Source organism: Streptomyces malachitofuscus, assembly GCF_055571035.1.
Genome location: NZ_JBVIGA010000001.1, coordinates 454,244 through 508,840, shown reverse-complemented (window position 1 = coordinate 508,840; position 54,597 = coordinate 454,244). Strand labels below are relative to the sequence as shown.

50 protein-coding genes and 3 pseudogenes (2 of these 53 only partly in view) are annotated in these 54,597 nt (G+C 71.3%); 27 read left to right on the top strand and 26 right to left on the bottom strand.

Annotated elements, in window-relative coordinates; genetic code table 11:
* From ACZ44S_RS02280 to ACZ44S_RS02265, 4 genes are all read right to left on the bottom strand, one after another.
* Window positions 1-734, bottom strand: the beginning of a protein-coding gene (locus ACZ44S_RS02280) for a glycoside hydrolase family 13 protein (protein WP_466923480.1). It extends 961 nt beyond the left edge of the window; only the first 734 of its 1,695 coding nucleotides appear in the window; the start codon lies at window positions 732-734; the stop codon falls past the left edge of the window.
* Between the two features lie 140 nt (window positions 735-874).
* Window positions 875-1,786 carry a sugar ABC transporter permease gene (locus tag ACZ44S_RS02275; RefSeq protein ID WP_466923477.1) on the bottom strand — a complete coding sequence of 304 codons (912 nt, stop codon included), beginning with the start codon at window positions 1,784-1,786 and terminating at the stop codon, window positions 875-877.
* Window positions 1,787-1,799: 13 nt separating this feature from the next.
* Window positions 1,800-2,804: a carbohydrate ABC transporter permease gene (locus ACZ44S_RS02270; protein ID WP_466923473.1), complete on the bottom strand. Its 1,005-nt coding sequence runs from the start codon at window positions 2,802-2,804 to the stop codon at window positions 1,800-1,802.
* A 97-nt stretch (window positions 2,805-2,901) separates the two neighbouring features.
* The gene (locus ACZ44S_RS02265; protein WP_466923470.1) at window positions 2,902-4,173 is read right to left on the bottom strand and encodes an extracellular solute-binding protein; all 1,272 of its coding nucleotides are present in this window, start codon (window positions 4,171-4,173) and stop codon (window positions 2,902-2,904) included.
* Between the two features lie 597 nt (window positions 4,174-4,770).
* Here ACZ44S_RS02265 and ACZ44S_RS02260 point away from each other — a divergent pair.
* Window positions 4,771-5,805, top strand: a complete 1,035-nt coding sequence (locus ACZ44S_RS02260) for a LacI family DNA-binding transcriptional regulator (protein WP_466923467.1) — start codon at window positions 4,771-4,773, stop codon at window positions 5,803-5,805.
* A gap of 131 nt (window positions 5,806-5,936) precedes the next feature.
* Window positions 5,937-6,827 (top strand): phosphatase PAP2 family protein, encoded by an 891-nt coding sequence (locus ACZ44S_RS02255; protein WP_466923464.1) that lies wholly within the window; start codon window positions 5,937-5,939, stop codon window positions 6,825-6,827.
* A gap of 51 nt (window positions 6,828-6,878) precedes the next feature.
* Here the strand turns inward: ACZ44S_RS02255 and ACZ44S_RS02250 are convergent, their stop codons facing one another.
* Window positions 6,879-9,881 (bottom strand): bifunctional [glutamine synthetase] adenylyltransferase/[glutamine synthetase]-adenylyl-L-tyrosine phosphorylase, encoded by a 3,003-nt coding sequence (locus ACZ44S_RS02250; RefSeq protein WP_466923461.1) that lies wholly within the window; start codon window positions 9,879-9,881, stop codon window positions 6,879-6,881.
* Window positions 9,882-10,035: 154 nt separating this feature from the next.
* On the opposite strand from ACZ44S_RS02250, the gene ACZ44S_RS02245 reads away from it, so the two are divergent.
* Together ACZ44S_RS02245 and ACZ44S_RS02240 are read left to right on the top strand one after the other, a co-directional pair.
* On the top strand, window positions 10,036-10,545 hold the full coding sequence (locus ACZ44S_RS02245; RefSeq protein WP_466923458.1) for a pyridoxamine 5'-phosphate oxidase family protein: 510 nt from the start codon (window positions 10,036-10,038) through the stop codon (window positions 10,543-10,545).
* Window positions 10,546-10,576: 31 nt separating this feature from the next.
* Window positions 10,577-11,017, top strand: a complete 441-nt coding sequence (locus ACZ44S_RS02240) for a VOC family protein (RefSeq protein WP_466923455.1) — start codon at window positions 10,577-10,579, stop codon at window positions 11,015-11,017.
* A 253-nt stretch (window positions 11,018-11,270) separates the two neighbouring features.
* On the opposite strand, the gene ACZ44S_RS02235 is transcribed toward ACZ44S_RS02240, so the two are convergent.
* Window positions 11,271-12,833 (bottom strand): pectate lyase family protein, encoded by a 1,563-nt coding sequence (locus ACZ44S_RS02235; protein ID WP_466923452.1) that lies wholly within the window; start codon window positions 12,831-12,833, stop codon window positions 11,271-11,273.
* A 351-nt stretch (window positions 12,834-13,184) separates the two neighbouring features.
* Here ACZ44S_RS02235 and ACZ44S_RS02230 point away from each other — a divergent pair, with 351 nt between their 5' ends.
* The gene (locus ACZ44S_RS02230) at window positions 13,185-13,745 is read left to right on the top strand and encodes a DinB family protein (RefSeq protein ID WP_466923449.1); all 561 of its coding nucleotides are present in this window, start codon (window positions 13,185-13,187) and stop codon (window positions 13,743-13,745) included.
* An 80-nt stretch (window positions 13,746-13,825) separates the two neighbouring features.
* On the opposite strand, the gene ACZ44S_RS02225 is transcribed toward ACZ44S_RS02230, so the two are convergent.
* Window positions 13,826-15,187: a glutamine synthetase family protein gene (locus tag ACZ44S_RS02225; RefSeq protein ID WP_466923446.1), complete on the bottom strand. Its 1,362-nt coding sequence runs from the start codon at window positions 15,185-15,187 to the stop codon at window positions 13,826-13,828.
* 384 nt (window positions 15,188-15,571) lie between these two features.
* Here ACZ44S_RS02225 and ACZ44S_RS02220 point away from each other — a divergent pair, with 384 nt between their 5' ends.
* Genes ACZ44S_RS02220 through ACZ44S_RS02210 form a run of 3 tightly spaced genes read left to right on the top strand, consistent with a single transcriptional unit; the run spans window position 15,572 to window position 18,696 of the window.
* The gene (locus ACZ44S_RS02220) at window positions 15,572-16,237 is read left to right on the top strand and encodes a DUF3105 domain-containing protein (protein WP_466923444.1); all 666 of its coding nucleotides are present in this window, start codon (window positions 15,572-15,574) and stop codon (window positions 16,235-16,237) included.
* Window positions 16,234-16,866, top strand: coding sequence for a DUF305 domain-containing protein (locus ACZ44S_RS02215; RefSeq protein WP_466923441.1), 633 nt, complete (start codon window positions 16,234-16,236; stop codon window positions 16,864-16,866). The genes ACZ44S_RS02220 and ACZ44S_RS02215 overlap by 4 nt, the downstream gene beginning before the upstream one ends.
* Window positions 16,867-16,917: 51 nt before the next feature.
* Window positions 16,918-18,696 (top strand): NAD+ synthase, encoded by a 1,779-nt coding sequence (locus ACZ44S_RS02210; RefSeq protein WP_466923439.1) that lies wholly within the window; start codon window positions 16,918-16,920, stop codon window positions 18,694-18,696.
* A gap of 344 nt (window positions 18,697-19,040) precedes the next feature.
* On the opposite strand, the pseudogene ACZ44S_RS02205 reads toward ACZ44S_RS02210, so the two are convergent.
* The 4 genes and pseudogenes from ACZ44S_RS02205 to ACZ44S_RS02190 form a co-directional block, all read right to left on the bottom strand.
* Window positions 19,041-20,254 (bottom strand): annotated as a pseudogene (locus tag ACZ44S_RS02205) (MFS transporter).
* Between the two features lie 122 nt (window positions 20,255-20,376).
* The gene (locus ACZ44S_RS02200; RefSeq protein WP_466923436.1) at window positions 20,377-21,429 is read right to left on the bottom strand and encodes an endonuclease/exonuclease/phosphatase family protein; all 1,053 of its coding nucleotides are present in this window, start codon (window positions 21,427-21,429) and stop codon (window positions 20,377-20,379) included.
* A 199-nt stretch (window positions 21,430-21,628) separates the two neighbouring features.
* Complete coding sequence (locus ACZ44S_RS02195; protein ID WP_466923434.1) at window positions 21,629-22,249, bottom strand: TetR/AcrR family transcriptional regulator; 621 nt, start codon at window positions 22,247-22,249, stop codon at window positions 21,629-21,631.
* A 75-nt stretch (window positions 22,250-22,324) separates the two neighbouring features.
* A complete protein-coding gene (locus tag ACZ44S_RS02190) occupies window positions 22,325-23,914 on the bottom strand; it encodes an MFS transporter (RefSeq protein ID WP_466923432.1) in 1,590 nt (529 codons plus the stop codon).
* A gap of 235 nt (window positions 23,915-24,149) precedes the next feature.
* Here ACZ44S_RS02190 and panB point away from each other — a divergent pair, with 235 nt between their 5' ends.
* From panB to ACZ44S_RS02175, 3 genes are all read left to right on the top strand, one after another.
* Window positions 24,150-25,028, top strand: coding sequence for a 3-methyl-2-oxobutanoate hydroxymethyltransferase (gene panB / locus ACZ44S_RS02185; RefSeq protein WP_466923429.1), 879 nt, complete (start codon window positions 24,150-24,152; stop codon window positions 25,026-25,028).
* Window positions 25,029-25,266: 238 nt separating this feature from the next.
* Window positions 25,267-26,286, top strand: coding sequence for an ATP-binding cassette domain-containing protein (locus tag ACZ44S_RS02180; protein ID WP_466923427.1), 1,020 nt, complete (start codon window positions 25,267-25,269; stop codon window positions 26,284-26,286).
* The gene (locus ACZ44S_RS02175; RefSeq protein ID WP_190162199.1) at window positions 26,283-27,101 is read left to right on the top strand and encodes an ABC transporter permease; all 819 of its coding nucleotides are present in this window, start codon (window positions 26,283-26,285) and stop codon (window positions 27,099-27,101) included. The genes ACZ44S_RS02180 and ACZ44S_RS02175 overlap by 4 nt, the downstream gene beginning before the upstream one ends.
* Here the strand turns inward: ACZ44S_RS02175 and ACZ44S_RS02170 are convergent, their stop codons facing one another.
* Entirely contained in the window at window positions 27,102-30,386 is a 3,285-nt protein-coding gene (locus ACZ44S_RS02170; RefSeq protein WP_466923423.1) for an AfsR/SARP family transcriptional regulator, read from the bottom strand.
* 198 nt (window positions 30,387-30,584) lie between these two features.
* Between ACZ44S_RS02170 and ACZ44S_RS02165 the strand changes: the two genes are divergently transcribed.
* Window positions 30,585-31,385 (top strand): site-2 protease family protein, encoded by an 801-nt coding sequence (locus tag ACZ44S_RS02165; RefSeq protein WP_466923421.1) that lies wholly within the window; start codon window positions 30,585-30,587, stop codon window positions 31,383-31,385.
* Here ACZ44S_RS02165 and ACZ44S_RS02160 read toward each other — a convergent pair.
* Window positions 31,375-31,617 carry a hypothetical protein gene (locus ACZ44S_RS02160; protein WP_466923418.1) on the bottom strand — a complete coding sequence of 81 codons (243 nt, stop codon included), beginning with the start codon at window positions 31,615-31,617 and terminating at the stop codon, window positions 31,375-31,377. The two genes, ACZ44S_RS02165 and ACZ44S_RS02160, sit on opposite strands and share 11 nt — an antisense overlap.
* Before the next feature lie 4 nt (window positions 31,618-31,621).
* Window positions 31,622-32,335, bottom strand: coding sequence for an NADPH-dependent F420 reductase (gene npdG, locus ACZ44S_RS02155; protein ID WP_466923417.1), 714 nt, complete (start codon window positions 32,333-32,335; stop codon window positions 31,622-31,624).
* Between the two features lie 140 nt (window positions 32,336-32,475).
* Here npdG and ACZ44S_RS02150 point away from each other — a divergent pair, with 140 nt between their 5' ends.
* Window positions 32,476-33,078 carry a hypothetical protein gene (locus tag ACZ44S_RS02150; RefSeq protein WP_466923415.1) on the top strand — a complete coding sequence of 201 codons (603 nt, stop codon included), beginning with the start codon at window positions 32,476-32,478 and terminating at the stop codon, window positions 33,076-33,078.
* 14 nt (window positions 33,079-33,092) lie between these two features.
* Here ACZ44S_RS02150 and ACZ44S_RS02145 read toward each other — a convergent pair whose 3' ends face one another.
* A complete protein-coding gene (locus tag ACZ44S_RS02145) occupies window positions 33,093-33,323 on the bottom strand; it encodes a hypothetical protein (protein ID WP_190162276.1) in 231 nt (76 codons plus the stop codon).
* A gap of 67 nt (window positions 33,324-33,390) precedes the next feature.
* Between ACZ44S_RS02145 and map the strand changes: the two genes are divergently transcribed.
* On the top strand, window positions 33,391-34,248 hold the full coding sequence (gene map / locus ACZ44S_RS02140) for a type I methionyl aminopeptidase (protein ID WP_466923413.1): 858 nt from the start codon (window positions 33,391-33,393) through the stop codon (window positions 34,246-34,248).
* A 130-nt stretch (window positions 34,249-34,378) separates the two neighbouring features.
* Window positions 34,379-35,026 (top strand): biliverdin-producing heme oxygenase, encoded by a 648-nt coding sequence (locus tag ACZ44S_RS02135; protein WP_466923411.1) that lies wholly within the window; start codon window positions 34,379-34,381, stop codon window positions 35,024-35,026.
* 90 nt (window positions 35,027-35,116) lie between these two features.
* Here the strand turns inward: ACZ44S_RS02135 and ACZ44S_RS02130 are convergent, their stop codons facing one another.
* A complete protein-coding gene (locus tag ACZ44S_RS02130) occupies window positions 35,117-35,761 on the bottom strand; it encodes a PhzF family phenazine biosynthesis protein (RefSeq protein ID WP_466923408.1) in 645 nt (214 codons plus the stop codon).
* Between the two features lie 313 nt (window positions 35,762-36,074).
* On the opposite strand from ACZ44S_RS02130, the gene efeO reads away from it, so the two are divergent.
* The 4 genes from efeO to ACZ44S_RS02110 are packed head-to-tail and all read left to right on the top strand — an operon-like array spanning window position 36,075 to window position 40,351.
* Complete coding sequence (gene efeO, locus ACZ44S_RS02125; protein ID WP_466923406.1) at window positions 36,075-37,235, top strand: iron uptake system protein EfeO; 1,161 nt, start codon at window positions 36,075-36,077, stop codon at window positions 37,233-37,235.
* Between the two features lie 17 nt (window positions 37,236-37,252).
* Window positions 37,253-38,527, top strand: coding sequence for an iron uptake transporter deferrochelatase/peroxidase subunit (efeB, locus tag ACZ44S_RS02120; protein WP_466923404.1), 1,275 nt, complete (start codon window positions 37,253-37,255; stop codon window positions 38,525-38,527).
* A 2-nt stretch (window positions 38,528-38,529) separates the two neighbouring features.
* Window positions 38,530-39,402 carry an iron uptake transporter permease EfeU gene (gene efeU / locus ACZ44S_RS02115; protein WP_466923401.1) on the top strand — a complete coding sequence of 291 codons (873 nt, stop codon included), beginning with the start codon at window positions 38,530-38,532 and terminating at the stop codon, window positions 39,400-39,402.
* Window positions 39,362-40,351 (top strand): SCO2278 family lipoprotein, encoded by a 990-nt coding sequence (locus tag ACZ44S_RS02110; RefSeq protein ID WP_466923398.1) that lies wholly within the window; start codon window positions 39,362-39,364, stop codon window positions 40,349-40,351. Before efeU ends, ACZ44S_RS02110 begins: the two co-directional genes overlap by 41 nt.
* A 189-nt stretch (window positions 40,352-40,540) precedes the next feature.
* Here the strand turns inward: ACZ44S_RS02110 and ACZ44S_RS02105 are convergent, their stop codons facing one another.
* On the bottom strand, window positions 40,541-41,278 hold the full coding sequence (locus ACZ44S_RS02105; protein ID WP_466923396.1) for a bifunctional DNA primase/polymerase: 738 nt from the start codon (window positions 41,276-41,278) through the stop codon (window positions 40,541-40,543).
* A gap of 225 nt (window positions 41,279-41,503) precedes the next feature.
* On the opposite strand from ACZ44S_RS02105, the gene ACZ44S_RS02100 reads away from it, so the two are divergent.
* Window positions 41,504-42,379 (top strand): glycerophosphodiester phosphodiesterase, encoded by an 876-nt coding sequence (locus ACZ44S_RS02100; RefSeq protein ID WP_466923394.1) that lies wholly within the window; start codon window positions 41,504-41,506, stop codon window positions 42,377-42,379.
* Window positions 42,380-42,393: 14 nt separating this feature from the next.
* Here ACZ44S_RS02100 and ACZ44S_RS02095 read toward each other — a convergent pair whose 3' ends face one another.
* Window positions 42,394-43,044, bottom strand: a complete 651-nt coding sequence (locus ACZ44S_RS02095; RefSeq protein ID WP_466923390.1) for a TetR/AcrR family transcriptional regulator — start codon at window positions 43,042-43,044, stop codon at window positions 42,394-42,396.
* 98 nt (window positions 43,045-43,142) lie between these two features.
* Here ACZ44S_RS02095 and ACZ44S_RS02090 point away from each other — a divergent pair, with 98 nt between their 5' ends.
* On the top strand, window positions 43,143-43,391 hold the full coding sequence (locus ACZ44S_RS02090) for a DUF6243 family protein (RefSeq protein ID WP_466923389.1): 249 nt from the start codon (window positions 43,143-43,145) through the stop codon (window positions 43,389-43,391).
* On the opposite strand, the gene ACZ44S_RS02085 is transcribed toward ACZ44S_RS02090, so the two are convergent.
* Window positions 43,334-44,329, bottom strand: coding sequence for a small ribosomal subunit Rsm22 family protein (locus ACZ44S_RS02085; protein WP_466923387.1), 996 nt, complete (start codon window positions 44,327-44,329; stop codon window positions 43,334-43,336). The genes ACZ44S_RS02090 and ACZ44S_RS02085 overlap by 58 nt on opposite strands.
* 298 nt (window positions 44,330-44,627) lie before the next feature.
* On the opposite strand from ACZ44S_RS02085, the gene ACZ44S_RS02080 reads away from it, so the two are divergent.
* Window positions 44,628-45,194 (top strand): RICIN domain-containing protein, encoded by a 567-nt coding sequence (locus ACZ44S_RS02080; RefSeq protein WP_466923384.1) that lies wholly within the window; start codon window positions 44,628-44,630, stop codon window positions 45,192-45,194.
* A gap of 89 nt (window positions 45,195-45,283) precedes the next feature.
* On the opposite strand, the gene ACZ44S_RS02075 is transcribed toward ACZ44S_RS02080, so the two are convergent.
* Both ACZ44S_RS02075 and ACZ44S_RS02070 read right to left on the bottom strand, forming a co-directional pair.
* Complete coding sequence (locus ACZ44S_RS02075; RefSeq protein ID WP_466923382.1) at window positions 45,284-46,453, bottom strand: serine hydrolase domain-containing protein; 1,170 nt, start codon at window positions 46,451-46,453, stop codon at window positions 45,284-45,286.
* The gene (locus ACZ44S_RS02070) at window positions 46,414-47,751 is read right to left on the bottom strand and encodes a multidrug effflux MFS transporter (protein ID WP_466923379.1); all 1,338 of its coding nucleotides are present in this window, start codon (window positions 47,749-47,751) and stop codon (window positions 46,414-46,416) included. Before ACZ44S_RS02070 ends, ACZ44S_RS02075 begins: the two co-directional genes overlap by 40 nt.
* A 144-nt stretch (window positions 47,752-47,895) precedes the next feature.
* Here ACZ44S_RS02070 and ACZ44S_RS02065 point away from each other — a divergent pair, with 144 nt between their 5' ends.
* A complete protein-coding gene (locus ACZ44S_RS02065; RefSeq protein ID WP_466923376.1) occupies window positions 47,896-48,936 on the top strand; it encodes a Gfo/Idh/MocA family protein in 1,041 nt (346 codons plus the stop codon).
* Here ACZ44S_RS02065 and ACZ44S_RS02060 read toward each other — a convergent pair.
* Entirely contained in the window at window positions 48,923-50,563 is a 1,641-nt protein-coding gene (locus ACZ44S_RS02060) for an alkaline phosphatase D family protein (RefSeq protein ID WP_466923373.1), read from the bottom strand. The two genes, ACZ44S_RS02065 and ACZ44S_RS02060, sit on opposite strands and share 14 nt — an antisense overlap.
* 134 nt (window positions 50,564-50,697) lie before the next feature.
* Between ACZ44S_RS02060 and ACZ44S_RS02055 the strand changes: the two genes are divergently transcribed.
* Window positions 50,698-51,480 carry an SDR family oxidoreductase gene (locus tag ACZ44S_RS02055; protein WP_466923371.1) on the top strand — a complete coding sequence of 261 codons (783 nt, stop codon included), beginning with the start codon at window positions 50,698-50,700 and terminating at the stop codon, window positions 51,478-51,480.
* Between the two features lie 371 nt (window positions 51,481-51,851).
* Here the strand turns inward: ACZ44S_RS02055 and ACZ44S_RS02050 are convergent, their stop codons facing one another.
* The 3 genes and pseudogenes from ACZ44S_RS02050 to ACZ44S_RS02040 all read right to left on the bottom strand — a co-directional run bounded on the left by ACZ44S_RS02050 (window position 51,852) and on the right by ACZ44S_RS02040 (window position 52,773).
* Complete coding sequence (locus tag ACZ44S_RS02050; protein ID WP_466923368.1) at window positions 51,852-52,133, bottom strand: type II toxin-antitoxin system RelE family toxin; 282 nt, start codon at window positions 52,131-52,133, stop codon at window positions 51,852-51,854.
* A gap of 4 nt (window positions 52,134-52,137) precedes the next feature.
* Window positions 52,138-52,233: pseudogene (locus ACZ44S_RS02045) on the bottom strand (prevent-host-death family protein); the annotation flags it as partial.
* Entirely contained in the window at window positions 52,234-52,773 is a 540-nt protein-coding gene (locus tag ACZ44S_RS02040) for an ATP-binding protein (RefSeq protein ID WP_466923367.1), read from the bottom strand.
* Between the two features lie 147 nt (window positions 52,774-52,920).
* Here ACZ44S_RS02040 and ACZ44S_RS02035 point away from each other — a divergent pair, with 147 nt between their 5' ends.
* Both ACZ44S_RS02035 and ACZ44S_RS02030 read left to right on the top strand, forming a co-directional pair.
* Window positions 52,921-53,841, top strand: coding sequence for a helix-turn-helix domain-containing protein (locus ACZ44S_RS02035; protein ID WP_466923365.1), 921 nt, complete (start codon window positions 52,921-52,923; stop codon window positions 53,839-53,841).
* Window positions 53,838-54,053, top strand: a complete 216-nt coding sequence (locus tag ACZ44S_RS02030; RefSeq protein WP_466923363.1) for a DUF397 domain-containing protein — start codon at window positions 53,838-53,840, stop codon at window positions 54,051-54,053. Before ACZ44S_RS02035 ends, ACZ44S_RS02030 begins: the two co-directional genes overlap by 4 nt.
* A 102-nt stretch (window positions 54,054-54,155) precedes the next feature.
* On the opposite strand, the pseudogene ACZ44S_RS02025 reads toward ACZ44S_RS02030, so the two are convergent.
* Window positions 54,156-54,293: pseudogene (locus tag ACZ44S_RS02025) on the bottom strand (NAD-dependent epimerase/dehydratase family protein); the annotation flags it as partial.
* Window positions 54,294-54,407: 114 nt separating this feature from the next.
* Between ACZ44S_RS02025 and ACZ44S_RS02020 the strand changes: the two are divergent.
* Window positions 54,408-54,597, top strand: partial view of a hypothetical protein gene (locus tag ACZ44S_RS02020; RefSeq protein WP_466923360.1) — the 5' portion only. Its footprint extends 68 nt past the window's final position; only the first 190 of its 258 coding nucleotides appear in the window; it begins with the start codon at window positions 54,408-54,410; its stop codon lies beyond the right edge, outside the window.

Below are 54,597 nucleotides of genomic sequence, written 5' to 3'. Positions count from 1 at the left end.
CCCAGGTCGGGCAGGCCCTCGGCCTTCACCATGCCGTGGGCGACGTCGATGCGGAAGCCGTCCACGCCCATGTCCAGCCAGAACCGCAGGATGGAGCGGAACTCGTCGCCGACCGCCGGGTGCTCCCAGTTGAAGTCGGGCTGCTCGGGCGCGAAGAGGTGCAGGTACCACTCGCCGGGCGTGCCGTCGGGCTCGGTGACCCGGGTCCAGGCGGGGCCGCCGAAGATCGACTCCCAGTCGTTGGGCGGCAGTTCGCCGTTCGCGCCCTTGCCGGGGCGGAAGTGGTAGCGGTCGCGCGAGGGCGAGCCGGGCCCCTCGGCGAGGGCGCGCTTGAACCACTCGTGCTGGTCGGAGGAGTGGTTGGGCACGAGGTCGACGATGATGCGCAGGCCCAGCGCGTGGGCGTCGCGGATCAGCGCGTCCGCGTCAAGCAGGGTGCCGAACATCGGGTCGACGGCGCGGTAGTCGGCGACGTCGTAACCGGCGTCGGCCTGCGGGGAGGCGTAGAAGGGGCTGAGCCACACGGCGTCCACGCCGAGGTCGCGCAGGTACGGCAGGCGGGAGCGGATGCCTTCCAGGTCGCCCATGCCGTCGCCGTTGCTGTCGGCGAAGCTGCGCGGGTACACCTGGTAGATCACCGCGTCCCGCCACCAGTCACGGCGGCGGGCGACGGTGGCGACGGCCGCGTCGGTCGTGGGGGTCGGGGCCGGGGCGGCGGAGGGCTGCTGGCTCATGTCGTCCTTGATACGAGTTCGTCGGGTGGCGAGTGGGTCGGCGGGGAGACGAGGCGGCCGCGGTGACAGCGGGGTCGGATGGGCACCGCGGCCGCCTACCCGCGCGAGTCAGGCGCGCGGGAGTCGTGCCGCGAAGGGGGTCAGCCCTTCGTGCCGCCGGCGGTGAGGCCGGTGACCAGGTTCTTCTGCACGAGGTAGAAGAACGCGGAGACCGGTATCGCGATCAGGACCGCGGTGGCGGCCATGAGGTTGCGCTGTGCGTCGTGCTCGCTGACGAAGCTCTGCAGACCGACCGCGAGGGTGTACTTCTCGTCGTCGAGCATGAACGTCGTGGCGAAGGCGACCTCGCCGAACGCGGTGATGAAGCTGTAGAACGCGGCGACCGCCAGCCCGGGCTTGGCGAGCGGCAGGATCAGCCGCGCGAACGTGCCGAAGGGGGTCAGCCCGTCGACGCGTCCCGCCTCGTCGATCTCGAACGGGATGGTGTCGAAGTAGCCCTTCATCAGCCAGGCGCAGTACGGCACCGCCGTCGAGCAGTAGACGAGGATGAGTCCAAGGTAACTGTCGATGAGCTGCAGATCCGAGAGGATCTGGTACATCGGCACCATCAGGACCGCCACGGGGAACATCTGGGTGACCAGCAGCACCCACATGAACTTCTTGTAGCCCGGGAAGCGCATGCGGGAGACGGCGTAGCCGGTGGTCGCGGCGACCAGGACCCCGATGACCGTGGTGCCGAGCGAGACGATCAGCGAGCTCTTGAGCCAGTCGAAGAAGTTCGTGTTCTGCAGCACGAACGAGTAGTTGTCGAGCGTCATCTTGCCCCAGATGCCGCCGGGACGCAGATAGTCGTCCTTGTCGGGGCCGAGGGACAGGAAGACCAGCCAGGCGACCGGGAAGAGCGCGATCACACTGGCGACGATCAGGATGCCGTGCGAGGTGAGGCGGGCCGCGGGGCTGCTCTCGCCGCGCCGGCGCGCCTTGCGGGGCGGGCGCGGGTCGTCGGCGGGCCGGTCCGCGGGAGCAGCGGTGGTGACGGTCGGGGTGCTCATGGGGACTCCTGCCTCAGATCGCGAGCTGCTGCTCATTGCGGTTCAGCCAGCGGCGGTAGAAGGAGGTGAAGACGATCAGGATGGCCAGCAGCAGCATGCCGTAGGCCGCGGACTCGGCGAACTCGCGCGGCTGCTGTCCGAAGCCGAGCTGGTAGGCCCAGGTGACCAGGATCTGCGCGTCCGGCGCGGTGTTGCCGAAGAGCAGGAAGATGATCGCGAACTGGTTGAAGGTCCAGATGACGCCGAGCAGGATCACGGTGGAGCTGACCGAGCGCAGGCCGGGCAGGGTGACGTGGCGGAACCGCTGCCAGGCGCTCGCGCCGTCCATCTCGGCCGCCTCGTACAGGCTGGCGTCGATGGACTGCAGCCCGCCGAGCAGCGAGATCATCATGAAGGGCACACCGCACCAGGTGTTGACCATGATGGCGGCGACGCGCTGCCAGAAGGTGTCCTCCAGCCACGCCGGGGTGGGCAGGCCGAGCGCGCCCAGGCCGTCGTTGATGATGCCGGCGTCGGCGAGCATGAAGCGCCAGCCGAAGACGGTGACGAAGGTCGGCACGGCCCACGGCAGGATCAGGAGCAGCCGGTAGAGGGTGCGGCCGCGCAGCTTCTGGTTGAGCAGCAGGGCGAGGCCCAGTCCGATGCCGTAGTGCAGGGCGACACAGGCGGCCGTCCACACGATCGTCCAGATGAAGTGCGACCAGAAGCGGTCGTAGGCCGTCTCGCCCCACAGGATGTCGGCGTAGTTGTCGATGCCGATGAACTTCCACGTGGCCTCGATCTCGTTGACACCGATGGTGCGGGCCGAGTTGAGGCTGTCGGCGTCGGTGAGCGTGAGATAGAAGCCGTACGCGAGGGGGTACAGCACGATGACGCCGAGCACCAGCGCCACCGGCGCGATCATGGCGTAGGCGTACCAGTACTTCTGGTATCCGCGCTTGAGGCGGCTGACCGGCCCGGGGCGGGGCGCGCGGTCACCGCGGCGCTTGCCGGTCGCGCGGTCGATGGCGACTGTCATGGTTCGGCACCTTCTGGATGATCAAGGAATACGGCACACAGGCCGGCGGCCGCCGGACCCTCCCCTCCGGGAAGCGGGTCCGGCGGCCACGCGGGCATTACTTGCTGAAGTCCGGCACCAGCTTGGCGATCGCGGTCTCCGCGTCACCGAGGCCCTTGTCCAGGGACTCCTTGCCGCTCGCGATCTGCGGGAGCTCGTCGTCCATCGGACCCCACAGCGAGCTGTACTCGGGCAGGGCCGGGCGCGGCTGGGCGGCCGAGAGGACCGTCTGGTAGCCGGCGATGCCCGGGTCGGCCTTCACCTGGTCGGTGTAGGCGTCGTCGCGCGTGGGCAGCGTGGAGTTCTTCAGCGCGATGGTCTCCTGCGCCTTGGCCGAGGTCATGAACTTCACGAACTTCAGCGCGGCCTCCTGCTTGTCCTTCGTGGAGCCGGCGTAGACCGAGAGGTTGTGGCCACCGGTCGGGGCGCCCGCCTTGCCGGTGGAGCCGGCCGGGACGGTGGCGATGCCGAGGTTGTTCTTGTCCTTGAAGGCGGAGCCCTTGTAGAAGTTGGTGATCTCCCACGGGCCCTGGATGATCGAGGCGACCTTGCCGTTGACGAACGCGTCCTGGATGTGGGCGTAGGCGTCGGCGGTCACGTCGGCCTTGTGCAGGCCCTTGCCGTCGAAGAGGTCGAGCCAGGTGCCGTAGGCCTTCTCGGCCTCGGGGGACTTCACGGTGATCTTCTTGGCGTCGGCGTCGACCATGTCGGTGCCCTCGCCGTAGAGGAACGGCTGGGCGTAGTAGCCGGCGGTGGAGCCCCAGTAGCCGTCGACGCCGGTCTTGTCCTTGATGGTGGCGGCGGCCTTCTTCAGGTCGTCCCAGGTCTTGGGGGCCTCGACGCCGGCCTTCTCGAAGAGCGCCTTGTTGTAGACGAAGGCGAGGGTGTCCGTGGTGAAGGGGACGCCGTAGGTCTTGCCCTCGTACTTGGCCTGCTCGACCAGGTTGGGCTTGAACTTGTCCTGCTCGGCGAGGGCCTCGGTGCCGTCCAGCGGCAGGAAGAAGCCCTTCTTCGCGAAGGCGGGGGTCCAGCCGACCTCGGAGCGCAGCACGTCGGGGGCGCCCTTGGAACCGGCGGCGGTGTCGAACTTGTTCTGCGCCTGGTCGAAGGGGACGTTGACGAACTTGACCTTGATGTCCTTGTTGGCGGCCTCGAACTCCTTGACCAGGGCCTGGTAGGTCGGCGCCTCGTTGGTCGCGTTGGAGGTGTCCCACCAGGTGATGGTGACCGGGCCGTCGGCCTTGTCGCCGCTGTCGCTGTCTCCGCCGCAGGCCGTCGCCGCGAGGGCGAGGGACGCCACCAGCGCGGTGGCCGCTATGCCACGCCGCATGAGGTTCTCCTTGAGGGTTAAGCCCGTGTGGTGGGCCCGGTCGTCACATTCCCGTCGTCCGCCCGAAGGGCGGGCCTCGCGGCGTCCGGTGCGTACGATCGCAAGGCGCCGGAGCGCCCTCGTGGCGGAGCCACGTGGGTGCTTCGGCAACGCTGCGAGCGTGCGTGCCAGGCGTTGCGAGGCAGACGGGAACGTGACGACCGGGCCCGCGGGTCGGCCCCGTCTGCCGTCCCGCTGACTTGCCGACCGCGCCGTTGCCGCCGCCGGGCGACGTGAACGTAACAGCGATGGAACCGTTCCGAAAGACCTTGCAGAAAAGTTTTGCAAGAGACGCCGAGAGTTATGCCGCCGTGACCTCTCCTCGACCATTGCGCGACCCGGGTTTCCGCCCGTACGACAGGGGTTCGGACTGTTGTGCAAGACTCTGCAAGCACTTGCCATCCGTTGCCGCCGGGGGAATCATCCCTTGCGGACCGGACGCCGACCACGACTTGAGGGATCGCGATGACCCAGCAGCCCGCAGCGGGCCGTCCGACGGCGCGCACCAGGCGTCCGATCGGTGTGCAAGGGGAGAAACGGCAGATACAGTCCAGTCCTGTGACCACACGGCTTGCTGATATCGCTGCTCAGGCGGGGGTGAGCGAGGCGACCGTCAGCCGGGTCCTGAACGGGAAGCCGGGCGTCGCCGCCACCACCCGCCAGTCCGTGCTCGCCGCCCTCGACGTGCTGGGCTACGAGCGCCCGGTACGGCTGCGGCAGCGCAGCGAGGGCCTGGTCGGGCTGATCACCCCCGAGCTGGAGAACCCGATCTTCCCGGCGCTGGCCCAGGTCATCGGGCAGGCGCTGACGCGCCAGGGCTACACCCCCGTGCTCGCCACCCAGACCCCGGGCGGGTCGACGGAGGACGAGCTGACGGAGATGCTCGTGGACCGCGGGGTGGCCGGCATCATCTACGTCTCTGGACTGCACGCCGACACCACCGCCGACATGCAGCGCTACGAGCGACTGCGGGCGCAGGGCGTGCCGTTCGTACTCGTCGACGGCTTCTCGCCGAAGGTGCAGGCTCCGTTCATCTCCCCCGACGACCGGGCCGCCATGGCACTCGCCGTGACGCACCTGGCCTCGCTCGGGCACACCCGGATCGGGCTGGCGCTCGGGCCGAAGCGGTTCGTGCCGGTGCAGCGCAAGATAGAGGGTTTCGTCCGCGCGGTGCAGGAGCAGCTGGGCCTGAGTGCGGAGACGGTCGAAACCGAGCTGATCCAGCACTCCCTGTACACGCTGGAGGGCGGCCAGGCCGCCGCCAACGCGCTGATGGACCGCGACTGCACGGCGGTGGTGTGCGCGAGCGACATGATGGCGCTGGGCGCGATACGGGCGGCCCGCCAGCGCGGACTGGACGTGCCGAAGGACATCTCGGTGGTCGGTTTCGACGACTCGCCGCTGATCGCCTTCACCGACCCGCCGCTGACCACGGTCCGCAAGCCGGTCCCCGCGATGGGCCAGGCGGCGGTGCGCACCCTGCTCGAGGAGATCGGCGGAACGCCCGCGCCGCACAGCGAGTTCGTGTTCATGCCGGAGCTGGTGGTGCGCGGTTCGACCGCTTCGGCCCCTGGGGAGCGGAATCGTCCCTAGGACGGATATACGGCCTTTCCGGCACTGCCACGGTAGGAGGGCGGACGCCTGTTCCCGGGGGAGAACATGCGGGCCGGGCCCGACCGAGGGATGATCCGAGGGGGACGTCTTTTCTGGCAGACTCTGTGCCCATGGGTGACACGACCGTGACAACGCTGGAAGGCCGGGAAGAGGCCGCAGCGCATCCCGTCGCGGAGGAGACGACGGGGCGGGACCGCCTGCGCCGTCGGCGCACCCCCCGCCGCCCCCGGCTGTGGTTCGAGATCCTGCTGATCGCGGTCAGCTACTGGACGTACTCGCTCGTCCGCAACGCCGTTCCCGAACAGCGCGCCGAGGCGCTGCGCAACGCCGACTGGATCTGGCGCCTGGAACAGCAGCTCGGCACGGCGTTCGAGGAGTCCGTCAACCATGCCGTGAACTCGGTGACCTGGCTCGTCGTCGGCATGAACTACTACTACGCCACCCTGCATTTCGTGGTCACTCTGGGTGTCCTGGTGTGGCTCTACCGTAGTCATCCGGGCCGGTACGCGGCGACCCGGCTGGTCCTCTTCACCACGACGGGCATCGCCCTGGTCGGCTACTACCTGTATCCGCTCGCCCCGCCCCGGCTGATGAACGGCCAGGACTTCATCGACACCGTGCTGGTCCACCAGACCTGGGGTTCGATGGCGTCGGGCGATCTGAAGAACATGTCCAACCAGTACGCCGCGATGCCGTCGATGCACATCGGCTGGTCCGTGTGGTGCGGTCTGACGATCTTCGCGCTGGCCACGGTCCCGTGGGCGCGGGTGCTGGGGCTGGTGTACCCGGCGGCCACGCTGGTGGTCATCGTCGCCACCGCCAACCACTTCTGGCTGGACGCGGTGGGCGGCGTCGTCTGCCTGGCCGTCGGCTACGGCGTCGCAGTGGTCTGGTACGGCCGGCAGCCGTACGCCCTGCCGAGGCTGGTGCCCGAACGGGAGAAGCGGACGGGACGGGGCAAACGGGAGCCGGAGCGGATTCCGGTGCCGAAGCAGGGGTGATGCGGGGGCCCTCCGTCACGCGGGGCCACGCCCTCACGTCCCGGACCGCCGTCACGCCCCTCCGTAGAACAGCTCCTCCACCACGCCCCGCGCCCGCCGCGCCGTACGCCGGTAGGCGTCGAGCATGTCGCCCGCGTGGCCGGGGCCGTAGCCCAGGTAGCGGCCGACGGCGCCCAGTTCGCGGGGCTGGGTGGGGAAGGTGTCCCCCGCGCGGCCCTTGACCAGCATCACCGCGTTGCGCACGCGGGTGGCCAGCACCCAGGCCTCGTCGAGGATGCCGGCGTCGTCCTCGGAGATCAGTCCGGCCGTGCGGGCGGCGGCCAGCGCCTCGCGTGTCCGGGTCGTGCGCAGCGCCGGCTCCTGCGCGCCGTGCCGCAGCTGGAGCAGCTGCACGGTCCACTCCACGTCGGACAGCCCGCCCGGGCCCAGCTTGGCGTGCAGCTTGGGGTCGGCGCCGCGCGGCAGCCGTTCGGACTCCATGCGGGCCTTCAGCCGCCGGATCTCGCGGACCGCCTCCTCGTCGAGCCCGTCGGCCGGGTAGCGCAGCGGGTCGATCAGCTCGACGAAGCGGCGGCCGAGGTCCTCGTCACCGGCGACAAGTTCGGCGCGCAGCAGCGCGTGCCGCTCCCACACCAGCGACCAGCGGCGGTAGTACGCCTCGTACGACGCGAGGGTGCGCACCAGCGGCCCGGACTTCCCCTCCGGGCGCAGGTCGGCGTCGATCAGCAGCGGCGGGTCGGCGCTGGGGATCTGGAGCAGCCGGCGCATCTCGGCGACGACCTTGCCCGCCGCCCCGGCCGCCTCCCGTTCGTCCACGCCGTCGCGCGGCTCGTGCACGAACAGCACGTCCGCGTCGGAGCCGTAGCCCAGCTCGTGCCCGCCGAAGCGGCCCATGCCGATGATCGCGAAGCGGGTGGGGAGCGTGTCCCCCCAGCCCTCGCGCACCACCGCGCGGAGCGTGCCGGCGAGGGTGGCGGCCGTCAGGTCGGACACCGCGCCGCCCACCAGGTCCACCAGGGCGCCCTGGTCGGCCTCGGCGGGCTGGGACTCGGTGCCGTAGGAGCCGACGATGTCGGCGGCGGACGTACGGAACAGCTCCCGGCGGCGCACGCCGCGGGCGGCCGTGACGCCCTGGACGGCGTTGTCGGCGCGACGGACGGCGGCGAGGATCTCCTGCTCGAGGTGGGCGCGGGAGCGGGGGGTCAGTCCCCCGCCGTCGCCGTCGCCGAGCAGGGCCACCGCCTCGGGGGCGCGCATCAGCAGGTCGGGGGCGAGCCGCCCGGCGGACAGCACGCGGGCCAGGTTCTCGGCGGCCGCTCCCTCGTCGCGCAGCAGCCGCAGGTACCAGGGGGTCTTGCCGAGCGCGTCGGAGACCTTGCGGAAGTTGAGCAGTCCGGCGTCCGGGTCGGCGGAGTCCGCGAACCAGCCGAGCAGCACGGGCAGCAGGGTGCGCTGGATGGCGGCCTTGCGGGTGACGCCGGACGCCAGCGCCTCCAGGTGGCGCAGCGCGGCGGCCGGGTCGGCGTATCCGAGGGCCACCATGCGCTCGCGGGCCGCCTCCGCGCTGAGCCGGGCCTCGCCGGGGGCGAGCGCCGCGACGGCGTCCAGCAGCGGCCGGTAGAACAGCTTCTCGTGCAGCCGCCGTACGACGGAGGAGTGCCGCTTCCACTCGCGGATCAGGGTGGCGACCGGGTCGGTGCGCAGGTCGAGGGAGCGGGCCAGGCGCCGCAGGTCGGCCTCGTCCTCGGGGACGAGGTGGGTGCGGCGCAGCCGGTGGAGCTGGATGCGGTGCTCCATGGAGCGCAGGAAGCGGTAGGCGTCGTCGAGCTGGGCGGCGTCCGTGCGGCCGACGTAGCCGCCGGCGGCGAGGGCCTTCAGCGCGTCGAGGGTGGTGCCGCTGCGCAGCGAGGCGTCGGCGCGGCCGTGCACCAGCTGGAGCAGCTGTACGGCGAACTCCACGTCCCGCAGGCCGCCCGGGCCGAGCTTGAGCTGGCGGTCGATCTCGGCGGCGGGGATGTTCTCCACCACCCGGCGGCGCATCTTCTGCACGTCGGCGACGAAGTTCTCCCGCTCGGCGGCCTGCCACACCAGCGGCTGGAGCGCCCGGACGTACTCCTCGCCGAGGGCGGGGTCGCCGGCGACCGGGCGGGCCTTGAGCAGCGCCTGGAACTCCCAGGTCTTGGCCCAGCGCTGGTAGTAGGCGAGGTGGGAGGCGAGGGTGCGCACCAGCGGCCCGTTGCGGCCCTCGGGGCGGAGATTGGCGTCGACGGGCCAGATGGAGCCCTCGACGGTGGTCTCGGAGCAGATCCGCATCATGTGCGAGGCGAGCCGGGTCGCGGCGCGCAGCGCCTTGTCCTCGTCGGCCCCGTCCACGGCCTCGCCGACGAAGATCACGTCGACGTCGGAGACGTAGTTCAGCTCGTGTCCCCCGCACTTGCCCATCGCGATCACCGCGAGCCGGCACAGCGCGGCGTCCTCGGGCGCGGCGGCCCCGGCGAGGGCGAGGGCGGCGCGCAGGGTGGCGGTGGCGAGGTCGGCCAGCTCGGCGGCGGTCTCGGCGACCTCGATGGTGCCGCAGACGTCACGGGCGGCGATGGACAGCAGACAGCGCCGGTAGGCGACGCGCAGGGACACCGGGTCGGCGGCGGCGGCGAGACCGCGCTCGAACTCCTCGATGCCGGGGTGCAGATCGCGCGGCTCGTAGGTGACCAGGGCCTGCCAGTCGCTCGGGTGCCGGGCGAGGTGGCCGGCGAGTGCCTCGGAGGCGCCCAGCACCCCGAGCAGCCGGTCCCGCAGCGGCTTGGCGGCTATCAGGGTGTCCAGCAGTTCCTGGCGGGCGGTGGCGCCGTCCTGCGCCTCCAGCAGCCGTACGAGTCCCACCAGGGCGAGGTCGGGGTCGGCCGTCCGGCCGAGGGCGTCCAGCAGGACCGGGTCGTTGCGCACGGGCGCCAGCTCGTCGCTGTCCAGCAGCCGCTCGGCGGCGGACGGATCGGTGAAGCCGTGCCGCAGCAGCCGCGTGAAGATACTGCTCCTGCGCCCCGGCGCCGACGTCATCCCCGGTCTCCCTCGTGCCTCGGATCTGGGTCGTACGGCCATGAGCCTAGCCGGAGTGCGAGCGTGCGGCCCTGGGGCGGCCTGCGATGAGTTCCGGCGTCGGACGGGGTCCGACGGAGGTAGGGATGTACCGCCGACCCGCGATGGAGGTCCCATGAACGGCAATCCCGAGACCCGCCTCGACCCGCGCTACAGCGATCCGGAAGCAGGTTCGCCGCCCTGGTCCGAGGTGGAGCGGCTGATCACCGAGGCGGAACTGTTCTGGATCTCCACGGTCCGCCCCGACGGGCGCCCTCATGTCACGCCGCTCCCCGCCGTCTGGTCGGCGGGCGCGCTGCACTTCTGCACCGGTCCGGAGGAGCGCAAGGCCCGCAACCTGGCGGAGAACCCCCACGTCGTGCTGACCACCGGCACCAACACCTGGAACAGGGGTTACGACGTGGTGGTGGAGGGCGAGGCCGTACGGGTCGGCGACGACGCGCGGCTGCGCGAGCTGGCGGCGGCGTGGGAGGAGAAGTACGGCAGCTTCTGGCACTTCGAGGTGCGGGAGGGGCACTTCCATCACGGCCCGGGACGCGCTGTGGTGTTTTCGGTGGCGCCACGGACCGTTTTCGGATTCGGTAAGGGAGAGCCGTTCAGCCAGACGAGGTGGCGGTTCGGCTGAAGCCGTACGCGACGACGAAGCCGGAGTTTTCATGGACATGACCCTCGAAGTGATCCCGCTCCCGGTGAGCGACATCGACCGGGCCAGGGACTTCTACCGGGACAAGGTCGGCTTCCACGTCGACATCGACCAGGAGGTCATGCCGGGCATGCGCATCGTCCAGCTGACCCCGCCCGGCTCCGGCTGCTCGATCGCCCTCGGGGACACCCTCTGGGAGTCGACCCCGGGGCCCACCCCGGCCCCCGGCTCCTACCAGGGGCTCCAGCTCTGCGTCGCCGACATCAAGGCCGCCCACGCGGAACTGGTCGAGCGGGGCCTGGACGTCACCGAACCGGTCCAGTACGCCGAGTCCGACGGCGCCACCTTCATGTACTTCACGGACCCGGACGGCAACGGCTGGGCGGTCCAGGAGTACCGCCGGCGGGCGGAGGAGCCGCTGCACAAGCTGCTGACGGAGCAGGCGGAGGCGTAGCGGAGCCCCGCGGCCGCGTCTCCCCCGCACCCTTCGCACACCGCGTCACGCACATCCCCCTCAGGCCGGGCAGGCCGCCGGTCAGGTCGCGGGGACGGCGGCGGAACAGGCCCGGACCGTCGTGGGCGAGGCCCGGCGGCAGGCGGGCACGGACGAGGCCGGGAACCGTTCCGGCCGTGCGTGAGGCGTCCGGGATCGGAGGGAGTCCTGCCCCGGCCGGGTGCGGCCGGGGCAGGGGCTTGTCATCGGCTTGTCATCCCGCGTAGGTCTCGAACTCGGCGACCCTCGGGGTGCCGGACGAGCTCGTGATCTCGAAGGTGATCTTCTTCAGCGAGGCCGGGGCGAAGCCGATGACGCCCGCTCCGCTGCCCGAGGCCAGGACCGCGCCGGTGTCGTGGTTGATGACGCGGTAGGAGCCGATCCTGCCCTCGGAGCCCGCCGCCTCACGGATGTTGATCTTGGAGACGGTGGTGGCCGAGCCCCACTTGACCGAGACCGAGCCGGTCGAGCCGGAGGGCGACCAGTAGGTGCTCATGTCGCCGTCACGGACGTTGCCGTAGCTGGTGCCGTCGGCCTTGGAGGAACCGTCGGAGCCCGCGCCGATGCTGAGGTTGGTGCCGGTGGGCGGGTCGGTCGGGTCCGGGTCGGTGGGGTCGGGGTCGGTCGGGTCCGGGTCCGTCGGACCGGGGTCGGTCGGGTCCGGGGTCTGCGGGGTGCAGCTGCCGTCGGAGACCTTCAGGCCCTTGTTGGCGCCCGCCGTCTGGCTGACCACGCTCGGCACGCAGTTGCCCGCGTCGAGGGTGTACGCGTACGGGATGCTCACCGAGGTGTTCGACGTCGGGTTCGGGCCGGCCGGGTTGTTGTCGCCTTCACGCTCGGACCAGGTCACGTTGTCGAAGATGTTGCCGCTGACCTGCCAGTAGCCGGCCTCGTCGGTGTAGAACGTGCCGAGGACGTCCTTGGAGTCCTCGAAGTAGTTGTTGTCCACCTTGGCTCGGGCGCCGGCCCGGGAGTTGATCCCGGACTCGTTCAGGTTCTTGTAGTGGTTGTTGTAGATGTGCGCGATGCCGCCGCGCAGGAGAGGCGTACGGGAGTCGAGGTTCTCGTACAGGTTGTGGTGGAACGTGACATAGCCGTTGGAGCGGTCGCTCTCGCTGGAACCGATCAGGCCGCCGCGGCCGGAGTTGCGCAGGGTGCTGTAGGACAGCGTCACGTACTGGGTGTTGTCCTTCATGTCGAAGAGGCCGTCGTAGCCCTCCGACTCACCGCCGGACGCCTCGAGGGTTGCGTGGTCCACCCAGACGTTGCGGACATCGCTTTCCATGCCGATGGCGTCGCCGCCGTTCGACGTGGGCGAGCCGGACTTCTTGACGTTCCGGACGGTCACGTTCTGGATGATGATGTTGCTGGACTCCCGGATGTGGATGCCCAGTTGGTCGAAGACGGCACCGTTTCCGACCCCGACGATCGTGACGTTGCTGATCTGCTTGAGCTCGATCTTGTCGGCGGCGGTGCTGCAGCTGTCGCCGGACACCTTGGTGGTGTTGCCGTGGTTGATGGTGCCCTCGACCTGGATGGTGATCGGGGTGGAGCTGCCGGCCCGGCTGCACAGTGCCTGGTGGATCGCGGTGCCGGTGGTGGCCCGGACCGTCTGGCCGCCGGCACCGCCGGTGGTTCCGCCGTTCTGGGTCGCGAAGCCGGTGACGCCGCCGGTTGCCGCGGAGGCCGTGGAGGTCGACAGGGCCACGCCGGTCGCGGCCGCGAGGGCGCCCGTGGCCAGTAACGCGGAGAGTCGCACGGCGACTGATCGTCTCATTCTCGTCTCGCCTTTCTTCTTCCGAGTCAGGGGTCAAGCGAGTCAGGGTTCACGCCATTGCGTGTGCCTGTGCCTGTCATGCGCATGACAGGCAGACCGATGAGTGGGGGCGGGGTGGGCCGGACTCATCGGTGAGAAAGCGCTTTCTGTTCGTTCGTCGCGACAGTAGGGCCACCCCCGTGGGGCTGGCAAGGTTCCGTGCAGTTACGGAAGGGGGGCTTCCGCTTGTTGTGGGCGGCGATGCGTGGATCTAGGACGTGATCCGACCTAGATCCCTCCTAGCGTGGTCCTCGGACGACGGAACAGAAACACGAGAACTCAGGCACCCAGGAACGACGGAGGACGACGACCATGAGCGTGACCGAGACGACCACCACCCCCGACGCGACCACTACCCCGACGGTCACCGGTGAGCGCGCCGACCTGCTGGAGACGCTCGCCAAGCACCGGCACTTCCTGCGCTTCACCACCCGTGACCTCACCGACGAGCAAGCCGGACTGCGGACCACCGCCGGAGAGCTCTGTCTGGGCGGGCTGATCAAGCACGTCACCTCGGTCGAGCGGAAGTGGGTGGACTTCATCCGGAACGGCCCCTCGGCGATGGGCGACTTCACCGCCATGACCGAGGAGGACTGGGCCCGGCGGGCCGACGAGTTCCGCATGCTGCCCGGTGAGACGCTGGCCGGCGTGCTGGCCGACTACGCCGAGGTCGCCCGCCGGACCGACGAACTGGTCGCCGAGCTGCCCGACCTGGACGTCTCGTGGCCCCTGCCGAAGGCCCCGTGGTTCGAGTCCGACGCACGGTGGACGGCCCGCAGGGTGCTGCTGCACATCATCGCCGAGACCGCTCAGCACGCGGGCCACGCCGACATCCTCCGCGAGTCCCTGGACGGCGCGAAGAGCATGGGCTGACGTCGGTCGCCCGGACGGGGGCCGAGGTCCACGACCATCGGCCCCCCGGCATCGGCGGTACCGGCGGTACCGGCCCGCGGCTACAGCACCGGCAGGTTCTTGCGGAGTTCGAAGGCGGTGACCTCGGAGCGGTACTCCTCCCACTCCTGCTTCTTGTTGCGCAGGAAGAAGTCGAAGACGTGCTCGCCGAGGGTTTCGGCGGCCAGGTCGCTGCGCTGCATCAGGCTCAGGGCCTCGCCCAGGTTCTGCGGCAGCGGCTCGATGCCGAGCGCCCGGCGTTCCGCGTCGGAGAGGGCCCAGACGTCGTCCTCGGCGCCCGGCGGGAGCTCGTAGCCCTCCTCGATGCCCTTCAGGCCGGCCGCCAGCAGCAGGGCGTAGGCCAGGTACGGGTTGGCCCCGGCGTCGAGGGAGCGGACCTCCACGCGCGCCGAGCCGGTCTTGCCGGGCTTGTACATCGGGACGCGGACGAGGGCGCTGCGGTTGTTGTGACCCCAGCAGATGTACGACGGGGCCTCGCCGCCGGCGCCCGCGGTGCGCTCCGAGCCGCCCCAGATGCGCTTGTAGCTGTTGACCCACTGGTTGGTGACCGCCGAGATCTCCGCCGCGTGCCGCAGCAGACCCGCGATGAAGGAGCGGCCGACCTTGGAGAGCTGGTACTCCGCGCCGGACTCGTAGAACGCGTTGCGGTCTCCCTCGAAGAGCGAGAGGTGGGTGTGCATGCCCGAGCCCGGGTACTCGGAGAAGGGCTTGGGCATGAAGGTCGCCTGGACGCCCTGCTCCAGCGCCACCTGCTTCATGACCAGGCGGAACGTCATGATGTTGTCCGCCGTGGAGAGCGCGTCCGCGTAGCGCAGGTCGATCTCCTGCTGGCCGGGGGCGCCCTCGTGGTGGGAGAACTCCACCGAGATGCCCATCGACTCCAGCATGGTGATCGCCTGGCGGCGGAAGTCCATGCCGACGTTCTGCGGGGTGTGGTCGAAGTAGCCCGAGTTGTCCGCGGGGGTCGGGCGGCTGCCGTCGAGAGGCTTGTCCTTCAGCAGGAAGAACTCGATCTCCGGGTGGGTGTAGAACGTGAAGCCCAGGTCGGAGGTGCGGGCGAGGGCGCGCTTGAGCACGTAGCGCGGGTCCGCGAAGGACGGGGAGCCGTCCGGCATCAGAATGTCGCAGAACATTCGGGCCGTGCCGGGGGCCTCGGCGCGCCAGGGGAGGATCTGGAACGTCGACGGGTCGGGCTTGGCGATCATGTCGGACTCGTACACCCGGGCGAAGCCCTCGATGGCCGAGCCGTCGAAGCCGATCCCCTCATCGAACGCCTGCTCGAGCTCGGCGGGGGCGACGGCCACGGACTTGAGGAAGCCCAGCACGTCGGTGAACCACAGGCGCACGAACCGGATGTCGCGCTCCTCCAACGTCCGGAGCACGAACTCCTGCTGCTTGTCCATCTTCCGATTCCCCATCCTTGCCGGTCAGGCCGCCTGCCGCGCCCGCCCACGAAAGGCGGGCGAGCTTACGAGCGGGCACACGCGCATCCCACCACACCAGCGTTTCATACGCGTTGCCGACCTCGATCGGACGACTGGCCGTGGCCTGAACGCCTCGCACACGACAGGTGTACCGCTCTGGGGACCATCCTGCCTGTTCGCGTCCGTGTTCGTAACGGGTGGGGCGGGGCGTGGACTCCTGACCTCGGGCGGGGTGGGGGGCTTCGGGTGGGGTGGGGGGTGGCTTCGGGTGGGGTGATTCTGCTGCCCTCTACGACGAGGCCCGGCTTCCCATTACGATCAGCTGATCCGTTCGTCCTACTCCTCCCCCCGAAGGACACTCCCATGGGCTCCGCCAAGAAGAGCAGCGCGGCACGCACGGCACGCATAGAGGAGATGCGGCGCGCCGAACAGGCCCGCGAGCGCCGCGCCCGGATCCTCACCATCGGCGCGAGCGTGGTCGTCGTCGCCGGACTCGTGGTCGGCGGTGTGGTGCTCATCCAGTCGCAGTCGGACGACGGCGGCAGCAGCGCGGCAGAGGGTTCGAAGAACCCGGGCAAGTTCGTCACGGGCAAGGACGGCGTACGGGCCTGGGAAGGCGAGCTGGCGCGCAACCACGTGACCAAGGCCGTGGACTACCCCGTCACGCCTCCCGTCGGCGGTGACCACAACCCCGTGTGGATGAACTGCAACGGGGACGTCTACACCGACGAGATCAACGACACCAACGCCGTGCACTCGCTCGAGCACGGTGCCGTGTGGGTGACGTACAACGCCGACGCCAAGAAGGCCGACGTCGACGCGCTCGCCGCGAAGGTGAAGAAGACGCCGTACACCCTGATGAGTCCGGTCGACGGCCAGAAGGACGCGATCATGCTCACCGCCTGGGGGCACCAGCGCGCGGTGACCGGTGCGGAGGACCCGAACGTGGACGCGTTCCTCGAGAAGTTCGTCCAGGGTCAGCAGACGCCCGAGCCGGGGGCCGCCTGCACGAACGGGCTGTCGAAGTGAGGAAGTTGGGACTGATCGCCGGCGCCGCGGCCACCGCGCTCGTCGCGGCCGGTGCGATCACCTTCGCGGTCGCCGGGGACGAGGGGTCGTCGGGGACGGTTCCCGCCGCGGACTCCGCGGATGCCGGGTTCGCCCGGGACATGGCCGTCCATCATCAGCAGGCCGTCGAGATGTCGTACATCGTGCGGGACCGGACGGACGACGAGGCGGTCCGCCGGCTCGCGTACGACATCGCCCAGACGCAGGCCAACCAGCGGGGCATGCTGCTCGGCTGGCTCGACCTGTGGGAGCTTCCCAAGGTGTCCTCGGATCCGCCCATGACCTGGATGGGGATGGGTGACACCGCCTCCGGCAAGGACGCGGACGGGGCGCTGATGCCGGGGATGGCGACGAACGCCGAGATGGAGCGGCTGGGGACGCTGAAGGGGAAGGCGGCCGAGGTCTTCTATCTGCAGCTCATGACGGACCATCACCAGGGTGGGGTCCACATGGCTCAGGGGTGTGTCAGCGCGTGCGAGGTGGGGGTCGAGAAGCGGCTCGCGCGGGGGATGGTGGAGGCGCAGGAGTCGGAGATCGATCTGATGGCCCGGATGCTGAAGGAGCGGGGGGCTGAGGCCGGGGGATCGTAGAGAGGGTGGGCTTCGCGACATCGCGTCGCTTTGACGATTACACTGGGGCTCGTGCCTCAACTACGTCTCGCCCTGAATCAGATCGACTCGAGCGTCGGTGACCTCGCCGGTAACGCCGAAACGATTGTCCGCTGGACCCGGCACTCCGCCGAACAGGGGGCGCACCTCGTCGCGTTCCCGGAGATGGTGCTGACCGGGTACCCCGTCGAGGATCTCGCCCTCCGGTCGTCGTTCGTGGAAGCCTCGCGGGCCGAGCTGCGCTCGCTGGCGGCACGGCTTGCCGAGGAGGGGTTCGGCGACCTTCCTGTGATCGTCGGGTATCTCGACCGCAGCGCCGCCGCCCAGCCGAAGTACGGACAGCCGGCCGGTGCGCCGCAGAACGCCGGCGCCGTGCTGTACGGGGGTGAGGTGGTGCTCAGCTTCGCCAAGCACCACCTGCCGAACTACGGCGTCTTCGACGAGTTCCGGTACTTCGTGCCCGGCGACACCATGCCGGTGGTGCGGGTCCGGGGTGTGGATGTCGCGCTCGCCATCTGCGAGGACCTCTGGCAGGACGGGGGGCGGGTCCCCGCGGCGCGGTCGGCGCGGGCCGGGCTGCTGCTGTCGATCAACGCCTCGCCGTACGAGCGGGACAAGGACGACACCCGGCTGGAGCTCGTGCGCAAGCGGGCGCAGGAGGCCGGGTGCACGACCGCGTACCTCGCGATGATGGGCGGGCAGGACGAGCTCGTCTTCGACGGGGACTCGATCGTGGTGGACCGTGACGGTGAGGTGGTGGCGCGGGCGCCGCAGTTCGCCGAGGCGTGTGTCGTGGTCGATCTCGAGCTGCCGGGTGCGGTGGCCGATGCGCCGGTGGGGGTCGTGGACGACGGGCTGCGGATCGAGCGGGTCGTGCTGTCGGAGGAGCCTGTGCCGGCGTACGACGCCGGGTCGGCGGGGGCGCCCGGGTCGGCCGGGTCGGCCGGGGGGTACGCCGAGCGGCTCGACGACGACGAGGAGGTGTACTCCGCGCTGGTCGTGGGGCTGCGGGCGTATGTCGCGAAGAACGGGTTCCGGTCGGTGCTGATCGGGTTGTCCGGGGGGATCGACTCGGCGCTGGTCGCCGCGATCGCGTGCGATGCGGTGGGCGCGGAGAACGTGTACGGCGTGTCGATGCCGTCGAAGTACTCGTCGGAGCACTCGAAGGACGACGCGGCGGAGCTGGCGCGACGGACCGGGCTGAACTACCGGACCGTGGCGATCGAGCCGATGTTCGACGCGTACATGGGGGCGCTGGGGCTGACGGGGCTGGCGGAGGAGAATCTGCAGTCGCGGCTGCGGGGGACGCTGCTGATGGCGATCTCCAACCAGGAGGGGCACATCGTGCTGGCCCCGGGGAACAAGTCGGAGCTGGCGGTGGGGTACTCGACGCTGTACGGGGACTCGGTGGGCGCGTACGGGCCGATCAAGGACGTGTACAAGACGTCGGTGTTCCGGCTGGCGGAGTGGCGCAACCGGGCGGCGGTGGAGCGGGGGCAGACGCCGCCGATTCCGGAGAACTCGATCTCCAAGCCGCCGAGTGCGGAGTTGCGGCCGGGGCAGGTGGACACGGACTCGCTGCCGGACTATCCGGTGCTGGACGCGATCCTGGCGCTGTATGTGGACCGGGACCGGGGGGCCGACGAGATCGTCGCGGCCGGGTTCGATGCGGAGCTGGTGACGAAGACGCTGCGGATGGTGGACCGGGCGGAGTACAAGCGGCGGCAGTATCCGCCGGGGACGAAGATCTCGCCGAAGGGCTTCGGGAAGGACCGCCGACTGCCGATCACCAACGGCTGGCGCGAGGGCTGAGTCCCTCCGGTGGGGGTGCGCGTCCTACGCCTGCGGCGCAGCTGCGGGTGGGGTGGGGGTGCGCGTAGCGCCCGCGGTGGGTGGGTGGTGCGGGGCCGGGGCGGGGGTGTCCGTCCTCGGACTGGCGCGATGGGGCTTGTTGGTGGGGTGCGGGGTGCGGACGCGCCAGCCACTGCGGGCGAACACCCCCACCCCGACCCCTCCCCGCCGTAGGCGGCATACACGCGGGCCACCCGTCGCCGTCATCGCCCGCACCCCACGCGGCAGCGTTGAGGCGCCGGGCTGCGCAACCCGCCCCCGGCCCACGGACGCGCACGGCGCCCAAAGGCACCGCCCCGACCAGGTCAGCGCACGGCGTCCAGCGGGCGTACGCGCCTTGCGATCACCCGCTCGCGCCGAGCCATCCGCACGGAACCCCGGTCCACCGCGTACGCGACACACGCCACGCCGATGCCGAAGGCGGACAGCAGCGCCCCCGCCACCGCCGGGGACGTCGGTCCGAAGCCGGACGACAGGGCCAGACCGCCGACCCACGCACCCCCCGCGTTCGCCAGGTTGAAGGCCGCCTGGTTCGCGGAGGACGCCAGCGACGGCGCCGCGGCGGCCTTCTCCATGACCATCAGCTGCAACGGCGACCCCGTCACGAACGCCGCCGTGCCCAGCAGTGTCACCGCCACCGCCGCACTGATCTCCGTCCGCATCAGCAGCGGGAACAGCGCGAGGATCGCCGTCAGTGACGCAAGTCCTCCGAAGAGGGTGGCCCGCAGGGAGTGGTCGGCCAGGCGTCCGCCCAGCAGGTTGCCGGCCGTCGCGCCCACGCCGAACAGGGCCAGCAGCAGCGTCACGCTCGTCTCGGCGTAGCCCGCGGTGTCGGTCAGCATCGGGGTGATGTAGCTGTACGCCGCGAAGAGGGCACCGAAGCCCGCCACCGTCGTACCGAGGGCCAGCCAGACCGGGAGTGAGCGCAGGGCCGCCAGTTCGCCGCGGAGCGCGGCCCGGGGGGCGGGCGTGTTCTCCCGCGGGATCAGGAGGGCCAGGGACGCTATCGCGGCGAGGCCGATCGCGCTCACGGCGAGGAAGGTGGCCCGCCAGCCGAAGTGCTGGCCCATGAGCGTGGCCACGGGGACACCCGCCACGTTGGCCATGGTCAGGCCGAGGAACATCAGGGAGACGGAGCGGGCGCCCTGCGGTCCGGGGCCGCCATCGTCGTGGCGACCACCGCGCCCACACCGAAGAACGCGCCGTGCGGCAGGCCGCTGAGGAAGCGGGCGGCCAGGAGCCAGGTGTGGTCGGGGGCGAACGCCGAGAGGGCGTTGCCCGCGACGAAGAGGGCCATGAGGGCGATCAGGACCGTGCGGCGGGGCATCCGTGCGGTGGCCGCGGCCAGCAGCGGGGCGCCGACGACCACGCCGAGGGCGTAGGCCGAGACCAGGTGGCCCGCGCTGGGGAGGGAGATGCCCAGGTCGTTCGCCACGTCGGGGAGCAGCCCCATCATGACGAACTCGGTGGTACCGATGCCGAAGGCACCCACGGCAAGGGCGAGCAGGGCCAAAGGCATGGACTGCGGACCTTTCGGAGAGCTTTATGTTCACGTACGGAACAAAGTCTCGCAGGTCCCGTGTTCCCGAGGCGTTGCGGTGAGGTGGCCGGGGAGTGAAAGGACGGGGCTGACCTGGGGTTTCAGTTGTCCGGTGTGGTGACCTTCACACGTGCGGCGATCGGGAGGTGGTCGCTGGCCGTGGCCGGGAGGGTCCAGGACGCTTCCGGTTCGGCACCCTTGACCAGGATCTGGTCGATCCGCGCCATCGGGAACGACGCAGGCCAGCTGAAGCCGAAGCCGCTGCCCACGGCGCCCTGGGTGGAGCGCATCTGCGAGGTGACGGCGTTCAGGGCGCGGTCGTTCATCGTGCCGTTCAGGTCGCCGAGCAGGACGACGTTCGGCAGGCGTTCCGCCGCGATGGCCTCGCCCAGGGCGTCGGCGCTCTTGTCGCGCTGGCGGGCCGTGAAGCCGGCCTCCATCTTCACCCGGACCGACGGGAGGTGGGCGACGTAGACGGCGACCCGGCCGCTGGGGGCCGCCACCGTGGCGCGCATCGCCCGCTTCCAGCCGAGGCGGATGTCCACGGCCTTCACGTCGCTCAGGGGGTACTTGCTCCACAGCCCCACGGTTCCGACCACCGCGTGGTACTTGTACGTCGGCGCCAGCGCCGACTCGTAGGCCGGGACCTTCGAGGCCTTGAGCTCTTCGAGGGCCAGCACGTCCGCGCCCGAGGAGGCCACGTCGCGGGCGGTGCGGGACGGGTCCGGGTTGTCGGCGTTGACGTTGTGGGTGGCCACCGTCAGGTCCCCGCCCTCGGCGTTCTTGTCGGTGAGCAGACCGCCGAAGAGGTTCAGCCAGACGGCCGCGGGCAGGATCGTGGCGATCAGTGCCGTCGCCGACTTGCGGAGCACCGCGAGGACGAGCAGCACCGGGATGAACAGACCCAGCCAGGGCAGGAACGTCTCGACCAGGCTGCCCAGATTGCCGATCGCGTTGGGGATCTGCGCGTGGGCCAGCATGACCAGGGAGAGCAGGGCCGCGCCCGCCGCCACGAACAGTCCCCGGCGCCAGATGCGGCGGTCGCCGCGCCAGCCCTCGCTCACGCGGTCCCACAGGCGTCGAAGCCGGGAAGCCGGCTGCTCGGGACCCGAGCCTCCGTTGTCCGTCTCCGTCATGTACGCCTGCTGCGCCATACCGTCGCCTCACAACCTGCCGTGCACACCGTCGCCCCCGTGTCCGTAAGACCCTAGGGGATGATCGGTTCCTTTCCTGCCGCCGTGGAGCGGCCGTACGGGGGCGAGGACGTACGAGGACGCTCGGGGAGTTCCGGGTGAGGGTGTGCCGGGTGGCGTCTGTGACGAAACGCGCACATTGCGGCCGGGGGCTCGGCGTCTAGGGTTTGACGGGGCGTAGGCCCTCGAGGAGGGTGTCCACGACCCGTTCGGCCAGGTCGTCCGGGAGGTCCGCGTCCGGGCGCATGACCGTGCGGACCAGGATCGGGCCCACGACGATGTCGTTGAGGAGTTCCAGGTCGATGTCGGCGCGCAGTTCGCCGTTGTCCCGGCCCCTGCGCAGCACCTCGAGGCCGAGCCTGCGGCGGGGCAGGACGACGGTGTTGTGGTAGGCCGCCCAGAGGTTGGGGCTGCTCTTCATCTGGGCGTGCACGTTGTGCAGGATCGCCGAGGTCCGGCCGGCCAGGCCGCGCAGCCGTAGGGATTCCAGCAGCACGACGAGGTCGTCGCGCATGGAGGTGCCGGGGAGTTCGGGGTCGGGGGGCTCGGCGGCCCGCATGACGTCGACGAAGAGGTCTTCCTTGCCGTTCCAGCGGCGGTAGATGGTGGCCTTGCCGACGCCCGCGGTGCGGGCGATGCGCTCGATGGAGAGTTCCGCGAGGGGCACGCCGTCCTCCAGGAGCGCCATCGCCGTCTCCATGATGGCGCGTTCGACCGCCTCGCTGCGGGGGCGGCCCCGCGGGGGTGCCTCCTGCCGGGGGCCGGTGTCGGCCGGACTCACGTCGTCGGATCCTTTCGGTGGGCTGCGGTGATTCTCCCCGGTCGGCGTCGGCAACGGCCCGCCGGCCGTGGGATTTCAGTCCGCCGCCGACACGAAATCCGGTTTCTGGTCGTCCTCTTCGGACGCGGGCATGCGGCCCGGCAGGAAGACGGCGACGACGACCGCGCCCAGTACCGCGACGCCCGCTCCCCACAGAGCCGTGACGTGCATGGCGTGCAGGAACGCGGCGTCGGCGGCGCCGGCCAGGGCCTCGCCGCGCGGGCCGAGCCGGTCCGCGACGGCCAGGGTGGCCTCGATGGACTCCCCGGCGGCGTGCCGGGCGCCGGCGGGGAGCAGCCCCAGCTTGTCCTCGATCTCGGTGCGGTAGGCGGTGGACAGCACCGAGCCGAGCACGGCGATGCCGAGGGCGCCGCCGACCTGGCGGAAGGTGTTGCTGAGCGCGGACGCCGAGCCGGCCTTCTCCCGCGGCAGGGCCTGCATGATGACGACGCTGACAGGCGTCATCACATACGCCATGCCGGTGCCCATCAGGAGGAAGATGACCTCCAGGATCCAGATCGGCGTGTTCCCGTCCAGGATCGCGAAGGCGGCCAGCGTCGCGGCGAGCAGGAGAAGGCCTGCGGTGGTGGTGGCCTTGTTGCCGAACCGGTCCACCAGGAGGCGCGCCTGGGGCGCGAAGAACATCTGGGCCGCGGCCAGCGGCAGCATCAGCAGGCCCGTCTCCAGCGGCGAGTAGCCGCGCACGCTCTGGGTGTAGAACACCGCGAAGAACGTCACGCCCATGAGCGCGAAGAACACCAGCGCGATCGCGACGATCGCGGCGGAGAACACCTTGTTCCTGAAGTAGGTGATGTCGATGGACGGGTGGTCGCTGCGCTTCTCGAACACCACGAACGCGGCCAGTACGGCGAGACCGGCGCCGATCGTCGTCAGCACGGTGCCGTCGGTGAAGTCGGCGAGCTGTCCGCCCTTGATGATGCCGTAGACCAGCAGGACCAGGCCGGTCACCGAGAGCACGACACCGACGGGGTCGACGCGGCCGGGCCGCGGATCGCGGGAGTCGGGGACCAGCCACAGCATCAGGGCGACGGCGAGGACGACGATCGGCACGTTGACGAGGAAGACCGAGCCCCACCAGAAGTGGTCCAGGAGCAGTCCGCCGGTGATCGGGCCGATGGCGATGGCCAGGCCCACTCCGCCCGCCCAGATGCCGATGGCCTTGGGCTGTTCGTCGCGTTCGAAGACGTTCATCAGGACGGCCAGGGTGGCCGGCATGACGAACGCCGCGCCCAGGCCCATCACCGCGCGGAAGCCGATCAGCTCCGCCGGGGAGCCCGAGAACGCGGCGAGTGCCGAGCCGATGCCGAACACGGCGAGACCGCCGATCAGCACCTTCTTGCGGCCGAGCCGGTCGCCCAGCAGTCCCGCGGTGAAGAGCAGGCCGGCGAAGACGAGCGTGTAGGCGTTGATGGCCCACTCCAGCTCGCTCTGCGTGGCGCCCAGGCCGGTGGGGGCGGGGGTGGAGATCGTCTTGATGGCGACGTTCAGGATCGAGTTGTCCAGGACGACGATCAGCAGGCTCAGCATCAGCACGCCGAGGATCGCCCAGCGGCGCCGGTGCACGGCTTCCGGGACCCGGCGGGCAGGGGCGGCAGGTGAAGTCATGGGGTCCAGCGTAGCGAATTTCGATACGAGACCGTCTCGTATCGATAGTGTGGTGCCCCGTTCTTGCCCGCTCCCGCCGGGACGGTGGAGGGCCACCGGGCGCACAGGGCCGGTGAGGGGGCTCATACGGGCCTCCGGGGCCGCCTCTGGCCCTCCGGCGGTCCAGGTGCCACCATGGACGTGGTCCGGGGACGCCGTCAGGGCGCCTCGAGATGACGTGTTGGGAGACGGTTCAATGACGCAGCTTTCGGCTGCCCAGACCGGGACGACGTCCGGTTCCCCCTCCGACGGCAGGACGCTGTACGGGGGCAAGGGCACGCGCCGTATCACTGTCCGTGACATCGCCGCCGCCAAGGAGCGCGGCGAGAAGTGGCCCATGCTCACCGCGTACGACGCGATGACCGCGTCCGTGTTCGACGAGGCCGGCATCCCGGTCATGCTCGTCGGCGACTCCGCGGGCAACTGCCACCTCGGGTACGACACCACCGTGCCCGTCACCCTCGACGAGATGACCATGCTGTCCGCCGCGGTCGTACGGGGCACCTCGCGCGCCCTGATCGTGGGCGACCTGCCCTTCGGCTCGTACCAGGAGGGGCCGGTGCAGGCGCTGCGCTCGGCGACCCGGCTGGTCAAGGAGGCCGGTGTCGGCGCCGTGAAGCTGGAGGGCGGCGAGCGGTCGCACCGGCAGATCGAGCTGCTGGTGGAGTCCGGGATTCCGGTGATGGCCCACATCGGGCTGACCCCGCAGTCGGTGAACGCGATGGGCTACCGGGTGCAGGGGCGCGGCGAGGAGGCGGCTCAGCAGCTGCTGCGGGACGCCAAGGCCGTCCAGGACGCGGGCGCGTTCGCGGTGGTGCTGGAGCTGGTGCCGGCGGAGCTGGCGGCCGAGGTGACGCGGGTGCTGCAGATTCCGACCGTCGGGATCGGGGCGGGGGCTCGGACCGACGCGCAGGTGCTGGTGTGGACCGACATGCTGGGGCTGACGGGTGGGCGTGTGCCCAGGTTCGTCAAGCAGTACGCGGATCTGCGTGAGGTCATGAGCGGGGCGGCGAAGGCGTTCGCGGAGGATGTGGTCGGCGGGGCGTTTCCGACGGAGGCGCACTCCGTGCACTGAGCGCTCACGCTGCCGTTGAGCCAATGCGGCACCACCTGTCGGCCCCGCTGATCTTCCCCCGTCGGCGGGGCCGACACCTTTTTGCGCCCAAGCCGACGCCGCTCTCGCGGAGGTGGTGCGGTTCGTTGTTGGCTGCTCAATGGATGGTTGCGGTGGCCCTGGGGTGTTGTCGGTGCCGTCGGCCGGCTGTCGGTGGGATGTCGGTGGTTTGTCGGTGGGGGGTGGGAGTGTCGTCGGCATGACGCGAAACGACAAGGAACCGGGGAGCGCCGTTTCGGTACGGGGGCTGGTCAAGCACTACGGGGAGACCAAGGCGCTGGACGGGGTCGACCTGGAGGTGCGTGAGGGCACCGTGATGGGGGTGCTCGGGCCGAACGGGGCCGGGAAGACCACGCTGGTGCGCATTCTGTCGACCCTGCTCGCACCGACGGCCGGGCAGGCCACCGTGGCCGGGTACGACGTGGTCCGCCAGCCTCGGCAGCTGCGCCGGGTGATCGGGCTGACCGGGCAGTACGCCTCCGTGGACGAGAAGCTTCCGGGCTGGGAGAACCTGTACCTGATCGGGCGCCTGCTCGACCTGCCCCGCAAGGAGGCACGCGCCCGTGCCGACGAGCTGCTGGAGCGGTTCTCGCTCACCGAGGCGGCCCGGCGGCCGGTGTCCACCTACTCGGGCGGCATGCGGCGCCGGCTGGACCTGGCCGCCTCGATGATCGGCCGGCCGGCCGTGCTGTACCTGGACGAGCCGACCACGGGGCTCGACCCCCGTACTCGCAACGAGGTGTGGGACGAGGTCAAGCGGCTGGTCGGGGACGGGGTGACGGTGCTGCTGACCACCCAGTACATGGAGGAGGCCGAGCAGCTCGCCTCCGAGCTGACCGTCGTGGACCGCGGCAAGGTCATCGCGAGCGGCGGCATCGAGCAGCTGAAGGCCAAGGTCGGCGGCCGTACGCTGCGGATCCGCCCGGCCGATCCGCTGCAGTTGCGTCCGCTGGCGGACACCCTCGACGCGCAGGGCATCACCGGGCTCGCCGGCACCGTGGTGGACACCGAGCGGGGCGCCGTGCTCGTTCCGGTGCTCAGTGACGAGCAGCTGACCGCCGTGGTCGGCTCGGTCACCGCACGCGGGATCACGATCAGCTCCATCAGCACCGAACTGCCCAGCCTGGACGAGGTGTTCCTGTCCCTCACCGGCCACCGGGCCAGTGCCCCGCAGGACGCCGTGCCCGCCGAGACCCACGAGGAGGCGGTCGCCGTATGAGCGCCACCACCCTGAGCACCGACCTCCGCGCGGACGCGCGTATCCCGCTGCGTGCCCATGTGCGGCACACCGGCGCTCTCGTGCGCCGCAATCTGCTGTGGATCCGGCAGGACCCGGAGTCGATGTTCGACGCCGTGCTGTTCCCGATCGTCTTCACCCTGCTGTTCGTGTACGTCTTCGGTGGCTCGATCGGGCAGTCGCTGGGCGGCGGGCAGGAGGCGTACGTGCAGTACATCGTGCCCGGACTGATGGCCATGATGGGCATGAACATGGCCCAGGGAGTGGGCACCGGGTTCAACCAGGACTTCAACACCGGGGTCATGGACCGCTTCCGGTCGCTGCCGATCGGCCGTGGCTCGGTGCTGTTCGCCAAGATCTCGGTCGAGATGATGCGGATGCTGATCGCCACCGCGATCCTGCTGGTCGTCGGTGTGCTGGTCGGCTTCGACATCACCCACTGGCCGGGGCTGTTCGCGGCCGTGGGGCTGTCCGCGGTGTTCGGCTCGGCGCTGATGTGGATCTTCCTCACCCTGGGTGTGGTGATGAAGAACGCCCAGTCGGTGCAGGCGATGGGCTTCCTGGTGCTGATGCCGCTGCAGTTCGGCTCGTCGATCTTCGCGCCGCCGCAGTCGATGCCCGGCTGGCTGCAGAACTTCACCGAGTACAACCCGCTGTCCTCGCTGGCTGACGCCGCGCGCGGGCTGATGGTGGGCGGCCCGGTCGCCGACGACCTGTGGATGACACTGGGCTGGTCGGTGGGGATCACGGCCGTGATGGCACCGATCGCGATCCACAAGTTCCGTACGAAGACCTGATCACGCCGGTTCGAGCAGGGCGGCGGCCTCCTCCGGGGAGAGGCCGCCGCCCTCGGCGTACGCGGTGTCGTACGCGGCGCCGATTACCGCCCGGACACGTGCTTCTGCGCGTGCGCGCACCTCGCGTTCCACCTGCCCGGACTGGTGTCCTGGCGGCAGCCAGGAGTCGGCGGCGCCGAGGCAGCGGGCCGCGTCCCGGGCGTGCCGCCCGCCGTCGATTCCGGCGAGGGCGATGGCGCCCGTGGTGACGTACGCGGAGCGCATGTGGGGCGCCATGGCGGCGGACAGCGGGTCGCCGGCCTGCCGGATCGCCTCGCGGGTGATCACCAGGGCCTGTTCGTCGTTGCCGTCGGCCACCTCCAGCCAGGCCTCGGCACCGAGGATGAACGCGTCGAAGACGACGTAGTGCGCGATGCGGAACTCCTCGCGCAGCGCCCGCAGATGCTCCCGGGCCTCCGCCGTGCGCCCGGTCATGCAGAGCCAGCCGGTCAGGAAGAGGCGGGCGGCCGGCAGCGCCTCGGTGTGCCGGCCTTTGACGTCGTCGATGACCTCGCGCAGCAGCCGCTCCCCGCGCTCCGCCTCGCCCGCCTCCAGCAGCGCGCTGCCCAGCCGGGCGGTGAGGATGGCGGTGTGGGCCCGGGCGCCGAGGCGCTCGGCGTGCCCGATCGCCGCCTCGTAGTCGGCGGCGGCCTCCTGGTGCGCCCCGGCGCGTTCGAGGGCCTCACCGCGTGCGGAGTGGGCCTCGGCGATGCCCCAGGTGTCGCCGAGCCGGCGGTGGATCTCCAGGGCCTCGTCGGCGTCGCGGCGGGCGTCACCGGCCCAGTCGCTGCGGTTGGCGAGGAAGTTGGCGCGCAGCTGGAGGTTGGAGGCCAGCTCCCACTCGAACCCGGGGTTCGCCCGGCAGGTGCGGATGGCCGCGTCGACCACCTGGCGCAGCCGCTCCATGTCGCCGGTCAGCATCACGGCGAACACCCAGAGCAGGCCGGGCGGACGGCAGATTTGCGGCATGCCCGGCTCGTAGGTCGCGCCGACGAGGCGCAGCTTGTGCTGTGCCTGCGGGGTCTGCCAGTCGTCGAGTTCGGTGTCCATGTGGGCCAGATGGGCCAGGTGCACCCCGCGGCGGGCCTCGGCGAGGACCTCGCCGGTCATCGGGGGCGGGCTGTCGGTGCAGCGCTGCCACAGCGGGGCGGCGGGCCGCACGGGTTCGGTGAACGGGTCGGGGGCGAGGGCCATCACCTCGGAGCACCAGTTGCGGGCCTCGATGCGCAGGTCGCGCATCTGCCAGTACCAGGTCAGCGACAGGGTGATGCAGAGCGCCTCCTGTTCGTCGCGCAGGGCGAGGGCGTGGCGCAGGGCGGTGCGCACGTTCTCGTACTCCCGCTCCAGCAGGGCGATGGCGGCGATCTGGTGCGGGCCGCGCAGCATCGGTTCGGTGGTGCGGGCGACCTCACGGAAGTACGTCAGATGCGCCCGCTCCGCCTCCGCGCGCCGGCCGGTTTCGTCGAGGCGTTCACCGGCGTACTCGGCGACGGTCTCCAGGAGCCGGTAGCGCATCCCGCCGTCGCCCGAGGGGACGGCCACCACCAGGGACTTGTCGACGAGGGAGCCGAGCGCGCCGAGTGCGACCGGTCCGCACACGGCTTCGGCGGCGGCGAGGTCGCATCCGCCCGCGAAGACCGACATGCGTCCGAGGACGTCGCGTTCGTCCTCGTCGAGCAGGTCCCAGGACCAGTCGACGACGGCCCGCAGGGTCTGCTGCCGGGGCAGGACGGTGCGGCTGCCGCCGGTGAGCAGACGGAAGCGGTCGTCGAGCCGGTCGGCGATCTGGCGTGGGGTGAGCATGCGCAGCCGGGCGGCGGCGAGTTCGATGGCCAGGGGCAGTCCGTCGAGGCGGCGGCAGATCTCCGCGCAGGCCTGCGCGGTGTCCTCGTCGGCGTCGGTGCGAAAGCCCGGGCGGGCCGCGGCCCCGCGGTCGGCGAGCAGGCGCAGGGCGACCGGCTCGGGCAGCGGTTCCACCGGGCGCAGCAACTCCCCGCGCACACCCAGGGGTTCGCGGCTGGTGGCGAGGACGGTGAGGCGGGGGCAGCGTTCCAGCAGCGCCTCGACGAGGTGGGCGGCCGCCTCGACGACGTGTTCGCAGTTGTCGAGGATCAGCAGCATGCGGCGGGGGCCGCAGTGCTCGGCGAGACGTTCCACCGGGTCGGTGTGCCGGTCGGCGACGGCCCGCATGGTTTCGGCGCCCGCGCCGTACAGGACGGTCTCGCGTGCGCCGACGGCGGTGAGGACGGCCTCGGGGACGGCGTCGGGGTCGTCGACGGGGGCGAGTTCGGCGAGCCACACGCCGTCGGGGACGGTCTGCCGTACGGTTTCGGCGGCCTCCTGGGACAGCCGGGTCTTGCCCGCGCCGCCGGGTCCGAGGAGCGTGACCAGCCGGGCGGCGGCCAGGTCCGCGTGGAGGGTCTCGATGTCGGCCTCACGGCCGACGAACGAGGTCAGCCGGGCCCGCAGGTTGCCGGGCGGCCCGTTCCTGCGGCTCTCGGGTGCGGGCCCCAGCCCGGGTGCCAGCAGCTCGGCGTGCAGCGCCCGCAGTTCGGCGCCGGGGTCGGAGCCGAGACGGTCGGCCAGCAGGTGGCGTACGTCGTCGTAGGCGGCGAGGGCCTCGGCGGTACGGCCGGTGTCGCGCAGGGCGCGCAGCCGCAGCGCCTGGAGGGGCTCGTCGAGGGGGTGGGTCTCGCACAGCGCGGTGAGGTCGGGCAGGGACTGCTCGGCCTCGCCGAGGGCGAGGGCGGCGGTGTGCCGGGCGCGCAGCACGTCCAGGTGCCGGGTTTCGACGCGGGCCGCCTCGGCGGTGCGGTCGGGCAGGCCGGCCAGGGCCGGCCCGCCGCGCCACAGGGCGAGGGCGTCGTCGAGCACGGCGGCCGCCTTGGCGGGGTCGCCGTCGGCCAGGGCGCGCAGGCCCTCGCCGGCCAGCCGCTCGAAACGGTGCAGGTCGATGTCGTCGGGCGCGGCGGTCAGCCGGTAGCCGCCGTCGGCGGAGGCGATCGCGCCGGCGCCGAGCACCCGCCGCAGCCGGCCGACCAGGGCCTGCAGCGCGCCGGTCGCGTCGGCCGGCGGGTCACCGTCCCACACCTCGTCGACCAGGAGGCCCACGGGGACCGTGCGCCCCGGCCGCAGGGCGAGCACGGTCAGCAGCGCGCGCAGCCGCGCCCCGCCGACCGGGACGGCGGTGCCGTCGGGACGGAGTGCCTGAGTGGTGCCGAGGATGCGGTAGCGCACGGGGTCCATTGTCTCCGGTGGTGGTCGCAGCGGTGCGGCGGGCGGGGGCGGAGCCGTCCCGGCGGGCGGTCACCGGTGCGGGCGGTGGCCGGACCGCCCCACCCTGCACGGAACCGGGCGCCGGCGCGAGACGTTTTCCCGGTGCGCCCGGTACGGTCGGGCGGTCCCCCGCGTGTTTCCCGCGTGCCCGACAGTCCAGGGAGTCCCATGACCACCGCCGCCACCCGCCACAGCGACCGGAGGATCAGTCCGGTCTTCCTGGGGATCCTGGCCGTCACGGCGGTCACCGGATGGGCCACCTGGACCGGGTTCGCCGCTCAGCCGGGCGTCGCGGTGTTCCTGTTCGTGACGGCCGCCTGGATCGTCTCCCTGTGTCTGCACGAGTACGCGCACGCGCGCACCGCGCTGCACAGCGGTGACATATCGGTGGGCACGAAGGGCTATCTCACGCTGAACCCGGTGAAGTACACGCACGCCCTGCTGAGCATCGTGCTCCCCGTGGTGTTCGTGATCATGGGCGGGATCGGTCTGCCGGGCGGTGCCGTGTTCATCGAGCGCGACCGGATCCGGGGGCGGTGGCGGCACAGTCTGATCTCGGCGGCCGGCCCGCTGACGAACGTGCTGTTCGCGGTGGTGTGCACGGCGCCGTTCTGGCTGGACGCGCTGGACGGCGTACCGGCCGACTTCCGGTTCGCGCTGGCCTTCCTGGCGCTGCTCCAGGTGACGGCCGCGATCCTGAACTTCCTGCCGGTGCCGGGTCTTGACGGCTACGGCGTGATCGAGCCCTGGCTGTCGTACGACGTCCGGCGCCAGGTGGAGCCGTTCGCGCCGTTCGGTCTGCTGTTCGTGTTCGCGCTGCTGTGGGTGCCCGAGGTGAACGGCGCGTTCTTCGATGTCGTCGACTCGCTGCTGGGGTCCCTGGGGATCCACGAGTTCGACACCTACTGCGGTTACGAGCTGTTCCGCTTCTGGCGCGATCCGAGCGGGGTCTGCTCGGTCAGCCCGTAACCGGCCCCTCGTTCCGCCCGGCCCGCCCGCGCCGCACGTAGTACCAGGTCATGTTGGACGACAGGCCCGCCAGCAGCACCCAGACGACGCCGATGAACACACTGCCCCGGACGAAGGAGACGACGGCCGCGGCGACGGCGAGGAGGCACACGGCGAGGGCGTAGAGGGCGAGGCGGGGCATGGGCGGGGGCTCCTGTCGGGGGACACTGCTACGCCGTCCAGTGTCCCCCATCGCCTCATACGTCCGTGACCCGGAGCCCGGCGTGTGCCTTGTAGCGCCGGTTGACGGAGATCAGGTTGGCGACCAGCGACTCCACCTGGTGGGCGCCTCGCAGCCGCCCGGCGTAGATGCCCCGCATGCCGGGGATGCGCCCGGCCAGCGCCTGCACGGTCTCGACATCGGCCCGGACCTCGCCGAGCACCATCACGTCGGTGTCGATCTCGTCGATCTCCGGGTCCTGGAGCAGGACGGCCGACAGGTGGTGGAAGGCGGCGGTGACCCGGGAGTCCGGGAGCAGCGCGGCGGCCTGCTGGGCGGCGCTGCCCTCCTCCGGCTTCAGCGCGTAGGCGCCCTGCTTGTCGAAGCCGAGCGGGTTGACGCAGTCGACGACGAGCTTGCCTGCCAGTTCCTCGCGCAGGGACTCCAGGGTCTTGCCGTGGCCGTCCCAGGGCACGGCGACGATCACGATGTCGCTGCGGCGGGCGGTCTCGGCGTTGTCGGCGCCCTCGATGCCGTGTCCGAGTTCCCCGGCGGCGGCCTGCGCGCGCTCGGCGGCCCGGGAGCCGATGATCACCTTCTGGCCGGCCTTGGCGAGCCGGTACGCGAGGCCCTTGCCCTGCGGCCCGGTGCCGCCGAGCACGCCGACGACGAGCCCGGACACGTCGGGCAGGTCCCAGGGGTCCTTGGCGGGGGCCTTCGCGGGCTGCTGTGCGCTGTCGGTAGAGGTCATGGGGCGACTCTACGTCCGTGACGGCGCCGTTTCCGGCGCGCGTGAGCGCCGTCACGGGGCCGTGGGCGGTGTCCCCGCATCGGGCGAATCCGGGGCGAACGGCGGGACAGGCGGAAGCGGTTGGGGCAGGATGCGGCCGCATGGATGCCGTACGGGTCGCGCTGCTGCGGGATGTGCTCGCCGGGACGCAGTGGCTGGGCGCCACCCGGCACTTCGCGGGGACGCTGCGCGGGTCGGTGGTCGCGCACGGCGGCGGGCTGCTGCTGGTGGGCACGCCGGACTACGAGCCGTGGCATCTGGCGGCGCACCTGGTGGACGAGGCCGCGTGGTCGGGCACGCCGGAGCTGGCCCCGACGCTGGTGCGGCATGACGCGCGCCCCTCGGACCCCGCGCATCTGGCGGTGGGCCCCGGGCGGCTGGAGGCGGCGCGCCGGGGTGAGACGCTGCTGGTGGTGGCGCCCGGGGAGCCGCCGGCCCCGCTGCTCGAGCGGATCTGTGACGCCCGGCGGGCCGGGGCGACGCTGCTGTCCCTGGGCCCCGGCGAGGGGGAGCTGCCGGCGCTGGCGCACGAGGTCCTGCCCGTGCCGGAGGGCTCCGAGCTGGACCTCGACACGGTGCAGCACCTGGTGAGCGCGGCGGCCGGGGAGAACGCCCTGCCGGCCCGCCGGGGGCCCCGCCGGTTCCGGGACCGGCTGTCGAGACTGGCCGACCTGCTGACGGCCCCGCCGCCCACGCGCTGGTAGCGGGGCCGGCCGGGTCAGTCGTCGTCGCGCCCGGCCGTCGGGGCGTCGTGCCACTTGGGGTCGTTCTCCCACTGGAGGTTGCGCTCGCGGGCCGTCTCCATGGCGTGTTCGGCCTCGGTGCGGCTGGCGTACGGGCCGAAACGGTCCTTGCCGGGGCAGTCGGGACCCTCCTCGACCTTCCGGTGCTCCAGGCAGTAGTACCACTCGCCCGGTTTTCCGACCGTCCGCTTCTTGAACAGGGGCATGACCGGCTCCTCTCGCCACTTCACCATGAGGATGGTCCCCCGTCGCCGCTGAATTAGACTCGCCGGCATGTCTGGCCAGTCGCTGCTCGTTCCGGGGGAGCTGTCCCCCACCCGTTCCGTGCCCGGGAACATCCGGCGTCCCGAGTACGTCGGCAAGCCCGCCCCGACGCCGTACACCGGACCGGAGGTGCAGACGCCCGAGACGATCGAGGCGATGCGGATCGCCGGGCGGATCGCCGCGCGGGCGATGGAGGAGGCCGCGAAGCACATCGCGCCGGGTGTGACGACGGACGAGCTGGACCGGGTGGCGCACGCGTACATGTGCGACCACGGTGCCTATCCGTCGACGCTCGGCTACCGAGGTTTCCCCAAGTCCCTGTGCGCGTCGGTCAACGAGGTGATCTGCCACGGCATCCCGGACTCGACGGTGCTGCGCGACGGGGACATCGTCAACCTGGACGTGACGGCGTACATCGGCGGGGTGCACGGCGACAACAACGCGACCTACCTGGTCGGTGAGGTGGACGAGGAGAGCCGGCTGCTGGTGGAGCGGACGCGTGAGTCGCTCAACCGCGCGATCAAGGCGGTCAAGCCTGGCCGGCAGATCAACATCATCGGCCGGGTGATCGAGTCGTACGCGAAGAGGTTCGGGTACGGGGTGGTCCGTGACTTCACGGGTCACGGCATCAACTCCTCGTTCCACTCCGGCCTGATCATCCCCCACTACGACAGTCCGCACGCGACGACGGTGATCCAGCCGGGGATGACGTTCACGATCGAGCCGATGCTGACGCTGGGGACCCACGAGTACGACATGTGGGACGACGGCTGGACGGTCGTGACGAAGGACCGCAGGCGCACGGCGCAGTTCGAGCACACGCTGGTGGTGACGGACACGGGGGCGGAGATCCTGACGCTTCCCTGACGCTTTCTGCCTTCTCCTCGGCCCGTTCTCTCCGGAGGGCGGGCCTTCGTTCGTGCGAGGACAATGGAGGGGGGTTTCCCGACAAGCCGTCGGCAAGGCATTTAAGCCTAACTATCGAAGATCTGGACTCATGGACTCCTTCTCGACCCTCATCCGCACCGCCTCCCACGAGCAGCACGTGGAGGCGGAGACCTCGACGTTCATGAGTGATCTGCTCGGCGGCCGGCTGGGCGTGGACGCGTACGCGCGCTACACCGAGCAGCTGTGGTTCGTGTACGAGGCACTGGAGTCCTGCGCGCCGGGGCTGACCTCGGACCCGGTGGCGGGCCCGTTCATCCGGCCGGAGCTGTTCCGGCTGGCGTCCCTGAAGCGCGACCTGGCCCACCTGCGCGGCCCGGACTGGCGCTCCACGCTGGCCGCCCTGCCCGCCACCGAGTCCTACGCCTCCCGTGTCGCCGAGTGCGCCCGCACCTGGCCGGCCGGCTACCTCGCCCACCACTACACCCGCTACCTGGGCGACCTCTCCGGCGGCCAGATCATCCGCGGCAAGGCGGAGAAGACCTGGGGGTTTGCGAGGAAGGGCGACGGCGTGCGCTTCTACGTCTTCGAGGACATCCCCAACCCGGCGGCCTTCAAGCGGGGCTACCGCGAGCTGCTGGACGCCGTCCCGGTGGACGACCTGGAGAAGCAACGGATCGTGGCCGAGTGCAAGCGGGCGTTCGCGCTCAACACGGAGGTCTTCCGGGCGCTGGGCGAGGAGTTCCCGCTGTCGGCGTGAGTGCCGCCGACGTGGCCCCCCACGGGCCGGTGGTCGCCTTCGGGCGGGACGCCTGGGGGGGCGTTCGTCGCGCGACTGCGCTGACACCCCTCAGCGTTCCAGGTGGACGCGGCCGCCGATCTCCGTCCAGCCCTCCGGCTGGGGGGCGGTGAGAATCTGGGAGCCCGTGCCCTGGGTGATGTTCAGGGCGCGGCCCAAACGGTCGGTGAGGAGGAGAGCCGCGGCGCCCGTCGCCTCGTCCTCGTCGATGCCGTCGTCCCGGCCGGGGAAGGCACGGGCGCGGACCCGTCCGGCCGGCTCGTCCAGCCAGGCCCAGGCGTAGATCCACTCCCCCTTCGGCGGCACGGGCAGGTCGTCGACCTCCGCGGCGGTGGCGTACTGGCGCAGGGTGCGCGGGGGCACCCACTCCGCCCGTGCCTCGATCCAGCAGAACTCCCCGTCCTGCCGGGCGCCCATCACTCCGGCGGGCACGACCAGTTCGGGCACGTCGAGCAGCCAGGCCGTGCCGACGCAGGGGTGGCCGGCGAAGGGCAGCCGCAGGGTGGGGGTGTAGATGTCGATCACCCCGCGCTCGGGGTCGTCGACGAACACGGTCTCGCTGAAGCCGAGTTTGGCGGCGAGGGCCTGGCGGTCCGCCCGCTCCGGCAGCACCGAACCGTCGCGGACGACACCCAGTTCATTGCCGTACCCGCCCCGGGGGCCACAGAAAACACGCAGCACGTCGTAGTCAGTCACGGGGGCATTCAAGCATCGCCGGGGCGTCCGACCGACTCCTGGAGGTGCTCCGACGTCCGCGGACAGGGGGCGGCACTGTTCCTTCCCCCACCCGGGGGTTTGACCACTGCTTGACCCGGCCCGACCCTGGCTTGACCTGACCATGGCATTCACTGTGGGCCACCGTGACCGCTCCGTGCCTATACACCGTCCATGAGAGGCGGATCACCGAGATGCAGAGGTACCACCCAGCCGATCCCCAGATATGTTAGGTGAGCCTCACCTTCTTTATGTGGGGTTGATGACGCACCATTCCGGTCACCCTGGAGCCCTCATGCGATCCGCAGGTCCCGCCAGACTCCCGTTCGTCACCGCCGTCGCCACCGCGACGGTCCTCGCCGTCGTCAGCGGCTGCACCGAGAAGGGCGGCGGGGACGGCGAACAGGTGGTCACCGTGACGGCCACCGACGACACGTGCGAGGTGTCGAAGAAGGAGTTCCCGGCCGGGCACGTGGAACTCGCCATCGAGAACAAGGGCTCCAAGGTCACCGAGGTCTACATCCTCTTCCCCGACGACCGGGTGGTCACCGAGCGGGAGAACATAGGCCCCGGCACCAAGCAGCGCGTCACCGCCGAGGTGAAGCCCGGCGACTACCGGATCGCGTGCAAGCCGGGCATGCGCGGCAAGGGCATCCGCCAGGACGTGAAGGCCACCGGCGGCAAGGCGGTCAAGCGCGACCCGCGCCTGGACGAGGCGGTGGCCGCCTACCGCGCGTACGTGCAGGCGCAGGCCGACGAGACGCTGCCGCAGGCGGAGAAGTTCGCGAAGGCCGTCAAGGACGGCGACATCGAGGCCGCGAAGAAGGCGTACGCCACCTCCCGCATCGGCTGGGAGCGCACCGAGCCGGTCGCCGAGTCCTTCGGCGACATCGACCCCAAGGTGGACGTCCGCGAGGACGGACTCGAGGACGGCCAGGACCCGGCGACGGACTGGACCGGCTGGCACCGCCTGGAGAAGGCCCTCTGGCAGGACAAGAAGATCGGCGACCGGGAGAAGGAGCTCGCCGACCTGCTGATCACCGACCTGGAGGACTGGCGGAAGCGGGTCGGCACGGCCGACATCACCCCGACGTCCATGGCCAACGGCGCCAAGGAACTCCTCGACGAAGTCGCCACCGGCAAGGTCACGGGCGAGGAGGAGCGCTACTCGCACACCGACCTGGTCGACTTCAAGGCCAATGTCGAGGGCGCGGAGAAGTCGTACGCGCTGCTGAAGCCGGTCGCCCAGGAGAACGACCCTGCGCTGGTGAAGGATCTCGACAAGCAGTTCGCAGCGCTGAACAAGCTGCTCGACGCGTACCGGTCCGGCCCGGCGTCGTACGACTTCACCTCCTACGACAAGGTCGGCAAGGCCGACCGCAAGGAGCTGTCCGACGCGGTCAACGCGCTCGCCGAGCCGCTGTCCCGGCTCGCCGCCGCCGTCGTCGCGAAGTAGAGAGCGGGGGCTGGGCTGTGACGCACGCGGACACGAACAGGGACAAGGACGAGGACGGGGGCGGCGCCGCTCAGGCGCCGTCGCGGCGCTCGCTGCTCGGGTGGGGCGGGGCGGGGCTCGCCCTCGGTGCCGCCGCGGCTGGTGGCGCGGTGGCGGTGGCCCGTACCGGGGACGAACCCGGGGCCGACGTGGGCGCGGCCGTGGAGTTCCACGGTCCGCACCAGGCGGGCATCGCCACGCCGGTGCAGGACCGGCTGCACTTCGCCGCGTTCGACGTGACGACCAAGGACCGCGCCGAGTTCGTGGACCTGCTGAAGGAATGGACGGCGGCGGCGCGCCGGATGACGGCCGGCCATGCGGTCGGTGCGGGCGCGTACGGCGGTCCGGTCGAGGCTCCGCCGGACGACACCGGTGAGGCGCTGGGGCTCAAGCCGTCCCGGCTGACGCTGACGGTCGGCTTCGGACCGTCCCTGTTCGGGAAGTTCGACCTGGCCGGGCGGCGGCCCGAGGCGCTCGTCGACCTGCCGAAGTTCGCCGGGGACAATCTCGACCGCGGCCGCAGCGACGGTGATCTGTGCGTGCAGGCGTGTGCGGACGATCCGCAGGTCGCGGTGCACGCGATCCGCAATCTCGCCCGCATCGGCTTCGGCAGGGTCGTGGTGCGCTGGTCGCAGCTCGGCTTCGGCAAGACCTCGTCGACGACACCTGACGCCCAGACCCCGCGCAATCTGTTCGGCTTCAAGGACGGCACCCGCAACATCTCGGGTACGGAGAAGGACCGGCTGGAGAAGTTCGTCTGGGTCGGCGAGAAGGACGGACCCGCGTGGATGGCGGGCGGTTCCTACCTCGTGGCCCGGCGGATCCGCATGCACATCGAGACCTGGGACCGCACCTCGCTGCAGGAGCAGGAGGACATCTTCGGCCGTGACAAGGGCGAGGGTGCACCGGTCGGCCGGGCGAAGGAGCGGGACGAACCGTTCCTGAAGGCCATGAAGCCCGACGCCCATGTGCGGCTGGCCCACCCGGACACCAACGCCGGGGCGACCATCCTGCGCCGCGGCTACTCCTTCACCGACGGCACCGACGGTCTGGGCCGGCTGGACGCGGGGCTCTTCTTCCTCGCTTTCCAGCGTGATCCGCGCACCGGGTTCATCCCGATCCAGCGGAGCCTGGCCAAGGATTCCCTCAACGAGTACATCCAGCACGTGGGTTCGGCGGTCTTCGCCGTCCCGCCGGGCGTCCGCGACCAGGACGACTGGTGGGGCCGGGCGCTGTTCTCCGAGGAGGCGTAACCGTGTTCTCCAACTATCTGATCGGTCTGCGCGAGGGCCTGGAGGCCAGTCTCGTCGTCTGCATCCTGATCGCCTATCTGGTGAAGACCGGGCGGCGGGACGCCTTGAAGCCGGTGTGGGCGGGGATCGCGGTCGCGGTCGCCGTCGCGCTCGGGTTCGGCTGCGCGCTCGAATTCGGCTCGCAGGAGCTGACGTTCGAGGCGCAGGAGGCGCTCGGTGGTTCGCTGTCGATCCTCGCGGTGTGCCTGGTGACGTGGATGGTCTTCTGGATGCGGCGCACCGCCCGGCATCTGAAGGCCGAACTGCACGGGAAACTGGACGCCGCGCTGGCGATGGGCACGGGTGCGCTGGTCGCCACCGCCTTCCTCGCGGTGGGCCGCGAAGGGCTGGAGACGGCCCTGTTCGTGTGGGCGTCGGTGCACGCGGCCGGTGACGGCAGCCCGCGTCCGCTGATCGGGGTGGCGCTGGGGCTGGCGACGGCGGTGCTGCTGGGCTGGCTGTTCTACCGGGGCGCGCTGCGCATCAACCTCGCCAGGTTCTTCACCTGGACCGGCGCGCTGCTGGTCGTCGTGGCGGCGGGTGTGCTGGCGTACGGCTTCCACGACCTGCAGGAGGCCGACTGGCTGCCCGGTCTGACGAACCTGGCCTTCGACGTGAGCGGCACGATCCCGCCGGACAGCTGGTACGGCACGCTGCTGAAGGGCGTGTTCAACTTCCAGCCCGACCCGACCGTCCTCCAGGTCACGGTGTGGCTGCTGTACCTGGTCCCCACGCTCGCGCTCTTCCTCGCCCCGGTAGGGTTCGCCTCCGGGAAGGGGAGGGTGAACGAACCGGATGAGCAGGGATCTCGGCCTTCGAAGGCTCCGCAGGCTTGACCGGAGTGCGCTGATCGCCGCGTCGTTGACCGCTTTGTCGCTGACGGCGAGCGGCTGTGTGGTGGTGCACGGTGAGCGCGAGGTGCTCCCGGCCACCACCCGCGCCGAGGCGGCGAAGGCGCTGGAGGAGTTCACGGCCGCCTACAACGCGGCCGACAAGGCGTACGACAGTTCCCTGGACGCCGATCACACCACCGGCGCCCTCGCCGACATCGACGCGGCGCGGCTGAAGGCCGGACGGGCCAACAGCCCGGAGGGCAATCCGCGGCACGTTCCGCTGAAGCTGACGGACGCGAAGTTCACCATCCCCGCGAAGGCGGGCTGGCCGCGCTGGTTCCTCGCTGACGCGGCCGGCAACAAGGGCGGCGAGACGCGCTGGCTGCTGGTGTTCACCCGCAACGGGCTGGACGAGCCGTGGGAAGCGGCGTATCTGACGCTGGTGGCCCCAGCGGACATACCGGAGTTCAAGACGGACGAGGACGGCTGGGCGGAGGCCGTGCCCGCGAACGCCACCGATGTGGCGGTGCCGCCGGGCGAGTTGAGCCAGGACTACGCGTCGTACCTCAAGGACGGCGGGAAGGTGTTCTCGGACGGCCCGCACACCAGCGCGTGGCGGGACGCGCGCGGGAAGAAGGCGGAACGGCCGGGGCTGGCCAGGCAGTACATCGACGAGCCGATGACGAACGGCGACCACGCCCCGCTGGCGCTGCGCACCGAGGACGGCGGGGCGCTGGTGTTCTTCACCACGCGCCACTTCGAGAAGCAGACCGCCGCGGAGGGGGCGACGGTGCCGACGCCGAACAAGGACGTGCTGGCGCTGACGACCGGCGAGATCAGGCAGTCGCTGACGTTGGAGTTCGTCTCCAACGAGGTGGCGCTGGATCCGGCCGACGGGGCGGTGGAGGTCCTGGGGCGTATCCAGGGGCTGACGTCGGCGAAGGGCGAGTAGGCGCTTGCCGCTCGGCGGGCTGGACTCCGTGCGGCTTGGAGCGGGCAGGCTCCGGGCCTTCGGCGGCGGGCCCTCGGTCGGAGGCGGCGGTCCGGGGTGGGGTGCCGGGCCTTCGCGGCCGGGTTCACTGTCGTCGGAGGTCGGGCTCGGGCGCTGTGGCCGGGCTCGCGGCGCGCGCTGTGGCCCGGCTCAGCGGCGCAGGGGCCAGACCGTGCCGGCCTGGTCGGAGTGTTCCCCCGCGTGGCGGGCGCAGGAGTCGGTGAGGACCTCCAGCAGGCTCAGCGGGTCCGGGAGGGCGTGTTCGGGGCCGCGCACCCAGTGCACCGACCGGCCGTCGTCGCCGGGCAGCCGGGCGGGCGGTACGAGGACGTAGGAGCCCCGGCAGTGCCAGCGCAGGCCGGGGTGCTCGTCCATGGTCTCCGGGTGGCAGTCCAGCTCGCACGGCCACCACTCGTCCTCGTCCTCGGGGGTGCCGCGGGTGAGGGTGAAGAACAGCATGCGGCCGTCGTCGCTCTCGGCTACGGGGCCGACCTCGATACCGGCGTCGAGCAGGCGGGTGAGCGCCTCGCGGCCCGCGTCGAGGGGGACGTCGAGCACGTCGTGCACCATGCCGGTCGCCGTGATGAAGTTGGCCTGCGGCTGGTGGCGGGCCCAGCGCTCGATCTGGGCGCGGTCGGTGGTGGACTGCGTCTGCCAGGCGAACGACACCGGGTGCCGGGCGGGGGTGGGACAGCCCACACGGTCGCAGGAGCAGCCGTATCCGGCGGCGGGGTGGGCGGCGGGCGCGAGCGGCAGTCCCGCCCCGGCGGCGGCGAGCAGCAGGGCCTCACGGCCGCCCTCGTCGACGGCCTGCTGCGTGCGGCGTCCGCGCAGCCACTGGGAGAGTCTGCCCTGTCGGCCGCTCCGGCCGCCGAACTCCGCGCTCATCTATCCCCTCGCCTCGCCGTCGTGGGCATCAGCATGCCCTATGGTCCCACGGTCGTGCGCATCGGGGGGCCGTAGCCCACAATCGGCGCAGGTCGGACGAGGGTGACGGGAGCGGACGAGGGGGGTCCGGTGGGGCGAAGGGGGCGCTCACGGGGGCGCGCGGGGTGCACCGGAGCGGGTGTCATTGCGGACTGTCACGGGATGTGCGCCCCTACCGTGGTCGGCATGGTCACATGGATCGCGTCGACGGGGCTCGCGGCCGTGGCGTCCGTGGTCTCGCTGACCCTCACGGGCGGCCACGGCGGGGGTCCGCCGCTGGAGTGGGGCCGCGGACCGCTGACGGTCGACTCGCTGCCCCGGATCCCGTACGCCGCCCATCGGGGCGGGGCGCGCGAGGTGCCCGAGAACAGCATGTCGGGGCTGATGGCGGCGTACCGGCGCGGTACGGCGCAGGTGCTGGACTTCGACACCCGGGTGCTGCGGGACGGCACTCCCGTCGTCTTCCATGACGCCACCCTGAACCGCACCACCTTTCTGGGCGGCGAGGTCCGGGGCCTGGACGCGGGTGAGTGGCGGGGCGTGCGGCTGCGGCCGCGCGACCGGCTGCCGGGGAGCTGGCGCTCGGAGCGGCCGCCGACGGTCGCCGAGGTGCTGGACCGCCTGGGCGGGCGGATCGTGCTGATGCTGGAGGTGAAGGATCCGCGCGGGCTCGGCCGGCTGGCCGAGCTGATCCGGTCGCGCGGCCTGACCCGCTCGGTGTTCGTGAACACCAACGATCCCGCGGTGGCCCGCCGGGTCCACGAGCTGGGCCTGTTGGCGCAGCTGTGGCGTTCGGCCCGGCAGATGCGCACCGACCGCCCCGAGCGCTGGCGCTCCTACGTCGACCTGCTCGACGTCGACGTCAGGGCGCGGGACGCCGATCTCCGGCGCGCGGTGCGCTCGGGCATCCCCCGGGTGTGGGCCCACACGGTCGTCACCCCGGCCCAGCGCGACCGGGCCCTGACCCTCGGCTGCAACGGCATCATCACGGACACCCCCGGCCGGCTGGCCCGGCATCCGGTACGGGGGCCGGGGGTGGTGAGCGCGGCGCTGGGGCGGTGACGGCGCGGGGCCGGTCAGCGGGGGGCGAGGCCGTGGAGGGCGTAGTCGACGAGGGTGTCGGTGTAGTCGTAGGTGACCGGGCCCGTGTGCTGGAGCCAGCGCTGGGCGAGGGGGGAGACGAAGAGCTCCAGGGCGATGCGCGGATCGAGGTCGGGGCGGACGTCCCCGGCCTCCTGGGCCGAGCGCAGGCGGTCGACGTAGAGCTGGAGCTGGGGTTCGAGGAGCCGGGCGACGAATCTGCGGCCCAGTTCCTCGTTGACGACGCCCTCCGCGGCCAGGGCGCGGGAGGGGGCCTCGAAGACGGGGTTGCGGAGTTCGTCGACCGTGGCGCGCAGGACGTACTTGAGGTCGGCGGCGAGGTCACCGGTGTCCGGGATGGCGTACTGCGTCCCGGCGGGCGCCCCGCCGGTGTCCCCGCGGTCCTGGGCGGCTTCCTCCGCCGCCTGCTCGCTCAGGTCCAGGAACGCCTCGAGGAGCACGTCCGCCTTCGACGGCCACCACCGGTAGATGGTCTGCTTGCCCACGCCGGCTCGGGAGGCGATGCCCTCGATGGTGGTCTTCGGGTAGCCGACCTCGGCGACCAGGGCGAGGGCGGCGTCGTAGATGGCCCGCCGGGAGCGCTCGCTGCGGCGGGTGGCGTCGGGGGCGGACTGGTTCGCGGACATGGGTCGAATCTACCAGTTGACAAGACGGTGCGTCTCGCCGGACAGTTGAAGCGTCGATGGCGAGACGATACGTCTCGTGCTGGTGAGAGGAGGGCGTCATGACCCGAGGCGGAGCCGGAAACATGCTGGGCGTCGGCGGCACCCGGCAGCACCTGGGCCGCAAGGCGCTGCGCGGGGGCGGACGCGGGGGCCGGGTCGGGGGCGGTGTCGACCCCCGGGCCCAGAAGCGGGAACTGCTGCGCAAGCTGCAGGAGCAGCGGGAGGGGAACGGCGGTGGCGCGGCGCCGGATCAGCCGCCGGTGGGCGGCCAGGGCGCGCCCCAGTCGGCGTCACGGGCCGCCCGGTAGAGATCGCCGTGGCGTTTGGTGACGGTGGTGCGGCGCAGGGACGGGTCCTTCTCGCAGAGGTCGAGGAGGACCTGGCCCTTGCGGATCTGCGGCTTGCGGACGATCCGGGCGGGCGCCGGGACGACCGGGACCCGGGTGGCGGCCACGTAGCTGAACTTCTCGTCCTCGTAGGCGAGGGAGCCACCCTTGACCTGGCGGTGCAGCGAGGAACGGCTGACCCGCGCGGAGAAGTGGCACCAGTCCGTGCCGGGGGCGATGGGGCAGGCGGCGCTGTGCGGGCAGGGGGCGGCGACGTGGAAGCCGGCGGAGATCAGGCGATCGCGGGCCTCGATGACCCGGGTGTAGCCGTCGGGGGTGCCGGGTTCGACGATCACGACGGCCTGCGCGGCGCGGGCGGCGGCGTCCACGAGGGCGGCGCGGTCGGGGGCGGTGAGCTCGTTGAGGACGTAGGAGACGGTGACGAGATCGGTGCTCTCGATGGTGAGCGCCGTTCGGATACGAGAGCGCTGCCAGCGGGCGGCCCGGAGCGCGGGGTGGGCGGCGGCGAGTTCCCGGCCGAGGGCGAGTGCGGGTTCGGCCCAGTCGAGGACGGCGACGGGGCGCTCCCCGTCCCAGGTCGCGCTCACCGCCCACGCCGCCGCGCCGGTGCCGCCGCCGACGTCCACATGGCCGCCCGGCACCCAGCCGGGCACGGCGTCCGCGAACGCCTCCAGGGCCGACCGCACCGCCTCGAAGGTCGCGGGCATGCGATAGGCGGCGTACGCGGCCACGTCGGCGCGGTCCCGGAGGATCGGTGCCTCGGTCGGGGTGGCGCCCCGGTAGGTGGCGATCAGCCGCTCGACGGCCCCCGCGGCCTGCCGCGCCGGAAGCCCGTCCAGCAGCCCGGCGAGGGCGGAGCGCAGGGTCTCGTCGACGCTGAGGGATGCGGAGGCGTTCACCCGGTGAGTCTACTGACCGTGGCCGGCCGAACGGCGCACCGTCCGCAGGCGGGCGAGCGAACCGGAGGACGGAGCGGCGGGTATGCCGGGCTTGGAAAGTACCGCTCTGGTTCACCACCTCTACCGCGAGGGTTTGGCTGAGCCTCTGTCTACCGCACGGGTGTGACCCGAGAACCGGCCCTCAGTATGACGATGGCGCCGGCCGATCTCCCTACCGTTCCTTCTGGTGACGCAAGGACACGTGCTGGAAATGGACACCGCACGGTCGCGCACCTGACTCCGATGGGGGAACCTCGACATGACTCCACTGGGAAACACCGCCTTGTCGGCGACGGCCGTGGCCATCACCGCAGGACTTACATTTTCTGTTTCGCCTGCTGCTGCGGCAAACACGGCCAACGCCGCGCCGGCAGCGACACAGTCGGCCGACTCGCCTGTCACCGCGCAGGTGAACAACGTCTACGTCAAGATCAGGCACAGCGGAAAGTGCCTGACCGTACACGGCAACACGACGGCCAACGGCGCCCAGATCGACCAATACACCTGTGTCGGCCAGGCCAACCAGCGATGGAACATCATCAAGAACGGGACGGCGAGCTGGATATTCCAGAGCGTCCGCAGTCAGAAATGCATGTCCGTGAAGGGCGGAAATGACGCCCGTGGAGTGCGACTCATCCAGTGGAACTGCAACGGCAGGGGCGACCAGAACTTCATGATTCAGGCCAAGAGCGGTAAGTACCGCCAGATCAGCTCTCATATCGGCCTGAATTACTGCCTCGACATCCAGGGAGGCAGCACCGCCAACAATGCGCGGCTGATCACCTGGACCTGCAATTCCCGAAAGAACCAGCAGTTCACCTGGTGAACGTCCACGGCGTCGCCCTGCTGCAGGACCAGCGGATCCCGCGGCAGGGGACGCCGGAGGGCGAGCCTGCCGCGTAAGAGCGATGCCTCTCACATACCCCGCACCGCCCGCGCCACCCGGGTCGCCGCCTGCGCCCTCGGGCGGCTGTCCGGGGACAGCGGGCGGCGGGGGTGGACCGTGTTGGCCAGGAGGATCACGTAGGTGTCCGTGGCCCGGTCCAGGACGAGGGACGTGCCCGTGAAGCCCGTGTGGCCTGCGGCGCCCCGGCCCGCCAGTTCCCCCATGAACCAGGGCTGGTCCAGGGCGAAGCCCAGGCCCGGCGGGGTGAACAGCAGGTCCACGAAGTCGGGGCCCAGGATACGGGCGGGGCCGTAGGAGCCGCCGGCCAGCAGGGTGCGGCAGAAGACCGCCAGGTCCCGGCCGGTGGAGAAGAGGCCGGCATGGCCGGCGACACCGCCCAGCGCCCAGGCGTTCTCGTCGTGCACCTCCCCCCGCAGCATCCCCCGCTCGGCCTTGGCCCACGGCCGCCGCTGGTCCTCGGTCGCGGCGGCGGACGGACACGGTCCGAAGGCGGTCGCGGTCATGCCGAGCGGCCGTGTGATGCCGTCCCGCACCAGGACGTCGAGCGCCCGGCCGGTGAGGCGTTCCAGGACGTGCTGGAGGAGCAGCATGTTGAGGTCGGAGTAGCAGTACGTGCCGGGCACGCCGATGGGCCGCTCCGCGCGGAGGAGCTCCAGCCGTTCCATGTCGTCGGCGCAGGCGTACAGCGGGAGCTCGGGGCGCAGTCCCGAGGTGTGGGTGAGGAGCTGGCGGACGGTGATGCCGTGCCGTACGGCGGCGGTGAAGTCCGGGAGGTACGCGCCCACGCGCGCGTCGATGCCCAGCGTGCCCCGCTCGATCTGCTGCACCGCCGCCACCGAGGTGAACAGCTTGGTCAGGGAGGCGAGGTCGAAGGGGGTGTCGACGGTCATCGGGACGCGTGCGGCCGGAGGCAGTTCGACCGGGGTGTCCGTCCGCTCGTCGTGGGCGGCGTAGCGCACGGCCCAGCCCGCCGCCTCGTGCACGGCGAGCACCGGGCCGCGCCCGACGACCACGACGGCGCCCGCCGCCCAGGGGCGTTCGCCGCCGGTGCGGGCGTGGACCTCACGGACCAGGTGCCGGAGCTCCCCGGCGTCGAGCCCGGCGCGTTGCGGTGTTCCGTGGCGAAGTCGTGGCGCGCTCAGATGCCCCCGCCCTTCGCTCCCGTCCGCTCGTTCCACGGACGGCACATTCCCAGGAAGCAGCCCATCGCCACCAGGGCGGCGACCAGCTGGACGACGGCCATCGGAACGGCCGTGTCCTCGCCCGCGATCCCCACCAGCGGTGACGCGATCGCGCCGATGAGGAAGGCCGTCGTACCGAGCAGTGCCGAAGCGGAACCGGCCGCGTGCCGGGCGCGCATCAGCGGGAGGGTCTGGGTGTTGGGCAGGATGACCCCCATCGCGGACATCAGGACGAACAGGGCGGCCGCCATGGGCGCCAGCCCCGCCTCGCCGAACACGCCCAGGGACAGCAGCAGCAGCGCGGTCGCCGCGACGATCACGACGGTGAGACCGACGCCGAGCACCTTGTCCAGCCGGACCCGGCCGACCAGGATCTTCCCGTTGACCTGCCCCATGATCATCAGGCCGATCGAGTTGAGTCCGAACAGCAGGCTGAACGTCTGGGGGGAGGCGCCGTAGATCTCCTGCACGACGAACGGGGAGGCCGCGACGTACGCGAAGAGGGACGCGAAGCCGAAACCGCCGGCGAGCATGTAGCCGGCGAAGACCCGGTCGGCGAGGAGCCGGCGCATCGAGCCGAGGGCCTCGCCGACGCCTCCGCCGTGCCGTTCGGCGGGGGGCAGCGTCTCCGGCAGCTTCGCCCAGACGACGACCGCCAGGGACACCCCGACCACGGTGAGGACGGCGAACACACCCCGCCAGTCCGTGACCCGCAGAATCTGTCCGCCGATGAGCGGCGCCACGATCGGCGCGACCCCGGAGATCAGCATCAGCGTGGAGAAGAAGCGGGCCATGGTCACGCCGTCGTACAGGTCACGGGCGACCGCCCGCGCGATGACGATGCCCGCGGCGCCCGCCAGGCCCTGCACGAGCCGGCAGGCGACGAGGAGTTCGACGGTCGGCGCGAACGCGCACAGCGCGGTGGCGACGACGTAGACCGCGAGGCCGACGAGCAGCGGCCGGCGCCGGCCCCAGCGGTCGCTCATCGGGCCGACCACGAGCTGCCCGAACGCCATGCCGGCCAGGCAGGCGGTGAGGGTGAGCTGGACCGTCGCGGCGGGCGCGTGCAGGGACCGGGTGACCTCCGGAAGCGCGGGGAGGTACATGTCCATCGCCAGCGGCGGGGTGGCGGTCAGGCCGCCCAGGAGGAGGGTGACCAGCAGGCTGGTGCGGCGGGCGGAGGTGGTGCGGTTTCCCGGCGGGATCGTCTTCCCGTCCGTGACGGCCGCTGTCGATGCTGCGTCAGGTGTCCTGCTTTCTGTCGTTTTCGATATGAATGCCCCGCCCTCAGGCACGTGACCCCTCCCTTTTCATGCCATCAGCTCCCTATGCTCTCAGCTCGTGCGGAGTGCTCCACGTCGACGACGATGTCATGGGAGCGCTTCCATGAGAGTGGGATGATCACAGAGTTGGCACAACACACGAGCAGGGTGGGACGAATGACCGAGCGGAAAACGCGCTGGGGGATCCTGGCGACCGGCGGGATGGCCGCGACCTTCGTGGCGGATCTGGTCGACATGCCGGACGCGGAGATCGTGGCGGTGGCGTCCCGCTCGGCGGAGTCGGCGAAGGCGTTCGCGGAACGGTTCGGGATACCGCGGGCGTACGGCGACTGGGAGTCGCTGGCGCGGGACGGGGAGCTGGACGTCGTCTACGTCGCCACGCCCCACTCGGCGCACCGGGCGGCGGCCGGGCTGATGCTCCAGGCCGGGCGGAACGTGCTGTGCGAGAAGCCGTTCACGCTGAACGCGCGGGAGGCCGGGGAACTGGTCGCGCTGGCGCGGGACAACGGGCGCTTCCTGATGGAGGCCATGTGGATGTACTGCAACCCCATGGTGCGGCGGCTCAAGGCGCTGGTGGACGACGGGGCGGTCGGCGAGGTGCGCAGCGTCCAGGCGGACTTCGGGCTGGAGGGCCCCTTCCCCGCCTCGCACCGGCTGCGGGACCCCGCGCTGGGCGGGGGCGCGCTGCTGGATCTCGGTGTGTACCCGGTGTCGTTCACGCAGCTGCTGCTCGGGGAGCCGTCGGACATCGCGGCGCGAGCGGTGCTCTCGGAGGAGGGCGTCGATCTGCAGACAGGTGCACTGCTCTCCTGGGAGAGCGGCGCTCTCGCCTCGGTGCACTGCTCCATCGTCGGGGGTACGGCGACCTCCGCGTCGATCACCGGTTCGCAGGGCCGGATCGACATCCCGTACGGCTTCTTCTTCCCGGACCGGTTCACCCTGCACCGGAGCGGCCGTGACCCCGAGGAGTTCGCGGCCGACCCCGCCGACGGCCCCCGCAGCAGCCTCAAGCACGAGGCCGCGGAGGTGATGCGGGCCCTGCGGGCCGGCGAGACCGAGTCGCCGCTGGTGCCGCTCGACGGCACCCTCGCCGTGATGCGGACGCTCGACGCGATCCGGGACCGCGTCGGCGTCCGCTACCCGGGAGAGGCCGCCGGGACAGAGGCCGCCACAACCCCCGAGGTCACGCCGGCTTGAGCCCCGGCTCCCCCGCCTCCGTCACGAAGGAGGCGGCGGTGGTGAGCGGCGCGCCCTGCGTGGTCACGTGGGACACCGTCCTGAAGTCGGCGCGCGCCCGCTCCCGGCCGAGCGACACGGTCGTGTAGCCGCGCAGGCCGTTGTAGAACTTCATGTGCGGGTTGGCGGCCGTGATGCGGTCCCAGTTGGCCGGTTTCGCGGAGCCGTTGCCGCCGCTGGAGACGGAGGTCGTGACGATCTCCGTGCCCACCGTGCGGGAGTCCGGGTCGGAGAAGTCGCGCTTGATGTCCATGGCGTAGTGCACGTGCACGTCGCCGGTGAGGACCATGAGGTTCTCGACACCGGCGGCCTGCGCGCCGGCCAGGACCCGCTCGCGGGAGGCGGGGTAGCCGTCCCAGGAGTCCATGGAGACCTTCGACGGCGGTGTGGTGGTGTCGTACCGCTGGGAGAAGGTGACCTGCTGGGGCACCACGTTCCACAGGGCGTCCGACCGGTGCCAGCCGTTGATCAGCCAGCGTTCCTGGGCTTCGCCGGTCAGGGTGCGCGAGGGGTCCTCGGACTCGGGGCCCGGGTACTGCCAGCCGTCGCCGTAGGCCTGGTTCGAGCGGTACTGGCGGGTGTCGAGCACGTCGAACTGGGCCAGCCGGCCCCAGTGCAGGCGGCGGTACAGCTGCAGGTCGGGGCCGTCGGGGAGCTGGGGGCGGCGCAGCGGCATGTTCTCCCAGTAGGCGCGGTAGGCGGCGGCCCGGCGCAGCAGGAACTCCTCCGGCGGGACGCTGTTCTCCGGGGTGCCGTCGGCGTAGTTGTTCTCGGTCTCGTGGTCGTCCCAGGTGACGACGAAGGGGTGCGCGGCGTGCGCGGCCCGCAGGTCGGGGTCGGACTTGTAGAGGGCGTACCGCAGCCGGTAGTCCTCCAGCGTCACCGTCTCCCGCGCGAACAGGCCGGGAAGGGTGCCGGAGGGGTAGGCGCGGGCCCCGGCGACGTCGTTGACCGCGTACTCGTAGAGATAGTCGCCGAGGTGGAACACGACGTCGAGGTCCTCGTCGGCCAGGTGCCGGTAGGCGGTCCAGTAGCCCTGGTCGTAGCGCTGGCAGGAGACCACGCCGAAGGTGAGATCGGCGGCCCGGCTGTGGCGGGCGGGCGCGGTGCGGGTGCGGCCGACGGGGCTGACGAAGCGGCCCGTCCGGAAGCGGTAGTAGTAGACGTGGCCGGGGGCGAGACGGCCGGCCTCGACGTGCACGGTGTGGTGGAACTCGGGGTGGGCGGTGGCCCTGCCCCTTCTGATGACGCGGCGGAACCGTTCGTCGAGGGCGATCTCCCAGTCGACGCCGACGCGTTGCGCGGGCAGTCCGCCGTCGGCCGCGTACGGGACCGGGGCCAGGCGGGTCCAGAGCAGGACGGAGTCCGGGTGGGGGTCGCCGGAGGCGACGCCGAGGGTGAAGGGGTCGTCGGTGATCCGTGCGGCGTCGAGTTCGGCGGCGGCCGCGGTGCCCGCGCCGGGCACGTTGACCGCGAAGGCGAGCGCGGCGGCGGCGCCGGTGGTGGTCAGGAAGCGCCGGCGGCCGATGTGCCGGGCGGCCGCCCTCAGTTCGGGCGCGTGCGGTGACTGGCGGACCTCGGATGTCATCCGTTCCTCCCGTGGCGTGTGGATGCGGAAGGAATTCGAGTGGGCGGGGACGACGCCCGGTTGACGCGTACACAGCATCCGGATGACGGTCGTATGAGTTCCGCATGGCGGACCCTCCCGTACGCTGCGGGGCCATGAACGCCAAGGAAACGGACGGACGGGCAGGGGTCGCGGTGGTGACCGGGGCGGGTTCCGGCATCGGACGCGCGGTGGCGGTGGAACTGCTGCGCGCGGGCTGGTCGGTGGCGCTGGCGGGACGCCGCGAGGAGACGCTGGAGGAGACCGCGGCGCTCGCCGCGCGCGAGTCCGGCAAAGGCGGGTCGCTCGCCGTACGGACGGACGTGTCACGCCCCGAGGACGTGAGTGGGCTGTTCACGGCGACGGTCGGGCGCTTCGGCCGCGTGGACCTGCTGTTCAACAACGCGGGCACGTTCGGTCCCGGCGGGGTGCCGGTGGAGGAACTGCCCTACGAGGCCTGGCGGCACGTGGTGGACACCAACCTGAACGGGGCGTTCCTGTGCGCGCAGGCGGCGTACCGGCAGATGAAGGAGCAGGACCCCCAGGGCGGCCGGATCATCAACAACGGCTCCGTCTCGGCGCACGCCCCGCGTCCCCTCTCGGTCGCCTACACCGCCACCAAGCACGCGCTGACGGGCCTCACCAAGTCGCTGTCGCTGGACGGGCGGCCGTACCGGATCGCGGTGGGCCAGATCGACATCGGCAACGCGGCGACCGACATGACCCGGCGCATGGAGACCGGCGCCCTCCAGGCGAACGGCGAGACCGTGCCCGAGCCGGTGATGGACGTCGCGGACGTGGCCCGCACGGTGCGGCACATGGCCGAGCTGCCGCTGGAGGCGAATGTGCAGTTCGCGACGGTGCTGGCGACGGCGATGCCGTACGTGGGCCGGGGCTGAGCGTTGGCGGACCGGCCGCACGGGCGCCGACCTTCCACAAACGGAGTTTCAACGTCCGCCCCATTGCGGCCGGTAGTGGACTTATGCTCAACTCTCCTACACCAAAGCTTCACACTTGGAGCAGAGGGCTTCCGCAGGCCATGTCCAGGGGGGAGGCGGCAGCCGTTCCACGCCACCGGGTGGGGGTGGACCCGCGCGGGACCGCGGGTACGCACCGGTGGGTGGAACGGCTGCCGCACGAACGCGACAACCGCTCGGACGCCCGGGCGGCGGGTGAGCGGGCGGCGGAGCGCGCGGAAAGGTGCACGTCCAGTGCTGAGGGCGCCGGATGACGACAACGTGATCCGGCCACCCGACCTCAAGACGGCACGTCAGGGAACCTGACGGTAGACATCGCGGCGATTGCCGAGAGCCAGGACCCACACGATCAGCCGGCCGTCCTCGACGGTGTAGACGACGCGGCAGTCACCGACCCTGAGCCGCCACCGGGCGTTGTGACCCTGCAGGGCGTTGATGTCGAACGCCGCCGCGTCGCCCGCGTCCATCGCCTTCCGCAACTCGGTGAGCCGGTGGAGGATCCGCAGGGCGTCCGGGCGCGGGATCTTGAGCATGTCCCGCTGCGCGTGCGGTGTGAAGCGGGTGACGTACCCCATGCGGTCAGTCCTGACCGGCGCGGAGGAGGGCGGCCATCTCCTCGAGCGAGACCGACCCCTCGAGGCCTTCGGACTCGGTGTCGTCGGCCAGCCGGTTGAGTCAGGTCTCTTCGGCGTCCTCGGCGATCTCGTACTCCGCCCAGACCGTCTTGCCCGGGCCGTCCGGCCGTGGATGCCAGTCCCAGCGGGCGGCGAGCGCGGCGACCAGGAGGAGGCCGCGGCCGGTTTCGTCGACGGCCGGGACCTCGGGCCGGGGGCCGCCGGGTCGGGGCGGGACGCGTTCACCCAGGGTGTCGGTGACCTCGACGCGGAGGGTGGTGGAGCGAGGTCCGGTGGGGAGGAGCGCGAGACGGAGGTGGAAGTCGCGGCCGGGGACGTTGCCGTGCAGTACGGCGTTCGCCGTCAGCTCGCCGACGATCAGCACGAGCGCGTCGTGGTCGTCGGTGCCGTACGGGAGGCCCCAGGCGTCCAGGCGGACGGCGGTGAGATGACGGGCGAGACGGGCTCCGCGCGGGGTGGAGGTGAAGCGCATCCGGAAGGTGCGGGCTGTCGGCTCGGGTTCGGGTGGGTTGGCGTTCAAGTGGGCGGTGGGGGTGGCGAGTCGGCCGGGGCCGGTGAGGGCGGCGGGGTTGTTCGTCATGCCGTCCACGGTCCTGTCGGTCGCGTAGCGTGACCAGTGGTGACGCTACGACGCGGGGTGCTGTACGCGCCGTGTCGGCGCGAGTACGTGGCGTGCGGCGTGACGGGCGCCACGGCGGGCGCGTTGGGCCGGAGAAGGCGGTGGTCGATGACGAAGCGTACGGGTGCGGACGCCCCGGCGGGCGGCGGGGACGGCCGAACGGTCGTGAGTGTCGGGGACGGATGGGAGAGCGACGACGGCGAGGGCGGGCCGCGCCGCCCCGAGGACGGCGCAGGGAAGGGCGTGGTCGCCGCGTTCGGGCAGACCATGAACACGCTGCGGCTGCGGGAGGGGCTGGACCGGGCGGAGTTCGGGAGCCGGATCGGGTACTCGGCGGCCACGGTCGCATCGTTCGAGCAGGGGCGGAGGATTCCGTCGCCCCGGACCATCGAGCGGGCGGACGAGGCGCTGGGGGCGGGCGGGTTGCTGTGCGTGTGGAAGGAGGAGGTGGAGCGGGCTCAGTATCCGGTGTTCTTCCAGGGGATGGCGACGCTGGAGAAAGAGGCGGTTGAGCTCGTCTCGTACAGCATGCCCGTCCTCAACGGGCTGCTCCAGACCGAGGAGTACATGAGAGGGCTGCTCGGTATGAGGCGCCCCCCTCTGGACGAAGAGACCTCAGAACAGCGTGTAGCAGCACGATTGGCCCGACAGGACATCTTCGACCGGCAACCGGCACCCTTCCTGAGCTTCGTGCTCGACGAGTCACTCCTACGACGCCCCTACGGTGGTAAGGCCGCGTTGCGGAGACAGCTGGAGCATCTGCTGCTGATCGGACAGAAGCGCAACGTCGAGCTCCAGGTCATGCCGCTCGATCGTGAGGACAACGCGGGCGTGAACGGTCCGTTCACGGTCGTCACGCGCAAGGACGGCAAGAAGTTCGTGTACGCCGAGGCACGAGGCATCGGCTCCCTGGAAACCGACTCGGAGCAAGGGGTTCTGGCCGCCGCGCTCTATGGGATTATCCGATCACAGGCTCTCAGTCCGCGAGAGTCAACGGAGTTCATCGAAAGGTTGCTGGGATCGCCATGAAGAGCGCTGAGTCCTCGACCGTCGCCTCCGGCCTCGCCTGGTTCAAGAGCAGCTACAGCGGAACCGAGGGCGGCGAATGCGTAGAGGTCGCGAACGGTACGGCAGTTGTGCACGTCCGGGACTCCAAGGCCACCGCCGGGCCCGTCGTCACGGTCTCGCGTGACGCGTGGGCGGGGTTCGTCGGGCCGGCCTCCTCGGAGCGGAGCGTCTGACACGCGTACGGTTGCGAGAGCCCTGCCGGTTCCTGTGGGACGGCAGGGCTCTCGTGTGCGCCGATGGCTCACGAAGTCCGCGTGCCACCGCAGATGCCGGTAGGCCACCCTGCGCAGCGCACCCTTCTCGTCCCGCTCCTGCTCGAAGTCCGACTGCCGCCTGGTCAGCGCCACGACCTCGTGCCCGGCGGAACTCAGCGCGCGATTCAGGACGCTTCCCACCTGCCCGGTTCCCCCCGGGCATCACGATCCTCTTCAGCCCTCGCCCTTCGACGAGGACCACCCTACCCCGCATTTGAACGCGTTCAAATCACTGGAGTACGCTCGACGCACCACATCGAGCAAGGAGCCCTCATGGCCACCGGATCCGCGGACAGCCCGGCAACCCTCTACGGCCCCGTCTCCCTCGCTTTCGGAACGGCCGCGCTGGCCGCCGCCGTGTTCGCCGGCCTCCTCGGCATCGCGATCCCCCTGCTCCTCGGCAGCCTGGCCGTCACCTTCGCGCTGCTCGGGCTCGGCCGGGGACTCAACCGGGTCCAGTGCG

What these genes read in the sequence shown, in the direction of transcription:
- map (WP_466923413.1), top strand. Translation starts at nt 33,391, where the DNA reads ATGTCTGGCCAGTCGCTGCTCGTTCCGGGGGAGCTGTCCCCCACCCGT.
- ACZ44S_RS02165 (WP_466923421.1), top strand. Translation starts at nt 30,585, where the DNA reads ATGACCACCGCCGCCACCCGCCACAGCGACCGGAGGATCAGTCCGGTC.
- ACZ44S_RS02095 (WP_466923390.1), bottom strand. Translation starts at nt 43,044, where the DNA reads ATGTCCGCGAACCAGTCCGCCCCCGACGCCACCCGCCGCAGCGAGCGC.
- ACZ44S_RS02110 (WP_466923398.1), top strand. Translation starts at nt 39,362, where the DNA reads ATGAGCAGGGATCTCGGCCTTCGAAGGCTCCGCAGGCTTGACCGGAGT.
- ACZ44S_RS02250 (WP_466923461.1), bottom strand. Translation starts at nt 9,881, where the DNA reads ATGACGTCGGCGCCGGGGCGCAGGAGCAGTATCTTCACGCGGCTGCTG.
- ACZ44S_RS02150 (WP_466923415.1), top strand. Translation starts at nt 32,476, where the DNA reads ATGGATGCCGTACGGGTCGCGCTGCTGCGGGATGTGCTCGCCGGGACG.
- ACZ44S_RS02090 (WP_466923389.1), top strand. Translation starts at nt 43,143, where the DNA reads ATGACCCGAGGCGGAGCCGGAAACATGCTGGGCGTCGGCGGCACCCGG.
- efeO (WP_466923406.1), top strand. Translation starts at nt 36,075, where the DNA reads ATGCGATCCGCAGGTCCCGCCAGACTCCCGTTCGTCACCGCCGTCGCC.
- ACZ44S_RS02175 (WP_190162199.1), top strand. Translation starts at nt 26,283, where the DNA reads ATGAGCGCCACCACCCTGAGCACCGACCTCCGCGCGGACGCGCGTATC.
- ACZ44S_RS02105 (WP_466923396.1), bottom strand. Translation starts at nt 41,278, where the DNA reads ATGAGCGCGGAGTTCGGCGGCCGGAGCGGCCGACAGGGCAGACTCTCC.
- ACZ44S_RS02225 (WP_466923446.1), bottom strand. Translation starts at nt 15,187, where the DNA reads ATGGACAAGCAGCAGGAGTTCGTGCTCCGGACGTTGGAGGAGCGCGAC.
- ACZ44S_RS02100 (WP_466923394.1), top strand. Translation starts at nt 41,504, where the DNA reads ATGGTCACATGGATCGCGTCGACGGGGCTCGCGGCCGTGGCGTCCGTG.
- ACZ44S_RS02065 (WP_466923376.1), top strand. Translation starts at nt 47,896, where the DNA reads ATGACCGAGCGGAAAACGCGCTGGGGGATCCTGGCGACCGGCGGGATG.
- ACZ44S_RS02030 (WP_466923363.1), top strand. Translation starts at nt 53,838, where the DNA reads ATGAAGAGCGCTGAGTCCTCGACCGTCGCCTCCGGCCTCGCCTGGTTC.
- ACZ44S_RS02060 (WP_466923373.1), bottom strand. Translation starts at nt 50,563, where the DNA reads ATGACATCCGAGGTCCGCCAGTCACCGCACGCGCCCGAACTGAGGGCG.
- ACZ44S_RS02135 (WP_466923411.1), top strand. Translation starts at nt 34,379, where the DNA reads ATGGACTCCTTCTCGACCCTCATCCGCACCGCCTCCCACGAGCAGCAC.
- ACZ44S_RS02235 (WP_466923452.1), bottom strand. Translation starts at nt 12,833, where the DNA reads ATGAGACGATCAGTCGCCGTGCGACTCTCCGCGTTACTGGCCACGGGC.
- ACZ44S_RS02230 (WP_466923449.1), top strand. Translation starts at nt 13,185, where the DNA reads ATGAGCGTGACCGAGACGACCACCACCCCCGACGCGACCACTACCCCG.
- ACZ44S_RS02200 (WP_466923436.1), bottom strand. Translation starts at nt 21,429, where the DNA reads ATGGCGCAGCAGGCGTACATGACGGAGACGGACAACGGAGGCTCGGGT.
- ACZ44S_RS02220 (WP_466923444.1), top strand. Translation starts at nt 15,572, where the DNA reads ATGGGCTCCGCCAAGAAGAGCAGCGCGGCACGCACGGCACGCATAGAG.
- panB (WP_466923429.1), top strand. Translation starts at nt 24,150, where the DNA reads ATGACGCAGCTTTCGGCTGCCCAGACCGGGACGACGTCCGGTTCCCCC.
- ACZ44S_RS02275 (WP_466923477.1), bottom strand. Translation starts at nt 1,786, where the DNA reads ATGAGCACCCCGACCGTCACCACCGCTGCTCCCGCGGACCGGCCCGCC.
- ACZ44S_RS02080 (WP_466923384.1), top strand. Translation starts at nt 44,628, where the DNA reads ATGACTCCACTGGGAAACACCGCCTTGTCGGCGACGGCCGTGGCCATC.
- ACZ44S_RS02160 (WP_466923418.1), bottom strand. Translation starts at nt 31,617, where the DNA reads ATGGGGGACACTGGACGGCGTAGCAGTGTCCCCCGACAGGAGCCCCCG.
- ACZ44S_RS02180 (WP_466923427.1), top strand. Translation starts at nt 25,267, where the DNA reads ATGACGCGAAACGACAAGGAACCGGGGAGCGCCGTTTCGGTACGGGGG.
- ACZ44S_RS02170 (WP_466923423.1), bottom strand. Translation starts at nt 30,386, where the DNA reads ATGGACCCCGTGCGCTACCGCATCCTCGGCACCACTCAGGCACTCCGT.
- ACZ44S_RS02055 (WP_466923371.1), top strand. Translation starts at nt 50,698, where the DNA reads ATGAACGCCAAGGAAACGGACGGACGGGCAGGGGTCGCGGTGGTGACC.
- ACZ44S_RS02255 (WP_466923464.1), top strand. Translation starts at nt 5,937, where the DNA reads ATGGGTGACACGACCGTGACAACGCTGGAAGGCCGGGAAGAGGCCGCA.
- ACZ44S_RS02050 (WP_466923368.1), bottom strand. Translation starts at nt 52,133, where the DNA reads ATGGGGTACGTCACCCGCTTCACACCGCACGCGCAGCGGGACATGCTC.
- ACZ44S_RS02265 (WP_466923470.1), bottom strand. Translation starts at nt 4,173, where the DNA reads ATGCGGCGTGGCATAGCGGCCACCGCGCTGGTGGCGTCCCTCGCCCTC.
- ACZ44S_RS02240 (WP_466923455.1), top strand. Translation starts at nt 10,577, where the DNA reads ATGGACATGACCCTCGAAGTGATCCCGCTCCCGGTGAGCGACATCGAC.
- ACZ44S_RS02145 (WP_190162276.1), bottom strand. Translation starts at nt 33,323, where the DNA reads ATGCCCCTGTTCAAGAAGCGGACGGTCGGAAAACCGGGCGAGTGGTAC.
- ACZ44S_RS02245 (WP_466923458.1), top strand. Translation starts at nt 10,036, where the DNA reads ATGAACGGCAATCCCGAGACCCGCCTCGACCCGCGCTACAGCGATCCG.
- ACZ44S_RS02040 (WP_466923367.1), bottom strand. Translation starts at nt 52,773, where the DNA reads ATGACGAACAACCCCGCCGCCCTCACCGGCCCCGGCCGACTCGCCACC.
- ACZ44S_RS02190 (WP_466923432.1), bottom strand. Translation starts at nt 23,914, where the DNA reads ATGACTTCACCTGCCGCCCCTGCCCGCCGGGTCCCGGAAGCCGTGCAC.
- npdG (WP_466923417.1), bottom strand. Translation starts at nt 32,335, where the DNA reads ATGACCTCTACCGACAGCGCACAGCAGCCCGCGAAGGCCCCCGCCAAG.
- ACZ44S_RS02035 (WP_466923365.1), top strand. Translation starts at nt 52,921, where the DNA reads ATGACGAAGCGTACGGGTGCGGACGCCCCGGCGGGCGGCGGGGACGGC.
- ACZ44S_RS02270 (WP_466923473.1), bottom strand. Translation starts at nt 2,804, where the DNA reads ATGACAGTCGCCATCGACCGCGCGACCGGCAAGCGCCGCGGTGACCGC.